We start from the raw sequence: 57,671 nt of genomic DNA on the forward strand, positions 1-57,671 counted from the left end.
ATGCAGCCCCGAGACGAGCGCCGCGCCAAGCTCGAAGCAGTCAAAGAACTAGCCCGCAGGCAAGAACACGACGCCGCACAAGAACTCCTCCAAACCCAAGACGTCGGCTACACCTCCAAGCTCTTCGTCCAAGCACTCTTCCCCTACCGCAACCCAGACAACAACGAACGAAAAATAACTACTTCTGAAGGCACCATCAGCGTCTACTCGCCCAACGGGCTTCCCTACGGCAAGTACCCGCGCCTCATCATGGCCTACATCATCACCCGCGCCGTAGCTAACGCCGGACGCCTCAAAGAAGGAAAAATCACCCACGAAGAAGCCCGCCGCATTCCGCTAGGCCATTCCATGAGCCACTTCCTTCAAGCAATCGGCGTCACCGGACGCGGCACCGGAGGCGTACATGGAAATCTCTCTAAAATCCGCGACCAGCTCCTACGCCTAGCTAGTTCAGCAATCACCGTCCAAAGCGACAACGGGGTTCACGCACGGGGTCGCAACACCCAAATTCTCGAAGACTGGAACCTCTGGTTCGACCCCCGCGACCCCAACCAAGGCAGCTTCATGGAATCAGAACTAGTACTCACCCCACAGTTCTTCAAGCACATTGCCGAATCCCCCATTCCCATCGACCTCAATGTGCTGCGCGAGCTCAACAAACCACGAGCGATGGACATTTACATCTGGCTCACCGTAAAGCAATACTGGTTAGCTAAAAACAACCGCGACGCCTACACCTTCACTTGGGACATGATCGCCGCCAACTTCGCCACCAAGCAACTAAACACCGCAGTCCAGCGGCGCGATTTCCGAAACGAGATAAAGAAAGCCATTCTTGAGCTCACGACAGCGTGGCCAGAAGCAGGAATCGAAGCGAGCACGGACGGCGTGACCGTCACAAAAACTGCCCCATCAGTTCAGCAGAAAGCACCTCGTCCTGGACTCGATTAGCCCAATCGCGGAGAAACAGCGCCCTACGGGGCGCTTTCTTTTTACCCCACACGCCGCCCGCCGTTATTTTGATGTCGACGTGGTTCTCGATGCAGACCATGTTGATTGGTTCCCCGCCCCATCGGCAGCCGATGTAGAGGCGGCGTAGTTTACCGCCCCATCACAGGGTTGTCTTGCCGTTGGTGCTTACTTTATCGGTGCATAGTCGGTAGTCGTGCTCTGGTTTGATGTCCGCTTATCTACATTCGCCCCCATTAAGGGTGAATCTTCAGATCAAAACTAGAAATAGTTTATATACAGCACTATCTGTATTAGGTAAGCCTTACCTTTCCAGCTGTTCATGAATCGAGGTTTACGATGACCCAACAGTCCTCTACGCCCGCACGGAGTACAAGCTCATCCAGTGGGTCGACGGCACGTTTAAACACCAGAGATCTCATCAACGCTGGTATCTTTGCTGCACTTTACTTTGTAATCACCTTTGTAAGCGGAATGATTGGATTCGCAGGACCACAATTCATGTTTATTGGATGGTTTATCGCGGCAATCGCAAACGGAATCGTGCTAGCGCTTTATGCCGTCCGCACGTCCAAAATGGGTGCTTTCACCCTCGTCGGTGGTATTAACGGATTAGCATTCATGCTCACCGGACACTACTTCTGGACCTTGCTAGGAAGCATAATTCTTGGGTTTATCGCGGATTTGATTATTACAAAAAGCCACCTCAGTATTGCCAAGTCCTTCCCTATTGCCTACGGCGTCTTCTGCGTCTGGATTTCTTTGCCTTTTCTCCCGCTAATTCTGGATACGGACTCATACTACGTCGATATCGCAGACCAAATGGGTCAAGAATATGCCGATGCTATGTCGGATATCTTCCAGCCATGGACCATTGGAGTACTGGCCATTTGTGCGCTCATCGTCGGCTTTATCGGAGGAAAGGTCGGAGTTCGCGTCAGCCGCAAACACTTTGAAAGCGCTGGTCTCCTGTGAGCCTGCAAAAACAGGGCGTGCTTCGTCGATTTTCGATCGATCCACGGACCGTGCTGCTTTCTGTTCTAGTAATCAATGCGGTAGCTCTCAGCCACGGCCACCTACCGACACTGCTGATTTCTATCGCCTTCAGCTCCATCGCACTAGCTACAGTAAAGCCACACTATGGTCTTATATGTCTGTTCGCTTTTGCATTATCCTATCTAGGGTATTGGGGCCTATTACAGCTTCCTGGCTCCACATTTTTCGCTTTTTCAGCGGCAATTTTTTCGTGGCTAAGCCGTTTTGTCATCAGCATGTCCATCGGCGCATTCGGCTTGCTCACTCTCACACCATCCACGTTGACCTCAGCACTGCGGGACCTGCGTTTACCAGGCTGGGTCACCATTCCACCGGCGGTATTCCTGCGCGTTTTGCCGATCATCGTGGCAGAAGCCAAAGCCATCCGCGATGCCATGGTCCTTCGGGGTCTCCAGCCTGGAGTAAAAAGCTGGATCACACAGCCCACACAATCGTCCGCGATGTTGATCATCCCCTTATTAGGTGCCGTCGTCCGCGCTGGTGATGAGCTCGCTGCCTCTGCGCTTGTCCGGGGATTGGGAGGACCCGCACGCCCAACCACCACCGCCGATCTTTCCTTCAAGCTTGTCGATGCAACTGCACTAGCTGGGTTGGGCCTCGTTGTTGCCTCTGTCTGGCTTCCCACGGAGGTCCACTTATGAACGAACGCAGTATCGCAACCAGTGTAGACGCCCACAACGTTTCTTTTACATATCCATTGGGCGCTCGGCCAGGCATTCAAGGTGTATCTGATGTGTCTTTTTCTGTCTCTCCAGGACAGTGTCTACTGATTACCGGTGATTCCGGATCGGGAAAGTCCACGGTACTCAAGTTGATCAACGGACTCATCCCCCATTTCAATCCAGGAGAGCTACTAGGCACCATCACTATTATAAAGGATGACCAGGCTTTTAACCCTGCGGAAGAACCGCTGTCCCGAGCCATCGAGTTCAGCGCCTCAGTATTCCAGAATCCAAGGACACAATTTTTCACTGAAAGCGTCAATGCAGAATTGGCCTTCGGGCTAGAAAACCTTGGTGTAGATCCCACAGAAATTGAGTCGAGGATTCAATCAGCGGTCGAGTTGCTAGGCATTAAGGATCTTCGGGGCCGGCGATTCAAAGAATTATCCGGTGGGCAGTTACAAACCGTGGCATGCGCATGCGCGCTTGTGTCCCCGGGCAGTCTCGTGCTTCTCGATGAACCCACGTCCAATCTCTCCATGGAAAGCATCGATATTCTTGCACGCGTGCTACACCGCTTGAAGGAATTAGGCACAACGATCATTATCGCTGATCACCGTCTCTTTTTCTTAAAAGATATCGCTGACCAAGTTATTTACTTGACTCAGGGAAAAATAACGCGGAGTTTCCGCGCTCAGGAGTTTTATGCCTTAGACGAACCCGAACGCAAACAATTGGGGCTACGCAGCTTACACCATGTTCCCCTGCCCGCGAGCGTGCCGGTACCACCCACGCTCGAAAACGCCGATCCCCAGCGGAGCGGACTCGAGCTAAGCAACATCTGTTTTTCTTATGGCGCACATGAGGTGTTAAACATTGACCACGCATTTTTCCCCAGCGGCGAAGTCACCGCCTTAATCGGGCCCAACGGCGCTGGAAAAACCACCCTCGCCAGGATCATTTGTGGTCTTGCTTCTCCCAAACGCGGCGGTAGTCTCCGTTTGAACAGCAAACGAGTAGGAGCGGCTGCCCGCAGACGTGCCGCGTATATGGTGATGCAAGATGTTGGCCGCCAATTATTCGCAGCCACCACCGAAGAAGAAGTCACGCTCGGACTGGCAAAGAAGAAGCGGGACCACATCGATGTCAATGAGATTCTCCATCGCCTCGATCTGGCAGGAATGGCCCAACGGCATCCGCAGTCTCTGTCCGGTGGGCAACGGCAACGCTTAGCCATAGCTTCAGCCCAAGCCGAGCAAGCAGCGATCTACATCTTCGATGAACCTACCTCTGGCGTGGGCTGGCGCCAACTGCAATCCATCTCTGCGCTACTTCGATCTCTTGCAGCAAGCGGCGCAGTGGTCATCGTCATCACCCATGACCACGAATTCATCCAAGAATCAGTCACCAGAATCATCGATATGACTGACATCAACAAGAATTGAGAAAGAAATGTCTGAACTAAAACAAAGTTCCACAGAATCAAGCGGAACCCACGCACCAGAATCACACGATGCGTCACCGGAAGAAGAGGCTCGCGCAAAACAAAAAGCCGGCCAGGTCGCTCTAAAAAAACTACTGGCCCCAGTGCAAACAACCATCTACTTCGCACAGTTTCTCGCGCTTATATCCTCGGTACTCGCCGTAGCACCCTACGTCGCGTTGGTGGCACTGGGAAATGCTCTAATCGACGGCAATACTGATGACGTCGCGTCCATTGTGAAATGGCTACTTGCTGCATTTTTGGGCCAGCTATTCTTCTATTTCCTTGCCCTTGTAATCACCCACTTCGCTGATGCAAAGCTGGTGGGGATCAACCGGCGCCGAATTATTACCGCTATTGCGAAAGCACCACTCTCGTGGTTTAGCCAGACTAATTCCGGCAAAGTCCGCAAAGCAGTCGAGGACGATACGCTAACTCTGCACACCCTGACAGCCCATGCTCCTGTAGAGCAAGTTGCCGCAATCTTCACGCCTCTTGCGCTTCTAGTTTATGCCTTTATCTTGGATTGGCGCCTTGGCCTACTTTCTATTGCCACTGTGCCCATTTTCCTAGCAATCCAGGCGTATTCAATGAAAGATATGGGCACAAAAACTGCGGAAATGGACGATTATCTTGGAGAGGTTTCTGCCACTGCAGTGGAGTTCTCCGAAGGTATTTCCGTCGTCAAGGCTTTCGGCACCGTTGGTAAAGCTCACGCGCGGTACCGCGAAGCTGCCCAAAAATTCGCGGAATTCTATTACGAGTGGGTACGTCCACTTCTGCGTGTTAGCGCAGTTTCAGAATCCGTGGTGGCGGTTCCCGTGCTCATCCTTATCAATGTAGGAGTCGGTTCTCTGCTAATAGCCGGGGACTATGTCACGGTTGCTGAAGTCATCGCCACAACATTGATTGCCCTGGTGATCCCGGGCACGATTCAAACCGTCGGCCGCATGATGTGGTCTTACCAGCTCGCTGGCAATGCGGCGTTGCGCCTTGATGAAGTCATGACAATTTCCCACGTGAAAGAAGGCCAAAAGAGCCTCGATGCCAGTAGTGAAGACATGGAGGTGGAGTTCCATAAGGTCAGCTTTAGCTACGCCCCAGACACACCAGTCCTCCAAGACTTTTCTGCGCAATTAAACGCAGGCACTGTCACGGCATTGATTGGCCCCTCCGGGTCTGGCAAATCCACAGCAGCAACGATGCTGGCGCGTTTCCAGGATCCAGATTCGGGCACAATCACTATCAACAACGTGGATATCCGTGATCTCACTTTCGACAGTTTGTACCGCACTGTGGCTTTCGTCTTACAAGATCCTCACTTACTGCGAATGAGTATTCGGGAAAACATTCGCCTTGCACGCCCAGAAGCTCGTGATGAAGAGATCTGGCAAGCAGCAGAGGCCGCGCACATAGCTGCTGATATTCGCGCTTTACCGGCTGGGCTCGACACCGTTGTTGGTGAGGACATCTCTTTATCCGGTGGACAACAGCAACGCATTTCTATTGCCCGGGCAATTATTACCAATGCCCCAATCTTGATCCTGGATGAAGCTACTGCGGCAACTGATCCTGACTGCGAAGCAGAAATTCAAGCAGCTCTAGCCACACTCGTCAGAGACAAGACCGTCTTAGTCATCGCCCACAAGCCAGAGTCCATCCAAGGCGCAGACCAAATAATCCGCCTCAAGCCTGTGAAGGATAATTCTCATGTCTAATGCCACCACGCCTGCTAATTCGCGGCTTCGTGATCCGTTACTTACTCGCAGTGTCAAAAAGCTGCAAAGTCCTGTAGGTCATAAGCTCAATAAAAGGCATGCTTGTCTATCGCTTATCGTTGGCGTGCTTGACGGCCTCGCCGTTCTCACGCTCGTGCCACTTACAAAGGCACTCGATGGGGATACGACGATCGCACCATGGATGTGGACGCTTTTGGCAATTGCGCTCGTAGCTTTTGCGCTACGATTTTTCGCAACCATGGCCTCTTACCACACGGCCTTGGATTTCATCCGAACCGCGCACACGACTGTGGGCGATAAATTGGCAACGCTACCGCTCGGCTGGTTCATACCGGCTAATACCGGCGGGCTATCTCGTCTCGTCTCAGATCGTTTTATGGTGGCGGCCGAGACTCTTGCACATACTCAAGGCATGGTGTACCGCGATGGTGCAGCACTTATGACCCTGTTGGTTGGAGCGTGTTTCTGGAATCCGCGGTTGGGATTGGTCTTTCTAATCATCGCACCATTGGCGCTCGTGGTGATGCAGTTGGCTGCATGGATTCGTGAGAAAGCATCGAACCGCGCACTCGGGCCGAGTAAAGAGCTCTCCCAGCGCATCGTAGAATTTGCTAACCGCCAGCCGGCCTTGCGCGCGGCGGGAAAATCACAAGGGTTTGCGCCACTTGAGCAAGCACTAGAAATCGATCATAGAGCACGGATACGCGAGCTATGGGTATCCACATTAGCTTTGCTACTCAACGGCATAGTAGTACAGATCTTCATCGTGGCTCTCATTATGGTCTCCGCGGATCTTGCCGTTGAAGGCACCCTATCGCCACTAGAAACAATTGCGATCATCGGAATCAGCTTGAGGTTTACCCGCACGCTTGAGCAGCTGGGCTCTTGTTTCGTCGGTTTAGACGCAGGCCGTATCGCACTCGCAGAAACCGAGCTCATCACCGATGCCCCTTCCCTGCCAGAACCCACTACTCCGCGCACAGGAGACGGTTCGGGCAGTGTTGAGCTGCGCGATGTCACGTTTGGGTACGTAGATAAGCCGGTATTGGTCGATGTCGCCTTCCACGCCCAACCGGGCACCGTTACCGCCATTGTCGGTCCTTCTGGCTCCGGAAAGACCACAATTGCGCGCCTTATTTCACGATTCTGGGATGTAGATTCCGGGGCGGTCATGGTTGACGGCGTAGATATCCGCGAGCTTGGAACCGAACAGTTAATGTCCAGACTGTCCATGGTCTTTCAGGACGTCTACCTCTTCGACGACTCGTTAATCGCTAATATCCGCGTTGGTCGTCCCGACGCCTCCGATGAGGAAGTCTTCCGCGCAGCTGATCTTTCAGGCGTGACTTCTATTGCCAACCGCCTAGGGTGGCATACTCCTGTTGGTGAAGGCGGGCGGCTTCTGTCCGGCGGCGAGCGCCAGCGCGTATCTGTTGCTCGTGCGCTGCTCAAACAAGCGCCGATTGTCCTCTTTGATGAAGCAACTTCCGCGCTCGATGCAGAAAATGAGGCAAACATTCTTGCTGCGATGGACGAGCTACGGGAGCAATCTACTTTTATTGTCATCGCCCATAAGCTGGATACAATCAAATCTGCTGATCAAATCGTAGTCTTGGATGAACACGGGCAAGTCAGCCAGCTGGGCACGCATTCTGAGCTTTCCGATGTCCCCGGTATCTACCGTCACTTCTGGCAGCAACGCAAAGCAGCAAGCGGGTGGAAAATCAGTTCGGGACGCGATTAACGCGGGCACCGAGATCGGCATTGTTTGCGGGGGACACCCTTCTCTCCCCCTCTCCCCCGCAGCACGGAGCACCCTAAGTGCACCGACAAGGCTCAGAGCGAAGAATGCGGTAGCGGCTACGAGCGACCACTGCGCGGCGTTGGCCATGCCTTCGCTTAAGGTCTACACCACTGCCCCAGGCGCACGGTGGTTTGCGTTGCGGAGGCTTGCCTGGAGTCATCGACGGGAATATCCCACAGCATCGTGCCGGTCGGCTGCGTGGAGGCGAACCCCAGGCCCAAGCCGTACAGGGTCAGCGGCGCGGCGATGATCCAATCATTCGTATCCGGCCCCATAAGCAGGACGAAGCTAAGGACGCCGACGGCTTCCAAGCCGAGCCCAATGAGCACGGTGCCAGACGCCCCGTACCGTGCCGCGACATGAGGGCTGATGCAACGGAGAAGAATGCACCGATTGCCATGGCTGCCAGCACCAGGCCAGACCACGTCGTGCAGAGGTCCAAAGTATTAATCAGGTACAGCGGCAACACGAAGATGATGGAAAACTCGCCGATTGCTACCGCACCAGCGGTGATATTGCCCCACGAGAACGTGGAATAAGAAAAACAATTCAAGATACAACAGCGCCGAGCGGTGACCCCGCTCGCGGTGCTCTTCCGACCTGATAAAAAGCGCGAAGCCCACGGCCGAGATCGCGAGCCCTAGCGGAACCGGTGAAATAGCCGCGTTTTCGAATCAGGTCCAGCCAAAGAAGCTGAATGAGGATTGGGGCTCCCACCAGCCTAGGCCAGGCCCTCGATAATCGCGAATACTAGGACACCCATTCCGTCAGTGCACCATCGGCAAGCGGTCCGACCGCTGCCGCACCGGAAATCACCGCGCCCCACACACCAAAGACTGCTGCGCGTTATTTTCCGCGGAATACGGTTTACTCGTGGAAAGCGTGGAAGGCATGATGAATGAAGCGTCCTGGGTTTAGTTCCTACCTCAGCTAACGAAGGATTGAACTATGCCTAGAAAATATTCCGTCGAGTTCAAGGAGAAGGCGGTCCATCAGATCATCGAAATGGTCCGCCTGGAGTCTTGCTCACTGCAACGCGCCTACACGGAGGTCGGTGAGCTGCTTGGAGTATCCCACCACACGTTGCGAGAGTGTCCGATTCTTTGTGTGCGGGGGCTTGGTTTACAAGTAATCTGCGAATCGGTTGGGGTAAGCCACGGCTAGTTGGTTGATGGCTTGTTTCCACCCGGTGGCTTTCGCTCCTTCAATATAGCCGTTGCACTCAATGTTGCGCTTGGCTTTCTTCGCCCGCTGGGCAGCGCGCTTGTCTTCGATGTTGCAGATCATCAGCCACAGCGTCTTCAGCGCCGCGGTATCGTTCGGGAATTGGCCCCGGTTACGGGTAGCTTTACGCAGTTCGGCGTTGAGCGATTCGATCGAGTTGGTGGTGTAGAGCACCCGGCGTGCCGCCGGTGGGAACTGCAGAAACGGCACGAACCGCTCCCATGCATCACGCCAGACTTTAACCGACTGGGGATATTTCCGGCCAAGTTCACTGGCCTCGAAAGCATCCAGGCTGGCACGCGCGGTGTCCTCGTTAGCGGCTGTGTAGACCTCACGCAGCGCGCGGGAGACGCCTTTGCGGTCCTGGTAGGACACCCACCGGTTCGCAGCCCGAATCAGGTGCACAATACAGGTCTGCACCATAGAATTCGGCCAGGTTGCCTCCACAGCCTCCGGCAGGCCTTTGAGCCCGTCGCAGCACACGATGAACACGTCTTGGACACCGCGGTTGGCCAGATCCGCACACACCGATGCCCAGAATGCGGCACCTTCATTGTCCGCGATCCACAATCCCAGGATGTGCTTGATGCCGTCCATATCGACACCAACCGCCATGTAGCAAGCCTTGTTGACCACGCGGTGGCCGTCACGGATCTTGACGCGTAGCGCGTCGAGGAAGAGCACCGGGTAAAACTCGTCGAGCTGGCGGTTTTGCCAGATCATGACTTCGTCCAAGACCGCATCGGTAATGGTGCTGATCGTATCCGGGCTCATATCCACCCCAAGGGTGGTTGCGAGATGGTGCTGAATATCGCGCACGGTCATCCCACCGGCGTAGAGCGAGATAATCATGTCGTCGAGCTCTGTGAGCCTGCGTGCACCCTTGGGCACCATGCGGGGAGTAAACGTGCCGGCACGATCCCTGGGAACGGTCACTTCAACCGCGCCGTAGCCAGAATTGACGGTCTTGGTGTACGACCCGTTACGGTGATTATTCTCCTGTGTGGTTTCCACCTTCGCTTTGGCCTTGCGGTCGGAATGGCTATAGCCCAAGTGCGCATCCATCTCCGCTTTAAGACCAGCGTTGATCGATGCTTGCAGCAGGCCTTTGACCAGCTCGCTTGCATCATCAGCAGAAGTCGACAGCTCGCTGATCAAGCTGGCGATTTCAGGATTTTCCATCAGCTTCTCGCTGATCTCGTTGATCCTCGCCGGGTCATGGTTTTTCTTCGGTGACACCGTAGTCATTATCGGTGAAACTCCTTCTAGATCAGAGCCTCACACACAAACAACTTGACGCTGATAATGGGAATACAGGATCGGAACCACGTGGAATGACCCACTTCTTGACTGGCCATGATCTCCTCATGTGCCTTCAGCGTGATCTGTCTTCCATGTTAGTTCCGACCCTGTACCGCAATCTGGTGAATCCGCCCATGACCTTATAGGAGCGTGACGTCTCCACCGTGACCACCCCGGCAGGTGTCTAGTGTAGTCGTCCCATCAGCGTCTTGTCTGCCCGGAAACCCCGGATCGCGGGTCACCCGCACGTTTGCTCACAGACAGGACCTGATCCCCAATGTCTACCACTTTCGACTGCCCCACCGGCCCCGTTGCCGGAATCGACACCCACACCGATACCCACACTGTTGCCGTTATTTCGGACACCGGCCGGCACATCGCCACCGACACCTTCCCCGCCACCAACCCTGGCTACGTGGCGATTTCAGAGTTCATGGCAACCTACGGTGTCACCACCGTCGGTGTGGAAGGAACCAGCTCCTATGGAGCAGGCCTGACACGCCACCTTCGCACCCAGAAATACTCAGTCGTAGAAGTCTTACGCCCTACCCGGGCCGTTCGACGCCGGGACGGCAAATCAGACCCCGTTGATGCTGTCGCTGCCGCCCGCCAGGTGCTCACCGGGGAAGCCTTAAGCATCCCGAAAGACACTTCCGGGCCAGTGGAATCCCTCCGTGGGTTGCAGATCACCCGCCGTCAGCTCGTGATGACAGCAGCGAAACTGATGACAACGATCAAATCGTTGCTGGTCACAGCACCCGATGAGATTCGACGCCGCTATAGTGCGATGTCCACATTGGTCATGGTGGAGGCCTTGTCCCGGTGCCGACCATCAGCTGACCTGGCCGACCCCAGAAATGGGGTGCTCCTCGCGTTGAAGACATTAGCCACCACCTATCGTGATTTACAGAAACAGGGTACGCAGCTGGAAAAACACATCAGTATCCTGGTTGAGATGATCAATCCGCATGTGACCTCGATATTTGGGTGTGGTTCCGTGGTGGCTGCTGATCTGATTGTCAGTGTGGGGGATAATCCAGGCCGGATTCACTCCGAGGCAGCATTAGCTCATCTGTGCGGGGCCGCACCGATTCCGGCTAGTTCTGGACGGACTCATCGGCACCGTCTCAACCGGGGTGGTGATCGTCGGGCGAATTCTGCGTTGCATCGGATCGCGTTGGTGCGGATGCATCATGACCAACGCACCAGGGACTACGTAGCCAAACGCACCAAGGAAGGATTGTCGAAAAAGGAGATCTTACGGTGTCTGAAACGCGCCATTGTCAGGGAGGTCTACCGGGTGTTGTGCTTGGGTCAGGCCGTTCTTCCAACGGGCCAGGTAGAGGTTGATGAACTCAAAGCTCGACGGATCGAGAGGCAGTTATCGCAAGCCCAGGTTGCTGAAAAACTCGGGTGTGCCCCGGCGAGAATCAGTGATATCGAAACCGGCAAGCGCCCTTTGCCGGAGTTGAGGTTGGCTTATGAAGAACTTCTCAAATCAGCTTGACACAACATAGGAGCATCACCCTCCACGTTGCGGGCTTGGTACCGTGACAGCGCTTCAGTACACGATAATTCTGACGCTTCAGGCGGCGAAACAATGGAAGAAGAACTCAGGCGCCTGCGTCGAGAAAACCGCGAACTGAAACTGAACTTGCCCCCGAAAGTTGGACTAGGGGTAATCCTACCCGGCTAACGTCTTAAGGGCCTTATCCCGGTATTTCATCGGGGTGCAACCATCAAGTCCCAGCTGGAGTCTTTCCGCGTTGTACCAGTCGATGTACGCGTCTACCGCAGCGGTAAATTCTTTGACAGACCCGAACTTCTCACCGTGATACATCTCGGCTTTCAAGTGGCCAAAGAAGTTTTCCATCACGGCATTGTCATAACAATTACCTCTCCGCCGGGGAACCATTTCGCAGACACTGCGCATATTTACCCTCACCGCTGCGCATATTTACCCTCACAAGGCGTTTGCCCAGTTCAGGATGCGCATATTTACCCTCACTCAAAAAGAGGATGCGCATATTTACCCTCACCGCTGCGCATATTTACCCTCACCGCTGCGCATATTTACCCTCACCGCTGCGCATATTTACCCTCACCGACCCAGTTATCCACAGGGTTTTACCTGCGGGTTTACCTATTTTCCCAGGTGGCTTATAACTATATCCCTGTAGATCTATATCCCGAGCCGATCAACTAACAAAACCGTTCACTACGGGTTACGGTTCTTGCTCCCGCCTCGCCTTACGGCTCGTTGGGCTGCCGCCCAAATCAAAGATTTGGTTGCCACTAAAACACCCCACAACAACCACAGTCCTATAACCCTCCACGTAGCCTTGTGTCTTCTAGACTTTCTTCAAAGAAAAGAACCATGGGACAGGGGAGGCAAGGCAGTGCCCTACAAGCGCTACATCGACGACCCGAACTTTCGAGGCAACCTCGAAGCAATCCTAGAGCGCCTAGAAGCCCAAGAGACCACGTCTCCACTAGAACTTGGCGCTTCCATCCTGCAGGCCTACAGCCAAACCCGATTCAACTACACCTACCCCGCTGCCCCTGCCGTCACAGCGCAAGAAAGCAATCTGCATGACTCCCACACTTGGAGCCGATTCCTAGACTCCACTGCTGCCTATCCCGGCTGGGACAAAGACGAACTAGAACACCTCGCGGAGTCTTCTACCCCACTCGATGCCGACAGCATGAACACCAAAGGCTTAGCCTCCCACCGCTACCGCGTGAGCGCTAAGCGCCCTGATACGCGCCAGCGGCTGCTAGATACCATGCTGGAACAACTCGACGACTCTAACCTCGTTGACGTTCACCTCACCCACACCGTAGGCACATATCTCACCGCAGAAAGCAGCAAGACCAACTTCCGCACCCTTCCCCAGGGCGAAAACGCCAGCCCGCGCTACCGACTGACCATCAACACCACCGAACCACTAGAAAGAAACTTAAGCACTGCTACCCGTGCAGTCTTTACTGCCAGTACGCGTACATTGCGCGAAACCTCATTACAAGACTGCGCCCGCTCAGGACTTTTCGGAAACCGGGAGACCAACCCGGACGTATTCCACGACAGGTGGAAGACCACCGCAGAGTTTTTCACCCACAGCGCCTCCCGCGTGTTTACTGGCCTATTTAAAGACCAAACCACTGAGCGAGGCGACATCACTGTTCCAGACTTCCTCAACCGCGAGGAACTCGACGCTATCGCTACCCGCCTGCATGTCTGCGCACACCAATGGATAGACACTATCCGCCCCGAGGCCACCACCCCACACGGCCCACAGGAGCGCAACAACCTCGATACTGTGCTCTCACGCTTTACTGACTACAAGACAGACCTTGCACCAGGGGCACAGGAAGGCCTCGACTTCATCGCAAGCCTCGGACTAGACGAGACACCTACCGGCTACCAGGCCGCAGATAGCGCACACGACAACCAGACCGAAGACATGGCACCAGAGCTAGAGCAACAGCACGAAGGCGACCAAGGTGCCGAGCTCTAACCGCCCCGGAGCCGGAACAGGCTTAGTCCTTAGTCGGTGCTTTCCCAGAAATCATCAGGGATAGCCTTCCTATCCAGATCGTCTAAATACTCTATGGCTTCCTTCTCGCTCATGCCTTGGCTCATGAGCTCATCAATCATGTACTGGGTGGCAGCATTTAATTCCTGTGGGGAAATATCCCGCAAACTCGGCCCCCGCCGCTGACCCTCCCCAGTGGTCGTAGTAGCGGGAGCTGGGATGGTGGTTGGATAGTCCTGCGAAGTGCTCATAGCACTAAGGCAACCACACCCACGCCTGCCACGAAAGACCAACCACGCCCGCCCTGTGTATAACTCCCACGGTGCTGGTGTAGTTGTCCACAGAAATCCACGCTGTCGTTATGTTCGATAGCGTTTAGGCCGGCATGTCGGTAGAGGCCTCTACCTTTGAGGCTATGGGCCTTTTGGACGACCTTCTCAACCGCTACACCCCACTTCTGTCCCGCGAAATATAGACACCCACCAGCACAAACACTAACCACGGTGCTCCATACAGGTGGACATATGCTAAAGCATATGGCGGAACATACGCTACAACATATGCCACACCATATGTCCCGCCATATGGCAAGACATATCAAGTGTTCCTAGGACTGGTGCGAGATGAGCTTTTCGTAGTTGGCAAACAATAGCTCCTGGCGCTGACGAATGGTGGTGAGCTTGCGAGGTGCACCAAACGCCTTGTCCACTTCCCGGTCGAGCCCGTCGTGAGCCTTGATGAGTTCGGGCGCCATAGCAAGCGGAGTGTAGTGCTCGGCCAGTGAGCGCTCTGGGTGAAGTGCGCGAGCATCGAGTACCTTCTTGCCCGCCTTAATGATTTTCTGCCGCGCCTTTTCGTCCAACTCTGGAACGGGGAAAGTATTCCACGTCAAGGTGTTAGCGAAATTAAGGTCAGATTTGAGTCTTCCACCGACCGTTTTTTGCCAAGTAATAAACATAGACGAAGAAATAAGCCCGAACAGAAGACCGTCTGGATCTACCGCTGTGAAGAGCTTGTTTCCGGCAATCACTTCTGGCCCTAGTTGAGCAGCGGTATAAAACCTACGGGTTTCGGAAACAACTGCTGGAATCCCCACGTAAGCGCAGTCTGGTTGGTGGTCTTCTTGGAAAAGATACGGAGTATCAGCTGACCGCTGGGTGGCCTTCTTCTTGCTCCCTAGCCGCATTTCTCGTACTGCTTCTACGCGCCTTTTTAGCACTGGCGATTTAGAAATATCCGCAGGGGCAAAATCATTATCCCCCATCCATAAGCACCAGCGGTCAAGGCCGCGCACCAGTTCCTTGCCCATGCGGAACGGGCGAAGATATTTTGCTGCAATTGGGTCTGCTGCTACTTCGTCGTAGTCTTTCGTCTCTACGATTAAGTTTCCGCCGTCTACTGGCTTTGAACCGAACAGCGCACGTGGAAGCTCACTACTTAGAGGCTGCATCCGCTTGGCAACGAGTACGTTTGGCCCGTCTATCAAGTAAGCATTAATCCCGTGTCCCACTGATTGCTCAACGGGTTCTCCTTTAACGTCTGGGTAATCCCACAAGCGAGACTTAGCCTCTCTATCGCGGGTGAAGCCAACAACGACGCAGTGAACAGCAGCCTTGCCAGGCGCTTCAGAGTCCCATTTAAAGGTGCGGTGGGCGAACTTGATTCGCCACCCTTCTCGAAATAAAGGGCCGAACAACGCCGGAACGGGTTGGCCTTGGGTAATCGAGTTAGTGGTTACGTAAGCAAACTCGCCAGGGCGGTCGGCCAGGAGGTCTTTTGCCTTTGCATGCCAGCCAGTGACGTAGTCCAAGTAGCCGTCGTAGTCTTTGCCCCAGACTTGCTTCATATCCGCCGTCTGCTCTGCGGTCTTTGTGTACTGGCCAATAAATGGCGGGTTGCCGAAGATATAGGTCTTGGTAGCAGAATCCGGGAGCATGTCTGCCCAATCAAGCTGCAGGGCGTTTCCGTGGACAATGTGAGCGGTAATCTTAATCGGCAACCGCTCAGGAGGCCTGCCTACAGCGTTCGCAAGTTCTTTATTTGCCTGGTGGTCGACTAGGAACATGGCGGTCTCGGCAATCTTTGCAGGCCACCAGTTCAGCTCAAAGCCGTAGAACTGACCGATAGATAGCTTCTGTTCCCACTCAATATTCAACGACATGCCTGTTTCACCGCGGCGCTGGCGGATTGCGACAATCACGTCCGTTTCAATCCGCCGCAATTCGCGGTAAACCAGCAGCAGGAAGTTGCCGGAGCCGCAGGCAGGGTCGCAGAAGACTAGCTCGGAAAGGGAGTCGCGGAAGCGCTCCAACGCGGCCACCGACGTCGACGGAGAAGACACCAACTTGTCTGCCTCCGCTCGAAGCTCGTCGAGGAAGAGCGGGCCAATGGTCTTCATGATGTTTTTCTTCGGTGTGTAGTGTTCGCCGTCGCTGCGGCGAGCTTCCTTCGACTTAACCAACTGGAACAAAGAACCAAAGACGGAGACATCGATAGTAGACCAATCGAAGTCACAGGCAGCAAGCAATGCTTCGCGCATCTGGTAGTCGAAGTACTCCGAGGACAACGGCTCGGCAAACAACGCACCATTGACATAAGGGAACTTCGCCAACGTCGATGGCAAACGCTTAGGCCGCTTCTCCGGGGCGGTATTGAGCACGCTAAATAGCTCATTGAGCTGCGGGCCTAGTGATTCTGGAGTGGTTTCATTGCGCACAAAGTCCGCAAACAAATGCGGAGTATCCCAGAGTCCCGCGTCGTCGCCGAAGAGAAGGAAGAGGATTCGGGTGAGGTAGATAGAGGTGCGCATGACGCGCTCGTCTTCTTCCTCCGGCGTGGTGGGAGCGTCATCGCCCACTGCCTCGTCTACGTCGTCGCCGTTCATGGCGCGGAAGAGCTCCACCATCAGGCGGGAGGCTTCCAGCGAAGCCTTTTCTTCCTCCCGGTAAGCGGAGGTTTCGTAGTCGGCGAGGAAAGCGAGTTGTTCGACGTGCTCGTCAATCTCCTCTAAGGGGAACGTAATATCCCAGTCGGCGCTATCGCCTACATAGTTGCGGTTAAGACGGGTAACCCGCAGGGTCTCGAAGTTGGAGCAGATAACATAGGCCGGCATGTGCGAGTTCGCGATAGTACCGCCCAACAGGTAATCGAGGGCCTGGGCGTGGGCGTCGTCGAGTGGGACGCCGAGGGACTTGGCCTCGCCAATGACTTTGCCGGGCATGAACATGTCAATCTTGCCGGTGCGCCCGGTCGAGGCGCGTTTTGCACTGCGTTGGTACAGGTACAGGTCGCGGGCGTTAACACCGAAGCAGTCGAGCAGGTCTCCCCAGAACTGTTGGTCGTGACTCGACTCGGTTGCGGGTCGGTTTTCCGCCTTCCACTGTTCAATGTGGGCAAGCCACCGGAGTTTGAATTCGGTGAGGTTGTGGCGAATGGTAGCGCGGTCAAAAACAGTCGTAGGGGCCATAACCACTAAGCATATAAGCCCACAGCTACCCACCCTGTTGCGCGGGCGCGTTAAGTCACTTTCCTGCCCGGGAAGGTTGTATATCGCCTACGGCATACACACTCTCATTCTCAGAAAAATTCAGCACACAGGCCGTGCACACCCTCCCGATAAGATAAGCACCAACCCCAGAAAGGAGAAGAGGAATGTACATAACCATTGTCCTGGCTGCACTGGTGTGTGCCGCCGTCCTAGCCGTCCAGACCATCCGCCGCGAACAGTCACAAGACCGTATGCGAGTCGCTGCGATTGGAGGCGGAACCAGCGTGGCAATGATCCTGGGTGCCTATACCCTTTTCGCCCTCGCGGAGCTGCCGCTAATTTTTACCGCACTTATTGTGTCGCTTGGACTGCTCGCCCTGTGGGCTCTCCTTTTCGGGGCCTGTCTATCCGAAAGAATCAGCAGGTAAACCCACGTTCTGGCGGACATATGTGAAAGCATACGTCGTGCCATATGTTAAGACATATGATAGGGCTGACGGGCACGCTGACTTACCACACAACCCCAGGTTATCCACAGGGGTTTACCTAACTGCCTAGCGGCAGGGGAACCGTACGTGACTTTCGCGGCAGCAAAAGAAACCCTAGAGCCAATTAAAAACTCTAGGGTTCCTCGCTTGTTTTCTTCACGAGCTCAGCAAGAGCAGTGAGCCACCGATTGTTCCAGTACCTATATTTTCAATTGCCACAATGAAGCGGCTTCGCTTGTTATTACCCATATTTTGCTCCTTTTCTTGATTCGTGTGGACAGCGGACATTTCCAAAAAGATTTGACCTACAGTTTCACTAATCCAAAGAGCAATCAGAAACAACACTGTGATTGCTAAGGTACCCAGGGATTTGAACCCTAGATCACTGCTTAGCTCAGCCCGTGAAGCCCTTTTATTATAACACTTTTATTATAAAAAAGCAAGTGGAAACCACTCAGTTTTAAGTCGAATATATATGCCTATTTAGTCAAAGTTGCGTAGTTGGCAAACAACAGCTCATGGCGCTGCCGGGCGGTCGTGAGCTTAGTGGGAGTATTGCGAAACCTCCGCGCGCACATTAGCCTAAGACATGACAGCATGGTTCGTCCCTGAATCATCGCTGCACAATAAAAAGGGCCCCAACCGACTGTTACTCGGTTGAGACCCTCGGGCCTTAAAGACCCATGTGAAGCGTCACTGCAATGAGCTCCACTAAAGCGGTCATAAGAGCTACGACCTTGATTGCCAACTCCAGCTTCTCCCCGGAAGTGGCGTCAGGGTCTTTTTCTTTATGACCGGGTGTATTCAATGAGTGCTTACCCATTGTCTACCTCCCCTTGCGTCGTAGGGTTGTCCCCCGCCTGAAAAAGGGCGCGCAGGACAGCCCACGTCACGCGCGGGCCTTACCGCGCACCGACGAGGAAGTCACGCCCACACCCCACCACCTGTGGTGGGGCATGATTGTGAACCAGAAATAACGTTAGCAGCTGTGCCGGGCTGGAAGGTGTGCGGTGGTCTCCATGAAGGAGCAGAAGGTGGGGAGTGCTAAATTCCCATGGTGGCCTAGATTTCGACATTGCATATCCGTTGGAGCGCAAGGGAAGTGATCCTACTGCTCTCTTCCGTCTGTAGAGGAACTCTGTAGTTCTTGGTTAAACTATAAATGCGCAGGTAGGTCTATATATCACTGGACATATGCTTTAGCATATGGCGACACATACGCTATAACATATGCCTACACATATGTCCCGCCATATGACAAGACATGCGACAGGACTGACGGGCACGCTGATTTACCCTCACAGCTGCGCCGCTTTAGGCGTTTTTTAGCGCCCGATACACCGTAGGACGAGTGACCCCGAATTCCCGCGCCAAGGCTGCTTTCGATTCCCCTGCCAGCGTGCGCCGCTTAATCTCCGCTACCTGCTGCGGGCTAAGAGCAGGCTTGCGGCCTTTGTACTTGCCGGCCTTTTTCGCCAACGCAATCCCCTCCGCCTGGCGCTCACGAATAATAGCCCGCTCAAACTCCGCAAACGAACCCAAAATACCCAGCATTAAATCCGCGCGTGGATCTGCGGTGTCTTTCGCAAACGCGAGATTCTCATGCAGGAAAGTAACAGTCACACCCTTGCCGGTAAGTTCATCAACAATCCCGCGAAGATCCGTCAAAGACCGGGCGAGGCGATCAATCGACGACACGACGAGTTCGTCACCATCGCGCACATACGCCATACACTCGACAAGCCCAGGGCGCTCGGTCTTAGTGCGCCCGGAAATCTTATCCTCAAAAAACCGGTCAATCCTGCCGGAAGCATTGAGTAGTTCTTTCTGGCGCTGATTATTCTGCTCCACCGTCGAAACACGGATATACCCCACCCGCTGCCCACGCGAACCGGAGTCCTTAGCCATTAGTCTTCGCCCCGCGAAGGGTTAAAGGCAGCATTCTCCTGGGCAATGACCGCATCACGATACGACTCGATTGCATCCGAGAGGGCATAAAGCTGAACACCGTCGAGACCATCAGCGTCAGCAAGCAAAGACTGCACAATCCTGCCCAACGCCTGCTGCCCCGACGACAACCCACCATGCAGATCTTTCACCCGCGCCAACGCGGGCACAGAGTCAATATGACTTTCAATATGGAAACCATCCGACGATAACACCACACTCACCACTTTCTGTAAAGATACGGCCTAGACCCCGCTATACACGTGTAAAACAATGCTGGGAATAGCCCTATTTTACAGCAAACATCCTGCCACATACCGACGTAACAATAGGGTGTGCCTAAGTTGAACACAATTGCCTTTGGTCACGTAAGCGCGTATGTTGATTTGTAAGACATGAATACATGATGAATTGAGAGAAACTATGAAATCCATAACCATCCGCATTCCCGACGAACTCAAGGCCCTTATTGCCAAGGAGGCCGAAGGAAACGGCCAATCCCAGAGCGATTACCTTCGCCAAATCCTCGAGACGCAAATCGGGCAGATCAACAAAGAAGAATTCCAAAGGCAATCCCAGCAGAATTTTTCCTTAAGCGTCGTTGAACGCAAGACCTTGTCCCTGGGATGTCAACTTTTACTCGCCGCTCACGGTGACCTACCTGACGAGCTATATGACGCAGAATCCATCCAGGACACGATGAAAGCCCTTGAATATGGGTATGCAGGAGAATATCCCCGTATATTTTCCGGCGCCAATGACGGATTAACCTATGAGGAATGCAAGCTTGTGTGGGACATCCTTGACATGTTTCGGGTGATTAAATACAGCATCCAAGACCTTGGTAGACACGGTTGGGAACAGACCGGTGTTGTCGACGCTGAATACTACGGCTCTTTCCGAGGGTTTGATTACCAAATCGATCTTGAATCCAAGCTCGCTGGCTACGTGGACTATCTTGTCGAAACTTGCCGCTGGGAGGAACAGAAAGAGTTCCTTCAAACTCAAGGTGGCAACTCCCACAGTGAGATGTTGCCGACCTATCGCGCCATGCTTGCAGAATTTAAGCCGGCATGGCGCAAGGCCGCGAGTCGAGGCGCCCGTTCTAACCTTAATGCGAAGGAAATTAGTCGTGTGCTGTTAGCCGCCCCGGAAACTCAGCTTAAGTAAAAAATAAAAAGCTGTTCACGACGGACGTAAGACATAATGCATAATACTGCAGACTAGACCAACGGTTGCCAATAAAAACGAAAAGCGGCCCTGAGCTATAAGCTCAGGACCAGAATTTCTTTTAATTTGCAGGTGATTCCTGCTCAGTGAGAAATACTTTACCTCCCCCTCCGCAATGACGCAAACCTGGAAACCGCGAAAGTTAGATAGAAAGCCAGCATGAGAGCCTCAAACCGCCAACAACTCATCAATAACATCCCTACCCCGAGATTCCAGACCTATCTCGCCGCAGCAAACCAAGATCCGGAGAAAGCTCTTGCCCTGTATCAATGGAACATCGATGTAGCTGCCGCGGTGACTAGCACTCTAGCTGTCGTTGAGGTTGCCCTTCGCGACACTATTGATCAACAGCTGAGAAAATGGAACATTATCAAAGGTGGAACCTATGAGTGGATCACCAGACCTCAAGTGCCGCTTTCTCACATTGTTCGACCCACTCCGCCCCCAAATTGGTTAAATTCTCCCCACCGTCGACCAGGGGATTTATACGGAAAATGGTGGGAAGCCAAAGCGCAGGGAGTCATGAAAGACCCTCAAGGGAACCGTACGAACCCATCCCCCACCCATGATGACCTAGTGGCATCTCTAACATTCGGGACATGGCCACATCTCATTCCCAAACCCATCAGTCTGGGCGGGCGCTCCACCGCTCCGCAAATTGACATCTGGAACGAGGCAATAAATTTGAAAACAAACATCTGCGGTACAGGTAAAGGTTTTAATACTTCAGCGGGCACCGCCTACTCCTGGTGCTCAACCTTGCTGCACGCGAGAAACCGCGCTTCGCATCTCGAACCGCTACTAGATGTCGCTACGCTACGCCACTGGCACAGAATTGCTAGTCGCACTGTCAATGCTCTGTGGCCAGGGGCAGAAGTATGGATTACTGGCCCCGCCCGAATACCGGACGTCATTCGGCGTAAACCACAATGAAAAGGCTTTCTTAAGAACAGTCTCCAAATACTATTCTTGTATCAAATCTTGTCGAAGCCCCGAGGGTTCTTACGGACTCAAACAGCGCGCAGTTTCGACCTAGACCAACGGGGATTTTCTGCGGGTTCCCTTCTAAGACTCGGGTTGTATCAAGCCGGTTTCTTTGAGCCAAAAGCACAGCTCATCGAGAGCGTAGAGCTTGTCGATGTTCCAGTGGCTGTCCCAGGCGGTGTAGCTTATATTTCCTTCCAGCCCTACAGGGCTAGATGTTCGGGGGCTACCTAACAAGGTTCAGATCCTTGCTCGCAATACGAGCGCAACGACCTTAGCCATATCCCGCAGTACAAAGCGGGAAACTAGAACTTTCGCCAAAGTTGGGGCTTGTCCTAATTGTTTTCCGTTAAAGCATGCTGCTGCCGGCGCGTTCGCTAACGTCTAAGAATTGCTTTTCACTAGGCAAGGAACGACGTTTCAAGAAAATCCTCAAGACTCCAATAGTCAGGGTCGAACCACGCAACGCCTTCGTCGACTTCGACTGCGACTAAGTGGTCAGGCAATAAGATGAGGAAATCATTTATCTCGGTGCGGATGCCTTGGCGTTGTAGCTCTTGTGCGACTCGTTCAGTGCTCTCCTGTGCGGTCTCGGCGGGGCGACGATTAAGGTCAACGCCATAGAAGGTATCTGTGATTGACAACTCTATGTACTTCATTTCAACGGTGACGCACTTACCGTCCTCCACACAGCACACAATCTTGCGGCCAGGATCACCGGGTTCTAGTGTTTCGATATCAACCCAGCCTTCAAACTGCTCTTCATACGTATCGGCAGTCAGCTCAGAGTCGTAGCATGCTTTAGTAGCCTGGTTCACCGTCATACCGGGTTTTACGGGCAAGGGACAGGTACCTTCAATTTTCATTTTCTCGATGCACTTCCTTTTTCGTCGGTTGTTTAGTACGCCAAGGTCTTCGGTTAGGCTGTCGCGTAAGTCAGACTGCGCACTCGTGTGATTGAAATTGGCTGGCTATTCCCAGCAAATAGCCACGACTTTGCCGAATTGGTACGACAAAGCAATGGTTCCATTTTCGTGGGGAATGGTTATGCCGTCACGATTATGTTCAAATTCGATCCCCACATCTTTTAGGGCTTTGACAAACTTTCGGCTCGACAATGACAGTGGGATATCAAGGAAGCTATCTGTCTCCCGCGCGTTTAAGATTTCTATTGAGGTAATCAATCCGTCGTTTTCAAAGCCCTTAATGTCGTAGTCGATTCCCCCGATCTCACATTTGCCAAAAATTTGGCCCGTGCTGCCTATCCCGAGATAAGAAATATCTAGGTATCGGTAATCAGACAGAAGATTTTCGTAATATGAAACAGGTGCAGATAGCTGCAACGGTTCAGGAACATCAAAAGTAAACTTCATTTTCTACAACTCCTTGACGCAAGATGTTTATCTTCTCGACCCTGCCTTTTAGAAGATTCAACTTAGACGAGGGCTCTATTCTTTGCAGTCTAGGCCACAAGTGTGGCGTAGTTTGGCTTCATCGCTAGATTGTCTGCCGCTCGACTGTTTCCGATACAGAGGTCAAGTCCCGTGTAGTGGTGTAGCCGTTTGTGCCTTCGGCTCGGTAAGAAGTTCGGGGCTTGTTACAGCGATGCTTCCGCGTGTTTGGAGTCTGGAGCGCCGTTTTGAGATGCCTCAGGTTGTGTTTCGTCTGACTACTATTCTGCAATAGGTGTTGACGACCAGGAACGGAGAGGGCCGTCGTGGAGCCCTTGGAAAAACTGGTATTTTTCTAGCGGGATACGCGCAGGGGGATCGAAGTCGGGAGCTGCTGTTAACTCATTAGTGTGTGGGTCGACAACGCATGCTGGTGTTAGACGTGCCAAATAGCCGTCCGTCCCATAGAAAGCGTCATCATATGGTGACACACCTAGTGGTGCGAGGATGGCTTCTATCTGTTTCTCCCCAAACTGAGACCACATAATCTGCGCGTGTTCTTGTGTAAACGTTTCTTGCGGAAACTCAGTGACCTTGGGCAGGGAGTCAAAATCAAAACCGTAATCCTTGAAAGATTCACTTTGATCCTCGAGGTACGACATGGAACGGTGCAGCGTACCATCAGCTTTTAACTGTTTATGGCTGCTAAAAGATCTGTAGAAGCAGCAATCAAATCGGCCTAAAGGGTCATCGGGTAATTCGGAGGGAAGCGCGCACATCATAAACTCTATTTCTCCATAGCTTGCGCGATGGAAAAAGGCTACATCGTCGGTATCTACCCACGGCGTATGCATAATTTCGATGAAGTAAGGAACTTGTGACTCAATTTCTTTCTTGCGCGCCAAAAGGTAGGCAAATTCAGAAATCCACGGCATCTTTGGCTCTTTGGTAAAGCAGCAGGGGCTAAACACTGCAGTCCATTCTGACTCGGTGGGGACGAATACAAACTGTGTAATGTGGTTTTGCGGTTTAAGTAGCTCTGCAAGCTGGTTCCTGCCAGCAGATACCTTGTTCGTATGAACCATACATTCGATTGTCTGGCTTTGAAGATAAAAATAAGGCTTTGTATACCGACTTTCTATTCCTGATGCCCACTGCTGAAATTCTTCAACCACGGTAGATAGTGGAAACCGAAGAAGCGCCACAGCATGGGATACCGGTGCTATGGAATGGGTGTAGAAATACTTCGTCATTGTCTTTAGTTCCCTTCGTGTTTGCGGTCCCAGGTGTGTTCACGACGTTCAAATAAAGCGCATGGCCCGTACTTTTTAGGCAAAGGGTATCCACTATTGATAAGTGTTGCACGCCCAGTGAGGAACTGTCTGTTGAAGGGATCGAGCCCAAAAAGCTGTGCACACTCGAAGAGATCATCGGTAGTAAACCGCTTGCGTAGTGGACCTTTTTTGGTTTTGAGTCGTTCTAGTCCGGGAAAGGCGAAGTCTTCGCCGTCAGGCCAGTCGGTAAAAGCCTGGAACCGGGTTTCTCCTTCCCCAATACCTACAATAAAAGTGTCGTATCCTCGGATTTCAGCGGCAGGGGCGCGTTTGCCGATAGCGGCATCCATATCGTAGGTGCCGATGATGAGGCACTTGTTGCCTGAGCGGTAATTCCACCCTTTGACGATTTTGCGTTCATCTGGCTCATCCACGATACGTAGCTCCGTCATACCGGGAACAAAAGGAATAGAACCGTTATACCTAACGGTTGCGAAAAAGTCGTGATTGTTGCTCGTATCATCGCAGATAAACCACACCCAATCAGGATTCGTGGTTTCCAAAATTGCTGCCCAACGACGAGGAAACTTCGGATCGTGCACCCCAAGACGCAGCGCATGAGGAAGATCATCGACGGTAGTATCAATGTCCACATACTGCTGCGACCAGTAACTATTAGCTGTTTCTAAAGGCGTGTGGAAAACACGTGACCGTGCGGCAGCCTCAACCGCATAATCATAAGGTAGCTTCAAAAATAACTGATCATAAGAATACGGGGCTAGCAGATAGTCAATATCTCGCCGCAGGTACACTCTCATCTTTAGATCCCTTCCCTGAGCGAAGCGACATAGTTGTCTACTCCGTCTCGATTGGCTTTGATGACTTTCCAAAGTTCAGAGGACTCTTCAAGCTTGTCTAGTGTAAGCAACCAAATAACCGCATCCGGATTCGCATCCAACTGCTGCTGTGCATGATGCGGCGCCCTGGATGCAGGTGGGCGGTCGAACTCAGTTTTAATTGACACACCATCCTCGTAGGGAATATTAAGATCCGGGCGTCCACGGCTTGTTGTCTTTAGCGTCTTTTGCCCTGTTTCTGGATCAAGGAAGTAGTCGGCATCACGTTGGTTAATACGTGCTATTAAGCCGTCTCTTTCCTTTGCCAAGATCGCTTGAGTTTGGGCAAACTGATTTTGTGCTGGCGTTAGGCCAACTGTGCGCTTTTTAATATCCAAAGGAGCGGGTGCCTTGCGCAATCCAATGCTGTTGAGGATATGCGACTGAGATACTGGTACCTCGATAGCCGAGTGCTCAATCTTTGTCTGTAGTGTGCCAATTGCTTGTTTCACCTTGCTAGGTGGAGTCTTATACCCGAAATCTGTAAAGACCCTAAGGTCGACTTTGCTCAGTGGCGTCTTTCTATCCCATTTCATGAACACATTTAGCTCATCGGGGGTGAGCGTGTGGATATTAAGTTGGTATGCCTTGAATGTCTTGGGGTATTTACCACACCGCGAGATAGCAGGCTGAATATGTGCTTTAGTCTTGTTGTGTGTTGGCCTGTGTATGGCGAAGGAATACGTCGGTTGTTGGCGAGATGCTGCTAGTGCGATCCCGCATTTTCCTGGTTTACTCAGACCAGCGATAAGGCGGTCTGCTTTTTGTTGCTTGCGTACGCTTAGGAGTTTTTTGACATCTGGGAGCTTGGCTAAGAGTTTCCGGATAGCCGATGCTGCCTTTAACCCTTTGCCGAACTTAACAATGGCCCCGCCTGGAATGAAGCTTAATGCGGTCCAGAGGCAGCCTGAGATTTCTCCCTTGAAGCAATTGATTACGTCGGTAACGCCTATAAAGTCAAGCAGGATGTTTAGTGCTTCTTTGCCGATAGTTTCTTTAATGGCATCGAGAACGCTTGTCGGTGCGTTGTCACCTGCTCCAGCCATGGAGGCTTCTTGTAGCTCTGCTTCTTCTGCGAGCTGCTTTTGAATTGCTGAGTCGTAGGCTTCTTGAGCTGCTTGGCCTGCACGCTGAGCGTCGTAGCCGGCTTGATTGGCTGATTGGCGTGCGGTTGCAGCAGAACTTGCGGCATCACTTGCTGATTGGTGTGCTTGTAAAGCATAGCTGGTAGCTGCATCGGCATTAGCGCCAGCTTGTCGTGCATCGGCTTCCGCTTGGTTGGCGGCAGCATGAGCTCGCTCTTTCTGGGCTAGAGCAAAGCGTAGGGAGTTTTCTGCGTTGCGCACATGGTCTTGTGCGATTCGGGCAGATTGAGCTGCCTTTCCTGCCCACTGCGAAGCTTGATTGGCGTAGTCTCTTGCTTTTACAGAATCGCCATAGGCGGCGTAGTAGGACTGCTGGGCTTTAGCTGCGCTTTCGGATGCTTTTTGTGCTGCGGAAAAACCCTGTTGAAGTAGAGCGTCGATACTGTCGTTGTAAACTGTGCGCTCGGCATCATCGCCAGACTTTCGAAAAGCTTCAACAGAGACAAATTCGTTGAGCATGGCTCGGTCGCCGAGCACGGCTGCTTCTGCAGAAGCTTTAAGTTCGGGTCCGCCTGTTCTTGCGAGTTCGTAGGCTTGGCGTTGTTGGTCTTCATATCGAGCTTTTTCAAAGCCGCCTTCAACGACAAAATCGGCAAGGTCATCGTAGGTTCCAGAAGAAATGGCTGCGTCAGCTTTTTCCTTAACGGTATTGCCGCCGGCGTCGCGAAGCTGCCAAGCTTGTCGAGTTAGTTCCGGGACTTTCATAGTGTGAACAGTCTCGTTAAGGAACGTGTCTAACTCTGCTGGAGGGTCTTCGATATGCTCGTCGGCAGCTTTGCGGATTTCTGGGTTGGGATCTGCCTGCCACAAGAATTGGGCCTTGGTGACATTGTCTTGGTATTTGAGGGAGTCGAAAGACTTCACGAAGGCCAGAAGATCTTCGTGAGATCCGGTTTGGAGTGCGACTTGAGCGCCGCCCTGGACCATGGAATCGCCTACTTGTAAAGCAGAGACTGTAAGTTGCTGGACTTTTGCAGTGTCGATACTCTCCTCAGGAACTTGCGCTAGAGAGGCAAGTTCTGTCAGATCTGCTTGCAGGCGTTGTTTTTCTTCCTTGTTATCGCGGACTACCTTATCTTGTGCATCTTCGAGTTCACGTGCATATACTGCTTGGTCTTTAAGGTATTGGGCTTCTTGTTCTTGGCGCTGGGTGGCAGCTTCTTGAGAAAGTTTGGCGATGTCATTGGCGAGGTTGATGGCCTCGATAGATTTTAAGGCTGCTTCTTGGGCTGATTGGGCATTAGCACCGGCTCGTTGTGCGGCGGCAGAGGCATTGCCGGCTTCTCGTGCTGCGTCTTCTGCGGCTTGGGCGCTTTTATTTGCGTGGTCGGCGGCTTGTCGAGCTGCTGTACGGGCTTTTTGTACTAGTTCGGTAATCTGGTTGACGATTCCGTCGACTTCGTTAGAGGCTGCGCGTGCGCGAGAGGCTGCTGCGCGTGCTCGTGCGGCACCTGCTCGTGCTTCTGCTGCGGCTTGGTCACCGGCTCCTGCGGCGGCTGCTGCTTCGGATGCGGCGGCTGCTGCCGCATCTGCATTGTTTGCAGCGCTGGCTGCGGCGCCGCTGGCGGTGCGGGCAAAGCCGGCGGCGGCGTCTGCGTGGACAAAAGATTGCGCGGCTTTGTCAGCAGCCCGTGCAGCATCACGAGCTTGTTCGGCTGCTTGGCGCGCTTGAGATGCCATGGAGGCGTCATAGCCTGCCGCAGAAGCACGGGATGCTGCTTCTTGGGCTGCAATCCGTGCCCGAGAAGCAGCAGAGGCTGCACGAGCTAGAGCATCGGCAGTTTGGGCTAAGGCTTGTCGTGCTTCTGCTGCTGCAGCCACTGCGTTATCGGCTACTTGGGCAGACTGGTTAGCAAGCTTTCCTGCCGACGCTGCGGCATTGCCTGCCCTTACTTGTGCTGCATCGGCGGCTAGTGCCTCATCTTTTGCTTTTTGAGTAGCCTGTCGAGATGCCTCTGTTGCCCGTCTGGCTTGGTCAGCGTTTGTTGCAGCGAAGCTTGCGGCACGCTGGGCTTTATCGGACTCTTCGATAGCGGTATCGACCAGTTCGGTAATACTCATCTTCTCTGAGTCTTGTGCTGCATCAACAAACTGCCCATAGCGAAGATACGACTCAATTGCTGTATCTGTATCTGTCATCAGTGCTTCTGAAGCGCCTGCAGCGACTGATGGGAGTGGGGATCGGGAAAGTTCGTAGACTTCGCGTCGTTTATCATCCCAGCGAGCTTTATCTGCACCTGTTGCTGCAAACTCGCTTAGGGCTTCTTCAGTGTCTGTAGATAGTGCCTTTTCGGCTGCTGATTTAAGGACACTTCCTTCTGGTGCTTGGGTAGCTTTCCACGCGGTGGCACGATCGTCTTCGGTTTGGGCTGTTTGCCACCCAGTATCGATAAAGTTGCTGAGACTGTCGATATCACCTGCATCGAGTGCCTGTTTGGCTGCGTTTTGAACGTTTTCTTCAGATAGTGAAGAGATTGTCACCACTATTTGGCGAAGGTCTTGAGTGCGGGCCTCATCCATGCCTGATTTCGCATAAGCAGATAATTCTTCTTGCCCGCCCCGAAGTACTTCTTCAGCAGCTGCCTGCGAGGCAGGGAAGTTGGTGCTCACCATTTCAATGGCATAGTTTCTCGCTTGCTGTTCATCAGCAATCTCAGCGCCCAGGTCGCGTTGATCTGCTTGGGCAAGCGCATGCGCTGACGAAAGGCTAATCCCTACTGCAGCAGCGGTGATAACGGACATGATTTTTCGAGCGCAATGTGTCACTGTCTTCGCAGGGTGATGATGCTTGTAGCGCATGTGCGGACTTTCTTATCTATAAGGTATGGGTTAATTGGGCGCTACGCGTTACGGCGAAAGCAGCCTGAAAAGGCATACACAGTGGCGGCCCTTTTATTACATGTTTATGTGTTTACTTCCCGGGTAGGGCAAGGCCCTGGTCGATAAACCACACCGATTCACTCGTGCGAGAAGTCGTGGTCGCAACCTTTTGCGTCCCACTTGCTGTGAGAACACGATTTTGATTTAGTGCCGAAGCAAGGCGAGTTCCTGTGGGGGTTTCTGCCACACTTGCAGGACACCACGTTGCACCTTTGGCGTTCGGGTTGCTTTGAACAGCTACTGATCCGTTAGAGTGCATGGTCAAGAAGACGCCTGGATATGCAGCTGCTTCCAAGGACAGGCACTGAGAACCATCGCGGGCTGGGACTACTTTAAAAGACGCGTCGAGGCGATCATTAAAGCCTGAGTTTCTATCTATGCTTGATAGTTCTACTCCGGCCCAAGACAATCGCAGTATTTTTCCGCCGGCATATCGGCCAGCAGAACGCATACTGATCACGTGTGGGTTGGCGGTATCCACGCTAAGGTCGCCAGTGCCAGCACCGGTTGAGGTCGCTACCGGGGTGACCTGCATTTCAACAACGGTAGAACGATTATTGCCAACGTCGATGCTTTGGATTTTTCCTGGTTCCACTACTCGCTGCCAGTACACATCACCATCAGGCAATTTAAAGGCCACTGAAACCGGTACTTTTAAGCGATTGACAACTCCATACGATCCCGTAATGTTCACGGTCACCCAGCCTGTGGGCTTTGTAAGGAAAAAGCACGCTTTAGAATTTTCCAGCTCTGAAGAATCAATACGCACGTACTCCGCCCCAGTAGCACAGTCTTTTTGAACGAGGCCACCGTCGCCTGCTGTGATGTTCACGGGCGTTTCTGCTACTGCGGGAGAGGTAGCAAGACCAGCAGAAGCTATGCAGGTAAGTACTCCGATAGATAAGCGTTGGATAAAAGAATTCACAATAGGCTCCTTGCTTTTAGGTACGTAGTTGAACACCGTGGTTACTTCGACAACGGGATATACGTCGTCGAAGAGGAATTAATTGTTGAACGCACAGTTCCGGCAAACTTGCTCCATACCTGTGAACCAATGTGATCGGAGCTAAAAGGACCTTGAACCTTTGAGGTCTGTGTCGGACCAAAGGATTCGACTACGAGACGAACCCATGTTTTGTCAGAGCCGATGTAGGAATTTTCTACGCTGTCGTTGTCGAAGACAACATTGTCATCATCTGCATTGGGGGAAGTTACTTCATCGAATCGGCCGAACCCCGGAAAGTGGACACGGGGATTTAATCAAGATGCGATAGTAAGTGTAGCTGATCCGGCGGCTTCGAAGGCGTTCGGCGAGCGATAGCCGCACCACGAGTGCAAGCGCTTGGTGTTGTAGTGCGTGCACCACCGGAACACGTCCCGACGACATACGATCTGACTTGGGAAAACGGACTCGTCCTGGAGGACTTCCCGTTTCAGCGTGGCGTTGAACGACTCCGCCAACGAGTTGTCCGCGCTCGTCCCGATTGCTCCCATCGACTGGGTGACACCGAATCGTTCACACAGCTTCCGGTATTGCCCAGAGGTATAGACGCTGCCATGATCGGAGTGAAAAATCGCCCCGTCAAGGTTGCCTCGGACCCCGTGGGCCATCGTGAGAGCTTCTTCGACCAACTCCGTGCGCATGTGGTCGGCGATCGCGAAACCGGTCAACTGCCGCGAATAGCAGTCGATGACGGTGGCCAGGTACATATTCGACCCGTCCGCGATCGGCAGGTACGTGATATCGCCGACGTAGATGGTGTTCGGTTTCTCCGCGGTGAACCGGCGTTTCAGCAGGTCGGGCAACTTCGGAGCCCGTTTCGCAGACACGGTGGTCTTCACCCGGCGTTTTTTGGTGTAGCCGAACAGGCCCATCTGGCGCATCAACCTGGCGGTGCGCTTGTGATTGAAAAGGTCGTCGTTGGCTGGATCGGAATTGATGGCCGCCGTCACGCGTTTCGCCCCGTAACAACCGTTCTCGGCCGTGAACACGGCCTTGATCCTCGCTCCCAGCACCGCGTCGTCAAGGACGCGTCGCCGGCGGGCAGGAGCAGCTGATTTCCATTTGTAATACGAGGACCGGTTGATCTTCAAAACCTCACATAACCGCTTGACCTCGTAGAGGCCTCGGTTGTCATCAACGAACCGGAAGCGGTTCACCAGTTCGTCTCTTCCGCGAAATATTTGGCCGCCTTGCGGAGAATCTCTCGTTCCTCCCGGAGCTTGGCGTTTTCGCGTTCCAGCACGCGGATGCGTTCGGCGTCGGAGAGTCCTTCAGCAGGCGTGCGTGCGCTGTTGGCTGCGGCAATGGGGCTGGCGACTTTTTCACCGTTGGCGTTGGTTTTGGTGCCGGTGCCGAAGGCGTCGAGCCAGGTGCGCAGGGAGTTGCGGTTGACCCCGAGATCGGAGGCGATCGCGTTGAGCGTTGCTCCGGGGGTCGACTCGTACAACGAGACTGCGTCGCGCTTGAACTGCTCAGTGTAGGTCTTGCGTGGCATGGTGGAAAGGTACCTCACTTCCCCAGCGAGATGCTGGTTTCAAGGTGTCCACCATCTGGGGGTCAGGTCCATCGGATGTTTAGTGTTCTGCCGCCGCCTTCAGGATGATCACTAGCAGTAACCAGTGAAAATCCCTCATCAGAGATACGCTCTACGGTTACTTTGCTTTTAGCTCCGCCCACACCTGTAAAAGTGCATACGGAGCCTTCAGTAATTTCGTCAGGACACCCGGAGAGGGGAAAGTATTTATCCATGTTTTGGATAACTTCGCGATAGACCCCGGCTGCATGCCACCGCTTGAAGTCGGTGGTGTTAAACAGTGGATAAATCTGACGGTAGCTTGAGATATTCTGATTGTCATAAGCCTCTAGGGCCTTGCCAGTAGGCTTAAAATACTGAATAGATCCGCCCTGGAAATCCTGCTTTATGCCTCCGCCTGCAGCGTATTTTTCCGATGTGGGAAACTTCAACGAGCTACGCTCCCAGCCCTGACTTCCCCAAAAATCCCGAATGGGGCCAGAAATACTATGGACCCCGCTAGCTTGTGACCAGTAGATAGATCCGCCTTGAAAATGGTTGTAGCGCCCAGTCTTTTCCGGGGTAAGCAACTCATCAGTGGTTGGGTACCCTAGCTCACCGGTCTCCCAGCCTTGCTGAGCCCATTTATCGCGAATTCCTCCCCACACTTGATGAGCATCAGTCTCTGGCGACCAGTAGATAGACCCGCCCTGGAAATGGTTAAACCGCCCCTTACCATCAGGGGTCTTCAACTCATCGGTAATGGGATATCCCAAGGCCGCGCCTTCCCAGCCAAGATCTCCCCACTTATTGCGAATACGCCCACCTACCTGGTGAGCAATTCCATTATCAACACCAGCATGCCAGTAAATGGAGGCATCCTTAGCGAACACCTGGAACCGACCATTATTTTTAGCTACACGTTCATCAGTTGTAGCGTCACCAAAAGTCTTCCACCCACCAAGCCGGTGATACGCCTCTTCAATACGACCACCAATCCAATGACCGTGAAAAACCTTGGCACTTGAAACACCAGCACCAGCAAAAGTAACACTTGCACATACCGCAATAGTTGCAGTCAACTTCTTAGCGAATTTCATCCGTAGCCCTTTCCCGCCACCGCATTTAAGAACAGCTGAACACCAGATAATTGGCAGCCGGAGTTAGGGTATCGCTACGGTTATACACAGTCCATAGATATGTGTTTAGAAACTTTCTCTAAAACTAAATAATTCGCTAAAACGCCAGATAGACACATGTACAGACTCGATTTTCGCGTCTCGCGAAAGGTGGTCAAAATAACCTATATGAGGGGTATATATAACTCTAAACTAAACATTTACACTGCACATTCAGTCTGGGCAGTGTACACATTGCACGTCAACGATGCACTTAGGTGGGTGAAGCGGTGGCTGACATTGTTCATGAAACCCAGGAGTGCCTGTGCACCTTGTTTATCAAAGCCCACGGCGAAGATGGAGACTACGAGTACGCACTAGACGCCGCCAACAGCGCAGCCGGACACCTACAAGTAATACAAGCGGAGTTGCCAGCTACTTCCCCACTGGCCCGCGACGCCGGCATACTCGCTAAGTCCGTGCGCGCGGCGCAACGAAATCTGTCGCCAACGGCGACCCGCAGATAGCCTAGATGAACTTCTAGGCTTAGCCACCAGCCTCAAAGAGCGGCTGGAAGGCGTTCAATAAAGGAAAATCCCCAGTACTTCAACATTTCCTGTAACGATACGGGCTACCGGAGGTCCCCTGCTGGTGTCAAAGCTCGGTAATTAAGGAAAGGTTTCCTTCACGTGAGGTTCTATCTAACTGCCTGGCGGCAGAGGAACCGTATATTGCTTATTACTAAACCCTTGTACCATGAATCTGGGCACGCCAGCGACCATAGGTCGTGGTCAGGGGCGTGAACACTTGTGAGCAGATAGCAGGGCGTTTGTATCGGGCAATTCGCCGGCGCATTCGCGTATCAGTATGAGCAATAGAGCGCGCTCAAAACGCTAGGGCGCGCACGAGCAAACGAGTACCAGGACGTGGCAATCAAACGAGGCTAGGAAGTCACGCCCCGCGACTTCCGCAGCAGCCCCAAACCTAGACCTTTACGCAACGGATTAATCGCCGCATCCGGTCTTCAAAAACTCATCGCACTTGTTTGCTCATGTCGAAAGTTTTATTAGCTAGCGATCTACTGCGGATGCTCTTCGCTATAGCGCAGCAAGGTTTCCGCAACAAGCTGGGCTCCAAGCAGAGCTTCGTCACGCAACTGTGCTTCGGAGTACTCAAGGTACTTAATGATTCGATGCTCAGCGTGGATAACACTCGCAGTCTGCTGGTCCGCACGGAAGACAACCGGCCACAGCGCACGATTATTAAAGTCGCTAATCCAATTAAGATCCTCTGCTTCAGGCTGACGCGCCTGGATCATCCCACCAATACCAATGTTCGTGTCCTGATCAACGATGTAGATAGGAACCCCATTGACCTGAGTCAGCAACCCACCAGTCGACAACTGCGAGCAGTCAAGCCCCTGAGTAGAAAGCGCCTCCCCAATAGATTCGACGGATGCTTCACGCAACGCTGGCTTCTTCTTTCCAAACAGTCCCATGGTCTTACTCCGTTCCTTCAAAAAGTTCTTCAATCTTTCCCAGCGCGTTGAACCCGACATGCAAGCTGGCGTCGATGAGCGTATCCAGCTGGAATTGGGACACACCTTGGGTGAAGTTGAAGTGATTGCGGAAGACAATCGTCCGGCGTCCCTCGATGAGATTAGGAACCACTTTGCCGAAAGCCAGGTTGTCATTCGTCGCATTAATAGCGTTCATTGCCACCAGCTTCTTGTCCGACGGGATTGTTCCAAAAGACTCAATGCGAACAGTAAAATACTCGCCGTCGGGAACGAAGATGGCAACACCTTGCGGAAATTGGGAGCCCCACTTGCCGTTGTCCTCTCCCGCAGAGATCTCCAACGTATCCAGAGACTTGACGAGCATGGGAGTGGAGAAAGTCGTGATGTCTTTATAAGAACTCATTTTGCTCCTACTTAATTAGGTATTGATGAGACGTATGAGGCCTGCTCAGTCTACGACGAATTCAACGAAACTGTCAGGCCACACACATCCGTGTAGCTGGCAGTATTCCCCATTAATAGAAGTTTAGGTTCGGAAATGAAACAGCACATCGATAAACAAATATCGCCAGAACTCCCAAAGCCTATAAGAAACCCTCACTTACCAGTCTTCTTTAAGTGGGAGGTTACCTAACTGCCTAACGGAAGAAGAACCGTATATTGCTTATGGTGTGACCCCCCTACTCCGGGATCGCCCCTTACGTCACTCCTGTGGGAGTTTGACTTCCGCCGGGTGTTAAGGACCTGACCCCTGTTAGGTAGACACCTGATATCCAGCCCGGTTGGGTTGGGAAGAAAGGTAATCTACCACCATGCCTAGGTACTCCGAACAGTTCAAACGTGATGCTGTGGCCCTCTACGAAAACAATGAGGACCTCTCACTTCACACGGCTGCAGCAGAGCTAGGAATCAATCGCTCCTCACTTTATTCCTGGCTTAAGCAGTACGGCACTGGCAAACGTGCCCGCACGAAGACCATGCGCGACAAGGCCCAGGAGACGACTGATTCTGAACGGATCCGCCAGCTGGAAAAAGAAGTCTCGAAGCTGCGCGAAGAACGCGACATCCTGCGCAAGGCCGCGAAATATTTTGCCGAAGAGACACGCTGGTGATCCGCTTCCAGTTTGTCTATGACCACCGAACCGAATACTCGGTCAAGCGGATGTGCCACGTGTTAAAGCTCAATCGTTCCTCGTTTTATAAATGGGTGCAAACCCGTGAAAAGCGCAGGTTAAAGATGTGTTCCGATGCCCTTATTGGCGCAAAAATCAAGACCACCTTCGATGATGAGCACGGGCTTTATGGTGCTAAACGCATCGCTGCAAGCCTCAACAGTGATACGGATTTCGGCCCGATCAATCACAAGAAGGTCGCACGCATCATGAAATCCATGGGGCTGAAAGGCTTTACCAAGCGCCGCCGATGCGTCACTACCAGGCGTAAACCTGGTCACCGCGTCATGCCAGATTTAGTAGGCCGCAGATTCACAGCTGACAGGCCAAACCACGTCTATGTTGGCGACATTACGTACCTGCCGTGTAAGGGCGGCAAAAACATGTACCTGGCCACGGTCGTCGACGTCTACTCGCGCAAACTTGTCGGACATGCACTCGCAGATCACATGCGGGTATCGCTGGTTATCGAAGCTTTATCTCATGCAAGGAAAGTCCGCGGAAGCCTTAAAGGGGCAATTTTCCATTCCGATCATGGCAGTGTGTACACCTCACAGGCATTTAGGGACCACTGCGCCCAACTTGGTGGGCGCCAATCCATGGGAGCCGTGGGAACGAGTGCCGATAATGCCCTGGCAGAATCATTTAACGCCACCTTAAAGCGTGAAGTCCTGCGTGATAGGAAACTCTTTGACAATCCCATCGTCTGCCGCCAAGAAGTCTTCCGATGGTGCATGCGCTACAACACCCGCAGACGGCACTACTGGTGCAATCTTCTAGCCCCCGATGACTTCGAAGCACTCACATCAGCTACACTGACCCAAGCAGCATAGCTAACCCCCGACGTGTCTACTTTCCGGGGGTCAGGCCCTAATGCGGAATGTATCGACAGTAAACAATTTTCGTTATACGATATTTTCATGCCTGTGAACATCACTCAAGATCAACTCGACACGTGGGTTTCCGAAGCAGAAGAAGGCTACGATCCAGAAGTGTTGAAAAAGCGCGGACGCGGACGCCCCGGTCGCGGGGCGGAGCCTGCTCAGGTCGTTGCTGTACGCCTCACTGTCGATGAACTTAGCGCTCTAGATCGCCTAGCTACGAAAAAGAATCTCACCCGATCTGAGCTTGTTCGCCAAGCAATCAGCACGCTCACGGCGGCATGAAAGCAGCCAAATCTGCCACTAAGCACGGTATCGCAGAAGCCGATGGAATCCATGCAGCTTCCTATCCGCTGTGGATAGAGCCTCTTGACGATAACCCTGGCCAGTGGAGGGAACTCCGCCTCGGTTTTGATACCCATGCTCGACTGCTGGAAACCGTCGTTGTTGTTGCCTCCGATGGGGACGAACTATTAATCCATGTGATGAAAGCTCGCCCGCACTACAGCAAGCTCCTCGAATAACGTCCTGATACGTTTAATTCGGCTTTCGCCTGCGTCCCCTAGGGGAGATCCCCGCTGCCTTTAACGCGCGATTAATAGTCTGCCTCAAGACTCCAAACTCTTTCATCTCGCTCTGAATAGTCAGCCACCCACCTATCTCCGCTTCTGCTTGAATAAACACCCGCGATAGTCAGCCGGACACTCCTCGCAGCTTTTGCACGTTTCTTACTAGCGGTTTCCAGTTTGTCGCGCTGTACCCTAATGTCCAGTAATGGTGTTCCACTTTTAAGAGGTTGCTTATTAAGCACTCAATGTGGGGGCAATAATTTCGGAATGAGAATCCGGATCTTGACCCAATAAAGCGCAGTAAGTTGCGTTTAATACGGAGTCTTCCGGTTTATTAATAGGGTGTACCCTTTGGGACTTTATATAGCGAATGTTTCGTTTGTTTCGTTTGTTCGGTAATATGGGGGGCATGGCCTATCTACAAGACAACGAAATCGCTAGCACTGCGGCCACAGCCCGTGAGGCTTTGCAGAAAATCAACCGCGTCCTAAGCGATACATCTACCAATAAGGACGTCAAGGTCGTAGTGGAGCAGTCTGATGAGGTCATCCGTCTACCCAGAGAAGTCGCCACCGTCCTCCGGGAAATCCTGGTCAATTCAGTAGCCGGCAGATCGGTAAGCGTGATCCCCATGCGGGCCGAGCTAACCACCCAGCAAGCAGCTAACCTGCTTAATGTTTCTCGTCCGCATGTCATTAAATTGATGGATGACGGCATCTTGCCTGGACATAAGGTTGGTACTCATCGACGTATCTATGCGGCCGACGTGCAGGCCTATAAACACCAACGAGATATCGAGGCACGTACAGCTGCAGATGATCTCACCGCCCTAACCGAGGAGATGGGGCTGTACGAGTGAGTGGCTTTACCGTTATCTACGACGCCAACGTGCTGTACCCCAATATGTTGCGTGACATCCTGATCCGACTGGCAGGCACGGGCATTTACCAAGCCCGGTGGACCGAGGACATCCTGGATGAGGTTTTTCGCAACCTCCAGGCCAACCGGCCAGATCTTGACCCCAGTAAACTACGCCGAACCCGGGAGCTGATGTGTCGGGCTGTGGATGATTGTCTGGTGACTGGGTATGAAGATTTAATTGAGTCATTGTCCTTGCCGGATCCTGATGACCGTCATGTTCTTGCTGCTGCCATCAGGTGTGGTGCCCAGGTGATTGTCACCGAAAACGCGCGGGATTTTCCTCAAGACGTGATGGATAAATACGGCATCGAGATCCAGGGTGCTGATGAGTTTTTATGTGATCAGATTGATCTGTTCGGTACTCGTGTCCATCAGGCTATTACCTATGCCGCGGCGGCGTTCAAAAATCCCCCCATGACCATTGATGATGTACTTGACGCGCTAGCCAGGGCGGGAGCTCCTTCCGCAGCGGACTTACTCCGGAGATAGATCACTCCACCCATGAAGGCACACCGGGTATGCCTCGACCGGGCACAGTGCCCAGGGTGCGACGGTGGATACCTGCCATGTTGTCGCCGGGATCGGGCAGGTCGATAAGGCCGGCGTGTACGTGCCGATGACCCGGGGGCGGGTCCATAATCATCTGTATCTGATGGAGACCCAGGCGGGGGATCCGGATACCGCGCATCATCACCTGCAGGTGGCGGAACGTCGCGACACGACCAGCTATGCCCGGGAGTTGTTGATCCAGGCAGCATCCCGGGATTGAAGTGCCCTGAGTTTTGTTCCTAGGCATGTGCCTTGATTCCTATTATTGCTTGGGGGCGGGTTCTCCCAAAGAAGGACCTGACCCCCAGATGGTGGACACCTTGAAACCAGCATCTCGCTGGGGAAGTGAGGTACCTTTCCACCATGCCACGCAAGACCTACACTGAGCAGTTCAAGCGCGACGCAGTCTCGTTGTACGAGTCGACCCCCGGAGCAACGCTCAACGCGATCGCCTCCGATCTCGGGGTCAACCGCAACTCCCTGCGCACCTGGCTCGACGCCTTCGGCACCGGCACCAAAACCAACGCCAACGGTGAAAAAGTCGCCAGCCCCATTGCCGCAGCCAACAGCGCACGCACGCCTGCTGAAGGACTCTCCGACGCCGAACGCATCCGCGTGCTGGAACGCGAAAACGCCAAGCTCCGGGAGGAACGAGAGATTCTCCGCAAGGCGGCCAAATATTTCGCGGAAGAGACGAACTGGTGAACCGCTTCCGGTTCGTTGATGACAACCGAGGCCTCTACGAGGTCAAGCGGTTATGTGAGGTTTTGAAGATCAACCGGTCCTCGTATTACAAATGGAAATCAGCTGCTCCTGCCCGCCGGCGACGCGTCCTTGACGACGCGGTGCTGGGAGCGAGGATCAAGGCCGTGTTCACGGCCGAGAACGGTTGTTACGGGGCGAAACGCGTGACGGCGGCCATCAATTCCGATCCAGCCAACGACGACCTTTTCAATCACAAGCGCACCGCCAGGTTGATGCGCCAGATGGGCCTGTTCGGCTACACCAAAAAACGCCGGGTGAAGACCACCGTGTCTGCGAAACGGGCTCCGAAGTTGCCCGACCTGCTGAAACGCCGGTTCACCGCGGAGAAACCGAACACCATCTACGTCGGCGATATCACGTACCTGCCGATCGCGGACGGGTCGAATATGTACCTGGCCACCGTCATCGACTGCTATTCGCGGCAGTTGACCGGTTTCGCGATCGCCGACCACATGCGCACGGAGTTGGTCGAAGAAGCTCTCACGATGGCCCACGGGGTCCGAGGCAACCTTGACGGGGCGATTTTTCACTCCGATCATGGCAGCGTCTATACCTCTGGGCAATACCGGAAGCTGTGTGAACGATTCGGTGTCACCCAGTCGATGGGAGCAATCGGGACGAGCGCGGACAACTCGTTGGCGGAGTCGTTCAACGCCACGCTGAAACGGGAAGTCCTCCAGGACGAGTCCGTTTTCCCAAGTCAGATCGTATGTCGTCGGGACGTGTTCCGGTGGTGCACGCACTACAACACCAAGCGCTTGCACTCGTGGTGCGGCTATCGCTCGCCGAACGCCTTCGAAGCCGCCGGATCAGCTACACTTACTATCGCATCTTGATTAAATCCCCGTGTCCACTTTCCGGGGTTCGGGCCCGAAAACCGCCTCATCGGCTGTTGGTGTGTATACGGGACAAGTCAATCATGACCGTAGTGCAAAACGGGGTGTCGGATGCGGTTTGTTGGTACCGCGTTACTGGAACACCGGTACCAACAAACTGCATCCGACAAGCTGGGGAAAGCTAAAAGCAACAAAACCTAACGGGACAAAATTATTTGGCCGTGTAACTGGGGAAAGGATAGAGGGGTGAAGTGGCGTGACGGACATTGTGCATGAAGCCCAGGACACACACCTGTGTGTGTTGTTTATTGGGGCGCACGGGGATACTGGAGACTACAAGTACGCACTCGACGCCGCCAACAGTGCCGCCAAGCACCTACAGGTAATACAAGCGGAGTTGCCTGCCACTTCCCCACTGGCCCGCGACGCCGGCACACTGAGGGTGATGCTCCTATGTTGTGTCAAGCTGATTTGAGAAGTTCTTCATAAGCCAACCTCAACTCCGGCAAAGGGCGCTTGCCGGTTTCGATATCACTGATTCTCGCCGGGGCACACCCGAGTTTTTCAGCAACCTGGGCTTGCGATAACTGCCTCTCGATCCGTCGAGCTTTGAGTTCATCAACCTCTACCTGGCCCGTTGGAAGAACGGCCTGACCCAAGCACAACACCCGGTAGACCTCCCTGACAATGGCGCGTTTCAGACACCGTAAGATCTCCTTTTTCGACAATCCTTCCTTGGTGCGTTTGGCTACGTAGTCCCTGGTGCGTTGGTCATGATGCATCCGCACCAACGCGATCCGATGCAACGCAGAATTCGCCCGACGATCACCACCCCGGTTGAGACGGTGCCGATGAGTCCGTCCAGAACTAGCCGGAATCGGTGCGGCCCCGCACAGATGAGCTAATGCTGCCTCGGAGTGAATCCGGCCTGGATTATCCCCCACACTGACAATCAGATCAGCAGCCACCACGGAACCACACCCAAATATCGAGGTCACATGCGGATTGATCATCTCAACCAGGATACTGATGTGTTTTTCCAGCTGCGTACCCTGTTTCTGTAAATCACGATAGGTGGTGGCTAATGTCTTCAACGCGAGGAGCACCCCATTTCTGGGGTCGGCCAGGTCAGCTGATGGTCGGCACCGGGACAAGGCCTCCACCATGACCAATGTGGACATCGCACTATAGCGGCGTCGAATCTCATCGGGTGCTGTGACCAGCAACGATTTGATCGTTGTCATCAGTTTCGCTGCTGTCATCACGAGCTGACGGCGGGTGATCTGCAACCCACGGAGGGATTCCACTGGCCCGGAAGTGTCTTTCGGGATGCTTAAGGCTTCCCCGGTGAGCACCTGGCGGGCGGCAGCGACAGCATCAACGGGGTCTGATTTGCCGTCCCGGCGTCGAACGGCCCGGGTAGGGCGTAAGACTTCTACGACTGAGTATTTCTGGGTGCGAAGGTGGCGTGTCAGGCCTGCTCCATAGGAGCTGGTTCCTTCCACACCGACGGTGGTGACACCGTAGGTTGCCATGAACTCTGAAATCGCCACGTAGCCAGGGTTGGTGGCGGGGAAGGTGTCGGTGGCGATGTGCCGGCCGGTGTCCGAAATAACGGCAACAGTGTGGGTATCGGTGTGGGTGTCGATTCCGGCAACGGGGCCGGTGGGGCAGTCGAAAGTGGTAGACATTGGGGATCAGGTCCTGTCTGTGAGCAAACGTGCGGGTGACCCGCGATCCGGGGTTTCCGGGCAGACAAGACGCTGATGGGACGACTACACTAGACACCTGCCGGGGTGGTCACGGTGGAGACGTCACGCTCCTATAAGGTCATGGGCGGATTCACCAGATTGCGGTACAGGGTCGGAACTAACATGGAAGACAGATCACGCTGAAGGCACATGAGGAGATCATGGCCAGTCAAGAAGTGGGTCATTCCACGTGGTTCCGATCCTGTATTCCCATTATCAGCGTCAAGTTGTTTGTGTGTGAGGCTCTGATCTAGAAGGAGTTTCACCGATAATGACTACGGTGTCACCGAAGAAAAACCATGACCCGGCGAGGATCAACGAGATCAGCGAGAAGCTGATGGAAAATCCTGAAATCGCCAGCTTGATCAGCGAGCTGTCGACTTCTGCTGATGATGCAAGCGAGCTGGTCAAAGGCCTGCTGCAAGCATCGATCAACGCTGGTCTTAAAGCGGAGATGGATGCGCACTTGGGCTATAGCCATTCCGACCGCAAGGCCAAAGCGAAGGTGGAAACCACACAGGAGAATAATCACCGTAACGGGTCGTACACCAAGACCGTCAATTCTGGCTACGGCGCGGTTGAAGTGACCGTTCCCAGGGATCGTGCCGGCACGTTTACTCCCCGCATGGTGCCCAAGGGTGCACGCAGGCTCACAGAGCTCGACGACATGATTATCTCGCTCTACGCCGGTGGGATGACCGTGCGCGATATTCAGCACCATCTCGCAACCACCCTTGGGGTGGATATGAGCCCGGATACGATCAGCACCATTACCGATGCGGTCTTGGACGAAGTCATGATCTGGCAAAACCGCCAGCTCGACGAGTTTTACCCGGTGCTCTTCCTCGACGCGCTACGCGTCAAGATCCGTGACGGCCACCGCGTGGTCAACAAGGCTTGCTACATGGCGGTTGGTGTCGATATGGACGGCATCAAGCACATCCTGGGATTGTGGATCGCGGACAATGAAGGTGCCGCATTCTGGGCATCGGTGTGTGCGGATCTGGCCAACCGCGGTGTCCAAGACGTGTTCATCGTGTGCTGCGACGGGCTCAAAGGCCTGCCGGAGGCTGTGGAGGCAACCTGGCCGAATTCTATGGTGCAGACCTGTATTGTGCACCTGATTCGGGCTGCGAACCGGTGGGTGTCCTACCAGGACCGCAAAGGCGTCTCCCGCGCGCTGCGTGAGGTCTACACAGCCGCTAACGAGGACACCGCGCGTGCCAGCCTGGATGCTTTCGAGGCCAGTGAACTTGGCCGGAAATATCCCCAGTCGGTTAAAGTCTGGCGTGATGCATGGGAGCGGTTCGTGCCGTTTCTGCAGTTCCCACCGGCGGCACGCCGGGTGCTCTACACCACCAACTCGATCGAATCGCTCAACGCCGAACTGCGTAAAGCTACCCGTAACCGGGGCCAATTTCCAAACGATACCGCGGCGCTGAAGACGCTGTGGCTGATGATCTGCAACATCGAAGACAAGCGCGCTGCCCAGCGAGCGAGGAAAGCAAAACGCGATATTGAGTGCAACGGCTATATTGAAGGAGCGAAAGCCACCGGGTGGAAACAAGCCATCAACCAACTAGCCGTGGCTTACCCCAACCGATTCGCAGATTACTTGTAAACCAAGCCCCCGCACACAAAGAAACGGACACTCTCGGCACACTCGCCAAGTTCGTACGCGCAGCACAACGGAATCTATCTCAACAGAGGCCCGCAGATAGTTCCGACGAGCTTCTAGAATTAGCCACCAGTCTCAAAGAACGACTGGAAGGCGCTCAATAAAAGGAAACTCCCCTAGTGCTTCTCGTCGTTGGAAGCACTGGGGAGAAGCCACCTGCGGGGGTGCGGGAGTCGTGGCTTTTTGTTTTCCTTCCGTCCGACTATGCGCCGGGGGGAGGTGCGCTGCGGACACCCAAAACCATACCGCCTTACAGCGCGCCCGCAACCGGAGCGAAAAATAGGACAAGCAATTACTTGCTTTGGACATAAAAAAGCTCCCAGGCATCCCCGGGAGCTTGTCTCAGGCATCCCCGAGACGTCGGAATAACCGAAAGGAATCAGTTAAACACTCGACACGATTGATCGTAGAAAACGTAGCCGAAAAAAGCAACAAACTCCCACGTGAGACGTAAAATCAAATCTCCCAATTAAACATATATTAAGACATATGTTTAAGCATATGGCTTAACATATGGCAGAACATATGCTAATATGAAACCTACAGCTCAAAGGACACTTTGAGAACACAACACTCGACACCTAAAAGGAGCAGCCATGCCCGTAATTTCCTGCCTCAACGCCAAAGGCGGAACCGGAAAAACCACCAGCGCAATCAACCTCGCCGCCGTCGCCGCCTACCGTGGATACACCGTCCACGTCCTCGACGCCGACGCCGAACAAGGCACCGCCTCCGAATGGATCGAATACGCCAACGACGCCTTCGAAGAAGACCCCAACGCACCACACGTTGACGTCGAAGTCGAAGCCGTCAACCGAGGAATCCTTGCCCGCAAGGTCAAAAAATACAGCGACGACCTTGTCATCATCGACGGCCCACCCAGCAATCACAGTATGTCTGAACTCATCATCGAAAACTCAGACTTCGTCGTCATTCCCACCACCGGCACCCACACGGATATGGCGCAAACCTGGAAAATCATCGACGTTATTCCAGAAGGTAAACGCTACGCCGTACTGCCCACCATCTGGGACAAACGTAAAAGTACTGCCGACCGCGCCCGGAAAGTCCTCGAAGACGAAGGAATCCCAGTCATTTGGCCCGGCGTAGAATCCCGCGCCTACTTCGACCGCCAATTCGGACACTGGCCCCGCAACAGCGCCAAAGAACTACACGGCTACCCTGCAATCTTTGACAAAATCATCGCCCAAATCACCAACTAACCACACCTCAAAGAAGGAGCAACCATGAACGACACCCCAGGACTGGCACGCCCGAAAAAGAAGCAAACTGACGCCCAAGGAAAACCCACCCTCACCAAAGACACCGGACTTAATACCACCAAGGCCACAAAGGCCACCAAGAAAGAAAAGCCCCACCGCACCACCGTCAACCTGCCCTACTCCATCTACAAAGAACTACGCAGAAACTGGGCAGAAACCAGCACCCCTATCTATCGCCAACTTCTAGAAGCCTGGGAACTTATCACCGACCACGGCGCGGACTACCAGCCTGCAGACGCGACCTACAACACCGACGAGCTCACCCGCACCACCACCGTCTACATCCCCAAAGACACCCTCAAAGCCATGCAAAAAATCCGCAGCAAGCATGAAGCCTCCATCGCCGACCAACTCATCTCCTCCTGGGCCCAACAAACCGGCTGGGAAGGATAACCACCCGCGAGGCCAAGGAGCCACCATGTCCCACGAGACTCCCCACATCGCCGACCGCGCAGACAACGACCCGCGCGAAGACCCCGAAGCGCTACTTATCGCCGCCCTGCTCTGGAACCGCGACACCACCCAAGTAGCAAACCTGACACAAGCACTCACCCCCGCCGACTTCTACTCCACTGACTACGCCGCAATCTTTGCCACCATCAGCCAACAACTCAAAAGCGGCAGACCCTACGACCCCGCCAGTGTGCGCTCAGCCCTCCACGCCGAAGGCGACCAATCCGGCATACTCACCGACAACATCGACGGCATTATCACCATGCTCACCAACCTAGAGCACATACCGCCGAAGATAACCGACTACGCCGAAGCTGTAGCCTCTAACTCGTATCGTCGCCAATACCGCAATATGGTCGAACGCCTTAGCCGCCAGGCGCATACCGCACCAGAAAAAGACCTCTACCCACTGCTAGTAAAAGAAGGTAAAAAACAACGCCGCATTAAAGAAAACTACTACCGCAATCACAAAGACACCCCGCAAGAGCGCCACTAAACCACTCCCATCTCACGGTGGCCTTCGCTCCAATTTCCTCGCTTCGCTGCGGGAATTTCCACGACCCTCAATCATGGCCTTGCCACCCCACCGCGCGCCCGAGCGCAACTCCCGTGGAAAATAACCCCCAACACCACCGTGAAAGACCAACCATTCAGCCACACACCGCAACCAGTGCCCGTTTACGGTAGATACGCTTTCATCTCCGCCTTCGGCAGCTTAACCCGCCTGTGGCTACGGTCAAGAACTTTCGCGGCATAAACCGCTCCCGCGCGCCCCGAATCCGGGGCGCTTTTTCGCTATTTATTCCACGCTTTCTTGCCCTCCACCACAGGCGGGCGCAGGCACTACGTGCCGGAGATGAAAGCAAGAAAATGCACGCCCCACACCCCAGTACGGCACCACCGGCACCAGTAAAACTACAGGTGACAGCCGCAAAGCCCGAACATATGCTAAAGCATATGGCCCGCCATATGTCTTGCCATATGTTAAAACATATGTTAAACTAGGGGCATACCGCGACGGAAGGCAACACTCGACTAGAAAGGAGCAGACATGCTCACCATCTACACCAAGCCCGGATGCCACCCCTGCCGCCTGACCATCAAAACCGCCAACAAACTCGGCCTCAACTACCAAGAAAAACCCGCCCAAGAACACACCGACTACCTCGCCACCCTCGGCCACGCCAACGCCCCCGTCGTCGTCGACGACGCCGGCAACAGCTTCTCCGGCTTCCGCCCCGACAAACTACGCCAAGCCGCATAACCCCAAAAACAAGGAACACCCCATGGCCCAGGACACCACCGACACCATCAACACCACCATCACCGTCACCAACTCCGAAGCCTGCCTCATCTCCGCCATACTCACCAGCGGCGACAAAAACACCATCGCCACCATCGTCGACAAACTCGACTCCGCAGACTTCGCCAACACCCTACTGGCACGAATCTTCGCCACCTTACAAGAACTCGTCAACCACAACCGCCCCACCGACGCCTCCACCGTCCTCAACGCCCTCCAAGCCAAAGGCAACCGCGACGGACTCGCCGATGACCAACACCACATCATGACCGAACTGGTCACCCTCAAAATCGTCGACCTCCACCTCGCCGACTACGCCCGCCAAGTAGCCAGCACCAGCTACCGCCGCCAATACCTCCACATGACCGAGCAACTGCGCCACGCCGCCGAACACGCCCCCGAAGCCGAACTACTCGACATCATGATCAACCACGGCATAGGCCAACGAAAAGCCTGGCAACGCTACCAAGACATCACCACGATCTAGCCCGCCTGGGGTGTGCACACCCCGCCGATATGATCAAAAGCGGCACACCAAACCCCCATCGAAAGGAACCTAGACATGGCCTCATGCGCCCTCGCCCTGTTCGTTGTCGCCGCTTTCCTGGCCCTGATTGCCGTAGCCCTTAGCGACCCCTCCGATCGCCGCCTCGCCGCAGGTGTAGGGGTGGTCGCCTCTGCACTTTTCTGGACAGTTCCCCTCGTAATGCTTTGGTGGATAGGGACACCGTTCTCTTTCATCGTCTTCGTAATCGCTCTATCAACCGTCGTGATGTGGGCGCTTCTAGCCGATCATGCGCTAAAACAAGCGTGCACATAACCGCAGCGCATAGACTATAAACTGCACTAACGGGCCTGTCATATGCTTTAACATACGCTAAAGCATATGACCTACTATATGTCTTGCCATATGTTAAAACATATGTTAAGCTAAAGGTACGCCGCACGGAAGAGACATCTTCCACCACACACGCGGCAACACTCGACATCGACCGAAAGGAACGCCAGACATGGCAACCACCCTAGGACTACTGATCCTCATCGCCGCCACCATGCTCATCGTGCCCATCATTAACTACCTCAGCAACGCGGAAATGCGCCTGCGGCAGCTACCCGAAGGCACCAGCCACACCATCAAAGAAACCTACCGCCCACTGTTCGTACTCGCCGCCGCCGTAGCTATCCTGCTTCCACTCCTGGCAAATGTCGCCGTCTTTCCCCAAGAGGTAAAAGCAATCTTCATCCCCTCCGCAATCGCCCTTAGCGGATTGATCGTCATCCTGGCACTTATAGCCATTGACACCGCCGCCCGCCTAGAACTGCGCACAACCCCGCAAGCCGCCTACACGCTAGTGGGATAACCTAGACCCTCACGCATCAAGCCCTAGCCGTCTCACGGTTGGGGCTTTTTGTATAGCAATGACACCTAGCGCACACACCAGTGGGGGAGTAGAGGACTGCGCAATAAACAGTGTTACCAGGCGAATGTGTCTGATACCTGTTAAAGCATATGCTAGGCCATATGTCTTGCCATATGTTAAAACATATGTTAAACTAAAGGTACGCCGCACGGAAGAGACATCTTCCACCACACACGCGGCAACACTCGACATCGACCGAAAGGAACGCCAGACATGGCAACCCAAACCACCACCTTCTACACCCCACAACAACAGCGCCACATGGACGCCTTCGAATGGTGGAGCAAAAAGAACCACGGCTTCGTCCCTGACTACGCCTACATCGACACCACCGCGCCCACAAAGCACATCCGCCACGAAGCACGGGCCTACCTCGGCGAGACCACCATCAACGACCACCAAGCCGCCGAAATCTGGAACGAACTGCAAAACTGCCGCGCCACCCACCTAGAGCACTCCATCATCGTGCGCGCCGAAGTCTTCCTCACCGTCCTAGCCACCGTCGTCGAAATATAAGACCCCGCCTGCGGCCCACACCGGGCCGCAGGCCCACCGGGCCCGCCACAGGGCACCCAAGCCCCAAGGGACGCCTCACAGACGACCACAGCGCCGGATACACCGGCACAACACACAAGCGAGACGCACACGAGACGGAAAGAGACTACAACCATGGCAACCTACGCCACTTTGAACGACGCAATCCACTACGAAATCATCACACCGCTAGGGGAGTGGGCACACCACTTCAACATCAACGCCATTGCCGAGCGACTCATCTACTGGCACCACGACATCAACACCGACGGAACCATCAACCTCAACCGCAGCGGCTTCCGAGTCCGCACCAACACCAACTTCTGGAAACTAGCCCAAGCCAACGCACTGTAGACATAGCGCCCCGTCCACACGCCGGGGCGCACTCATTGAGAGAAAGGGGACACCCCACCCAATCCCTGACACAAACACCGCACACTAAAACAACGTCTGCTGGTCACTATCGACACCAAAGATTGCCTCACGATAGCGACGCTCGTCCCACCCATCACGAAGCGCATTCCTAATCCGTCGCGAGCGCTCAACCCGAGAACTCAACGCCGTAACAGCAACCCTATTTCCAGTATGACGTCCAAGCTCTACCGCATAGCGAAGATTCTCCCGCTGTGTTGTCTTACGCACATGACCACAACCAACCCGAACACACAGCGGTTCGTTGCACTCGTGCTCGGCAACCTCGCGCGCGGAAAACGACTCGCCCGCGGCAAGAAGCGCAAAACGGTGAGCCGCCACCGTGCGTTGACGGTTACCACGCTGCCATGTAAACCGACCATACCCATCAGGAGAGGAAATAGAGCCCACCCATAGCCAGCACCCGTGCGGTGATTTCACGACATGCTCAAAGAAAGTCTTGACAGTCTTATCGTCGAAAGGAAGCTCCGGATCATGAACGCGCGCAGCACGAGACTGCCGAGCCGAAGCGGCCGGCTTCGGCTCCAAGTGGGCCAGCTCTGCAAAAGGAATATCCTCAAAGTCTTTCATGACACCCCACACGTCCGACGCTTATGACACCATAGGCAGCACGCACCACAGAGAAGAAGGACGCACCCATGGAAGCACTGCCATTTATCGAATCCACCAACCACGTTCCCGGCTGGTGGCAACTCGCCCTTATCGCCATACCTATCTGGATGCTCATCGCCCAGATACGACGAGCAGGACTGGTGGCAGGAATCCTCAGAGCATTAGGCGGAATCATCGCTTGGGTAATCATCTGGTATTTCCTTACCTTCCTCGGTGTGATGATTGGCTCCATGGCCGACCACTACGAGCGCACCACCAACGAGACAAACGACTCGCCGTACTCCAACACCTACGAAGACGCGCCCGCTAACCCTGGCGAGTACTACGACCCCAACGAGCAGAAGTACTAGCCAGCACCACGGCGAAAGACTTCTCTTTCTCTCTACCGACTACTGACCATCAGAATCGTGGTCACCCTCGCCGCCAGCGCCCTCAGAGGCGCTGGCGGCTTCGTCGTTGTCCAGGCGCTCATCATCACCAGTTTGCGACTCATCGTCTCCAGACGAATCCTGCGCACTAGGGGAGGAATCACTAGCAGCCCCGAGCATGTCGTTGAAGTCCCGCTGGCTGACACCGACGAGCTCGCGCACGAGCTCCTTGGACTCACCTAGGTCGATAATCTCTTGCGAGGCTTCGCCAATCTTTTCATCTAGTTTCTCGCGCTGGTCAATAAGCGACAGTAGCGAGTTCAGCTTCTTCTTCCTATCGCGCAGCTTGCGCTGTTCCTCTTCGAGATGCTGACGCAGTTCCTGACGCTTCTTCAAACTTCTACTTGCGGTAACCATAAGCCCACAATGCCAGCGCACACACACCATCGCAACCCTGACACAAACACCCGCTGACGCGAAAAGACCAGAGCCCAAACAGAAAGACGAAACTTTCTCGCCCACGGCAAGACGCGGCGCACAGCCGCGTCGACGCGCGCAAGCGCGCTTTCAGACACACACTATTGGCACTCTTAGTGTTAATCGGGTTTTGGCTGCTAGACTAGGGCGCATGATGACCCTGCGCGTAGTCAACAGCGGAACAGGTTATGAGTACCTGTTGCGCTCTGTGGCTACCAATGATGGGCCAACAGACGCGCCAAGTTTGTCGAAGTATTACGACGCTAAAGGCACCCCTCCGGGGCGTTGGTTGGGCTCTGGTCTTGCCGGTTTGAACACCGAGAACGTCGTGCAGGGTGGGGAAGTTACCGAGTCGCAAATGGCCGCATTATATGGCGAGGGCCTGCACCCAGATGCGGATATGAAGATGTCCGAGGGCCAGAAAATCAAGGACGTGCAGCTGGGCCGACCGTTCGCTAACTTCACTAATGATGTGCCGGTTTTGGTGGCACTTCGTGACGCTGAGCGCCGCCACCGGCAGACAACAGGCACGCTGATGGGAAAGCAGGAGCGCGCCGAATTAGTGCAGAATATTGGCCGGGAGTTCTTCATTGAAGAACACGGCGTCGAGCCGCAATCGGGCCGGGAAGTCGTCAACTGGGTTAACGGGTTAAAGGACAATGTTCGGCAATCTGTCTCGGGTTTTGACCTGACCTTTTCGCCTGCTAAGTCCGTGTCGGTGGCGTGGGCGTTGTCTGATGAGAAGACCGCGCGGCGCATTGAGGCGCTTCATCACCAGGCCGTGAAAGAGGCCATAGCGTGGGCAGAAGACAACGTGTTTTTCACTCGCTCTGGCAAGCAAGGGCGTGAACAAGTTAAGACAAAAGGTGTTATTGCGTCCGAGTTTAAGCACTACGATACGCGCGCAGGAGACCCTGATCTGCACTCGCACGTGCTGGTATCCAACAAGGTTCAAGCCGAAGACGGACGTTGGTTATCGCTTGATTCCAAGGCGCTGCACAAGCAAGCGCAGGCCATTTCGCACCGCTATGACTCCATCTTGAACACCCTGCTTTCTAACCAAATGGGCTACACATTCACCGCCTGCGACCACGGGGTCAACAAGGAACCCACGTGGGAGATAGACGGTATTTCCGCCTTGTTGATGGAGTCGTTTTCTAAGCGTCGACGCGGCGCACAGCCGGTCTACAAGCGACTGGTGGAAGAGTTTGTTGCCGCACGTGGCGCAACCCCTAACTCGGTTGAGGTGGGTCGTTTGTGGCAGCAAGCTATCTTGGAAACCCGTGATGCAAAGCGTGAACCAGAAAGCCTTTCAGAGCTTCGCGCAGGCTGGAAAGCGGAAGTTTCTGCCCGTGATACTGGGGCAGAAGAACTCGCTGCCATCGCCCAACTTGTAGCAGATTCTGGCCATGATGAGCGCCCAGTATTTCACGCCGAAGACCACCTTTCAGGTCTTATCGACGAGGTTTTAGACACCGTTGTCAGGCGTCGTTCCTACTTTCGCGCCTCGCATGTAGCAACTGCTGCGGGTGGAAAACTCCAAGGCTATCGCTTCGATTCTCTTTCCGAGCGCGACCTAATCCATGCCACTGTGGTGGAGGCTATCGTGCGCGATAAGGCCATTTCCTTGAATGATTTTGACGTCCTGGATCTTCCCGAAGCCTTGAAAAACTCGGCGGGTAAAGCCCGGGATAGCCGCGCGGATAGTGAGCTTTATACCACCCAGGACATCCTCGCTACCGAAGACAAAGCACTGGCTGCACTCAACGAGCCGGTGGCTGCATTCGCGCCCTCTCACGCGATTGATAAGGCTCTTGATGAGCACGAAAATGAGGCTGGCTTCCGTCTTAACGCCGGGCAGGAATCCATGGCGCGCTACCTGCTTACCTGCGGCACACTGGCTGCTACCGGCGTGGGCCCGGCAGGTACTGGCAAGACCGCATCTATGCGCCTTGTCGCCAACGTGTGGGCCAATGAGGGCGGCAACGTTATTGGCCTGGCACCGTCTGCACAAGCAGCAGACGTGTTGTCTGAGGACTTAGGCTTTGACGCTTTTACCATCGACAAACTCACCTACACCTGGCGGGGTAACCACCCGACAAAGCCCGGCCATAGCCTCAAAGACCTTCCAGTATCCATTAACGCCGGTGACATGATCATCGTTGATGAGGCCGGCATGGCCTCTACCCCTAACATCGGCTCGCTGCTAGAGATTGCCGAAGAAGCAGGCGCAGTTGTGCGCTTTATTGGTGACCATAAACAGCTCGGCGCAGTAGAAAACGGTGGCCTATTCGGCGCTATGGTCAACGCCGCCGAACGCACTGATAATCAACTTTCCGAAGTCGTACGCTTCGGCGGAGATAGTGAACAATCTGCCACCAGCTTGCGTTTGCGTGAGGGTGATTCTTCTACCTTCGACTTCTACTTTAAGCGCGGTTGGGTCAATGGTGGCGCACGCAGCGACATGCTGGACAACGCCGCAGCAGACTACCTGGCTGATATTTCCAGCGGTAAAACCAGCCTTCTTATTGCTGCCACCAACCACGATGTGGCAGAACTCAACGACACAATCCGCGCCCACTACATCGCCCACGGCGTTGTAGACACCACCATGGAAGCCCAGCTTTCCAGAGGGGAAAAAGCAGGCGTTGGCGATACGATTCTGGCGCGCAAAAACCAGACCTTCTACGACGATGAGACCGCAACGAGTACCCGTATCAACAACGGCACGCTACTTACTGTCACCGCCATTGCCGAGGACGGTAGTATCACCGCCCGCAACACGGCAACCGGCGAAGAGTTGTGCCTTCCGGCAGACTACGTCCACGACAACGTGCAGCTAGGCTACGCTGCTACCGTCCACCGCGCCCAGGGCAGCACCGTGGAGTGTACCCGCGCGGTCATTGACCACCACGTCGATAGGGCCGGGCTGTATGTCGCACTTACACGCGGCAAAATCGCCAACCACATCTATGCTGTGACCGAACACCAGCTGGATGAGCTGGCCGAGGAAGGCCACTACCACTACCAAGGCATAGACCACGCCCCCAGCGCTAGGGACGTCTTTAATAAGGCAATCTCGCGCGATACCACCCCGAAGGCCGCACGCGAGGTCATCGCCGAAGTCGTAGACGAGCAAACCTCACCCGATCGCATGATGGGCCTGTGGCTTATGGGCAAAGACGAAGCCACCAACGACTTCATCGACTCCTACCTTCCCGACTGGATCGATACGCTCCCCGGCGACCTTGCCCGAAAGATTGAAGCCAGTGACGACGGTGTAGCACCCATCCGCCACGGCTGGGCAAGGCTTATTGACGCGGGCATTGACCCGCGCACCGTCATGGACGCTGCTACCCGCGATATTGACAACGCCCACGACCCGGCACGTCTTATCCGCTACCGCCTGGACGAACAGCTCCGCCTGCGCGATACCGGAAAGCGCCACCAGCTGCCTCCTGTATCTGGTCAGACAGACATAGAACTCGATACGTGGCTGCGCACCCACAACCCTTACGACCGCGCGGAAACTGCTCGCCTTACTGGAAAGGAAGGAAACCTCAACCAGCTCAACCAAACTGTGCTGGCAGAGCACGCACGCTTTGCCCGCTCGAAGGTCGAGTCGCTGACCTGGCAAGAGGCAAGTATTACTACTCGCCTACACGAGGACAAGAATGCCGCTGTCAACGAGGTACAGGCCGACTACCAGCAGGTAGTACTTGATGCTGGGCGAATTCGCGCCTACGAGCAGGCCATGGCAGACCACAGTGCGGCCCTTCGTGAAGAAGAAACAGCCCGCGCAACCATTGAGCACCAACGCCTGCTTAAAGAGGACTACACCCGCCCGGTTGCCGAGCGGGCCTACGACCACGACGCCGACGGATACGGCACGTACCAACAGCGCATAGACCATGCGCACAAGCGCCTTGAACAGGCGCAACAGCGCCGCAGCTTGGCGCAGCAGGCCATTGAAGACACCGGTGCTAACCTGCCGGAGGCAGGCCTGTGGGACGAAATCTGCTACCGCGCCGACGACACAGAAGAATGGGACAAACGTCTAAACGCTGCCGCACAACACGACAGCGAGCACGCCCACAATCTTCAACAACGACTCGATTCGATTCGCCGCGAGAAGATGGACTGGGCCGATCGTGCAGACATCGCCACGCGCTTGCGCGCAGAGGAAGTCCCCAACGATGTTGCCGACCATGCAGGCTACATTGCCGATGAGGTCAACCTACTTGCCGCACAACGCACCTACGAACTACGCCGCCTGGGCGTAGACGAGCCAGCACAAGAGGCAATCCGCGACATGGTCGCAGAAACCATTGCTGCCGCCTACGAACCAGACAATGACGAGACTCACCACGATGAGCAAGACACCGCCGTTCAGAACGCCGTAGAGGAAGAGCAACCTGCACCCGAGACCACAGCAGAAGATGAAGACGCCGACGAACTGCACGAGGGCGCGCAAGCTGGCCTCGACTTCCTCGCCAGCCTCGGCCTCGGCGGCGAACAGCAAAGCGTTACCAGCGACAGCGACACCACCGACGAACAAGCACCCGCTGACGAGCTTGAAGAAGAGCAAGGCCCTGAGCTCTAGATAAACAGAAAGGCGGTAGAAAGAACCGTCTGGTCTTTCTACCGCCTTGTGCGCGGGTGTATGGCTACATTTCGGCAACCTGCTCATCGGCTTGTTCGGCTGCGTCAGCAAGTTCGTTACCCGGAGATTCCAGTTCTTCGCTGGTCTCTTCCTGTAGCTGGTTAACTAGCTGATCGCTGGGGGATACGTCACTGTCGCCTACCGCGAGAGCGTAGGAATCAATGGCTTCGGGGTCTGCGTCCTGGGCTTCTAGATCTTCAATGACTTCTGCCGGAGACAATGCGGTGACCTCGCGGGCGTCGTCGTCTCCGGCTGCTGCGGAGATGTCTTTGCCAAGGCGTTCCACGCTATAACGCGAAAGTTCTCCGTCACGGGAAGAAAATCGGAAATCGTGGCCGTCTTCGTCAGTAAAGGCCATGTTGTCCTCGAAGCTATCGGCGATGGCGGCGGCAGATTCGGCCATACCGCGGCGGTTGAAATCATCAATGACCCATGTGCGGGATTGCTCATTTTCTTCTATGAGTGCTCGGCACCCTTCTACTGCGAGTGCTCCGCCTGCCATGCGTGTGAGAGCGTTGGGGCCTGGCTGAATCGTGCGCGGGGGGAAGTGGCGTACACGCTCTGCATGTAGTGCGCGGCGCAGGTTTCGGATAGTGCGGGCTGTGGACGCATCGACAGATGTACGAGACATAGTAGGTCTCCTTTCGCTTGTGTTTAGGAGGCGGGTTTAGTTGCGGAAGTAACTGGTAGCGGACGAGATGGAACGTCTTCACGCTTACAATCGGCGAAGACTCCGTCGTCCTTCATGATTTGTCGCATGTGGTAGTCGCCGTGCAGGCGCAGGAAGGTCTCAAGTGCAGTATCTGGCTCTTTTACCCGCAGATACTCGTAGCGCTTCCAGAGCCCGTCTAGTCGGGCGATTACCTCGGGGTGGTTCCACCAGGTGGGAGACCACGCGATGTTTTTCATCCGGTTGTCGGTAGTCGGGTACATAGTCACTAGGAACTTATCGACAAACTCGAAGACGCTTTTGTAGTGGAAGTCTTTGGGATCGATTTTCTCTTCTGCCATGGATTCCTCCGGTGGTAGTTACTGTTGTGCAGGAAGCAGCTGGCGGGTTTCGTCGTTCCAGTAGGTGCGCTCCCAGAACGGCTCTAGATACAGCGCGAATGGCCGTCGCCCGGTAAAGGCGAGTGCTTGTCCATAGGGCAAGGCAGCTAGTTCTGCCGCGTTGAGGATCTTCTTTTCTCGCGCTTGTATCGACGTTGAGCGTCCTCCGTCTGCCGAGCGAGAAACAGATTTGGTCAGCTCTTCATAGTCTCCAACAAGAAGCTCTAGCTTGTTGAGCATGTCTTGGTCACGGACTCCGCCGCCGTAGAGCAGCACGGACGCAGCAGACCACAAGGCCTCCATGCCCTCCTTGCCCCAGGCTTTTACGCCTTGGGCATAGGACTGCAAGATGGTCATGACGATGATTCCACGCGAACCGTAGTGGGAATACAGCTTAGGAAGTTCCGGCCACGGAACCGTGTTCGCAGCCTCGTCGAGGGCGGCAATCATCGGCACTGGAAGTCGCAGACCGTTTTCTTCGCCATAGCGCTCGGCAGCTTTCATCGTGGCCGCTGCTAGTGCCGTCGTTAGAGCAGCCGCGTTGTCTACGCCTTCCTTGGACAACAGGTACAGCGTGTCGTGGTCGGCGCGGACAAACTGCTCTGGTTCGAACTTGTCCTTGTCCTCGCCTGGGGTAACCCACTGTCTGATGGCTCGTCGTCCCAGTGGCGCAGCCATTTGCGCTGCTTGGGAGAAAAGACCGGAGCGGGTGCGCTCGGTAATGCTGTAGGTTCCGTTGAGTGCGTCGGCCATGGATTCCCATTCGTCAAAGCGCTGCAAAATGCCTACTGGTGTGCGGTCTTCATCGTCGTTAACCCAGCGGAAGACGTCGGTAATAGGGCGGTTGTCCAGTGCTGCGGCGAGGAAAAGCCTGCCGAGGAGGTCACGACCGCCTTCGGAGAAGAAGGCGTCGCCAGTGCTGTTATCACCGTGGGCTGCAGAGCGGAAAATATCGGCCAGCGCGATAGCTTCGCTGTCCATCTTCATCGGATCGCGGCGTACCGCGTCGAGAGGGTCGAAATACCACGGGCGATCGTCTCGCCCTGCAACAAGGCCTTGTGGATCGAAGATCCAGATATTTCCACGCGCCTCGGTAATCGCGGCAGTGTCGTAGACAATATCGGCCTTGTTTGAGGTGGTCAGTACGTTTCCCGGAGCATCAACAATGGCCGGAATAACCTGAGACGTGGTCTTTCCTCGGCGAGGCCCGAAGATCACGAGATACAGATCCTCCCACGAGGAATACACCCCGCGTCGAGACTGTAGATCTTTGCCCATGCGCAGGCCGGGATAGTCTTTAGCG

At 54.3% G+C, this 57,671-nt stretch carries 50 protein-coding genes and 4 pseudogenes (1 of these 54 running past the window's edge); 29 read left to right on the top strand and 25 right to left on the bottom strand.

The features are described from left to right. Positions 1–951 carry a replication protein RepA gene (locus ACLI1O_RS11755; protein WP_411707064.1) on the top strand — a complete coding sequence of 317 codons (951 nt, stop codon included), beginning with the start codon at positions 1–3 and terminating at the stop codon, positions 949–951. A 52-nt stretch (positions 952–1,003) separates the two neighbouring features. Here ACLI1O_RS11755 and ACLI1O_RS11760 read toward each other — a convergent pair. After that, a pseudogene (locus tag ACLI1O_RS11760) lies at positions 1,004–1,168 on the bottom strand (IS481 family transposase); the annotation flags it as partial. A gap of 140 nt (positions 1,169–1,308) precedes the next feature. Between ACLI1O_RS11760 and ACLI1O_RS11765 the strand changes: the two are divergent. The 5 genes from ACLI1O_RS11765 to ACLI1O_RS11785 are packed head-to-tail and all read left to right on the top strand — an operon-like array spanning position 1,309 to position 7,653. Continuing rightward, a complete protein-coding gene (locus tag ACLI1O_RS11765) occupies positions 1,309–1,944 on the top strand; it encodes an MptD family putative ECF transporter S component (RefSeq protein ID WP_066484691.1) in 636 nt (211 codons plus the stop codon). A 50-nt stretch (positions 1,945–1,994) separates the two neighbouring features. Further along, positions 1,995–2,666: an energy-coupling factor transporter transmembrane component T family protein gene (locus tag ACLI1O_RS11770; protein WP_408924077.1), complete on the top strand. Its 672-nt coding sequence runs from the start codon at positions 1,995–1,997 to the stop codon at positions 2,664–2,666. Next, entirely contained in the window at positions 2,663–4,132 is a 1,470-nt protein-coding gene (locus ACLI1O_RS11775) for an ABC transporter ATP-binding protein (protein ID WP_411707065.1), read from the top strand. The genes ACLI1O_RS11770 and ACLI1O_RS11775 overlap by 4 nt, the downstream gene beginning before the upstream one ends. Before the next feature lie 7 nt (positions 4,133–4,139). Beyond that, the gene (locus ACLI1O_RS11780; RefSeq protein ID WP_284792387.1) at positions 4,140–5,888 is read left to right on the top strand and encodes an ABC transporter ATP-binding protein; all 1,749 of its coding nucleotides are present in this window, start codon (positions 4,140–4,142) and stop codon (positions 5,886–5,888) included. Further along, on the top strand, positions 5,881–7,653 hold the full coding sequence (locus tag ACLI1O_RS11785; RefSeq protein ID WP_269953666.1) for an ABC transporter ATP-binding protein: 1,773 nt from the start codon (positions 5,881–5,883) through the stop codon (positions 7,651–7,653). Before ACLI1O_RS11780 ends, ACLI1O_RS11785 begins: the two co-directional genes overlap by 8 nt. A 155-nt stretch (positions 7,654–7,808) precedes the next feature. Here the strand turns inward: ACLI1O_RS11785 and ACLI1O_RS11790 are convergent, their stop codons facing one another. Further along, a complete protein-coding gene (locus ACLI1O_RS11790) occupies positions 7,809–8,042 on the bottom strand; it encodes a hypothetical protein (protein WP_066484705.1) in 234 nt (77 codons plus the stop codon). 619 nt (positions 8,043–8,661) lie between these two features. On the opposite strand from ACLI1O_RS11790, the pseudogene ACLI1O_RS11795 reads away from it, so the two are divergent. Continuing rightward, positions 8,662–8,802, top strand: a pseudogene (locus ACLI1O_RS11795) (IS3 family transposase); the annotation flags it as partial. A gap of 33 nt (positions 8,803–8,835) precedes the next feature. Here the strand turns inward: ACLI1O_RS11795 and ACLI1O_RS11800 are convergent. Further along, complete coding sequence (locus ACLI1O_RS11800) at positions 8,836–10,185, bottom strand: IS256 family transposase (RefSeq protein WP_411707066.1); 1,350 nt, start codon at positions 10,183–10,185, stop codon at positions 8,836–8,838. A gap of 331 nt (positions 10,186–10,516) precedes the next feature. Between ACLI1O_RS11800 and ACLI1O_RS11805 the strand changes: the two genes are divergently transcribed. Beyond that, the gene (locus ACLI1O_RS11805; RefSeq protein WP_005324630.1) at positions 10,517–11,746 is read left to right on the top strand and encodes an IS110 family transposase; all 1,230 of its coding nucleotides are present in this window, start codon (positions 10,517–10,519) and stop codon (positions 11,744–11,746) included. Between the two features lie 6 nt (positions 11,747–11,752). Beyond that, a pseudogene (locus ACLI1O_RS11810) lies at positions 11,753–11,887 on the top strand (IS3 family transposase); the annotation flags it as partial. A gap of 36 nt (positions 11,888–11,923) precedes the next feature. Here ACLI1O_RS11810 and ACLI1O_RS11815 read toward each other — a convergent pair. Further along, positions 11,924–12,142, bottom strand: a pseudogene (locus tag ACLI1O_RS11815) (IS3 family transposase); the annotation flags it as partial. 496 nt (positions 12,143–12,638) lie between these two features. On the opposite strand from ACLI1O_RS11815, the gene ACLI1O_RS11820 reads away from it, so the two are divergent. Beyond that, complete coding sequence (locus tag ACLI1O_RS11820) at positions 12,639–13,757, top strand: hypothetical protein (RefSeq protein ID WP_411707067.1); 1,119 nt, start codon at positions 12,639–12,641, stop codon at positions 13,755–13,757. Between the two features lie 29 nt (positions 13,758–13,786). Here ACLI1O_RS11820 and ACLI1O_RS11825 read toward each other — a convergent pair whose 3' ends face one another. From ACLI1O_RS11825 to ACLI1O_RS11845, 5 genes are all read right to left on the bottom strand, one after another. Further along, positions 13,787–14,026, bottom strand: coding sequence for a hypothetical protein (locus tag ACLI1O_RS11825; protein ID WP_408924507.1), 240 nt, complete (start codon positions 14,024–14,026; stop codon positions 13,787–13,789). Between the two features lie 356 nt (positions 14,027–14,382). Next, entirely contained in the window at positions 14,383–17,241 is a 2,859-nt protein-coding gene (locus ACLI1O_RS11830) for a DNA methyltransferase (protein ID WP_411707068.1), read from the bottom strand. A 1,182-nt stretch (positions 17,242–18,423) separates the two neighbouring features. Continuing rightward, positions 18,424–18,573 carry a hypothetical protein gene (locus tag ACLI1O_RS11835; RefSeq protein WP_411707069.1) on the bottom strand — a complete coding sequence of 50 codons (150 nt, stop codon included), beginning with the start codon at positions 18,571–18,573 and terminating at the stop codon, positions 18,424–18,426. Positions 18,574–19,064: 491 nt separating this feature from the next. Next, on the bottom strand, positions 19,065–19,658 hold the full coding sequence (locus tag ACLI1O_RS11840; protein WP_411707070.1) for a recombinase family protein: 594 nt from the start codon (positions 19,656–19,658) through the stop codon (positions 19,065–19,067). Further along, positions 19,658–19,915 (bottom strand): hypothetical protein, encoded by a 258-nt coding sequence (locus tag ACLI1O_RS11845; RefSeq protein ID WP_411707071.1) that lies wholly within the window; start codon positions 19,913–19,915, stop codon positions 19,658–19,660. The genes ACLI1O_RS11840 and ACLI1O_RS11845 overlap by 1 nt, the downstream gene beginning before the upstream one ends. Positions 19,916–20,120: 205 nt before the next feature. On the opposite strand from ACLI1O_RS11845, the gene ACLI1O_RS11850 reads away from it, so the two are divergent. After that, the gene (locus ACLI1O_RS11850; RefSeq protein ID WP_411707072.1) at positions 20,121–20,867 is read left to right on the top strand and encodes a YfbU family protein; all 747 of its coding nucleotides are present in this window, start codon (positions 20,121–20,123) and stop codon (positions 20,865–20,867) included. Between the two features lie 1,445 nt (positions 20,868–22,312). Here ACLI1O_RS11850 and ACLI1O_RS11855 read toward each other — a convergent pair. The 10 genes from ACLI1O_RS11855 to ACLI1O_RS11900 all read right to left on the bottom strand — a co-directional run bounded on the left by ACLI1O_RS11855 (position 22,313) and on the right by ACLI1O_RS11900 (position 35,053). After that, complete coding sequence (locus ACLI1O_RS11855) at positions 22,313–22,777, bottom strand: hypothetical protein (protein ID WP_411707073.1); 465 nt, start codon at positions 22,775–22,777, stop codon at positions 22,313–22,315. Between the two features lie 105 nt (positions 22,778–22,882). Beyond that, on the bottom strand, positions 22,883–23,284 hold the full coding sequence (locus ACLI1O_RS11860; protein WP_411707074.1) for a hypothetical protein: 402 nt from the start codon (positions 23,282–23,284) through the stop codon (positions 22,883–22,885). 299 nt (positions 23,285–23,583) lie between these two features. After that, positions 23,584–24,477, bottom strand: a complete 894-nt coding sequence (locus ACLI1O_RS11865; protein ID WP_411707075.1) for a hypothetical protein — start codon at positions 24,475–24,477, stop codon at positions 23,584–23,586. An 83-nt stretch (positions 24,478–24,560) separates the two neighbouring features. After that, complete coding sequence (locus ACLI1O_RS11870; protein WP_411707076.1) at positions 24,561–25,394, bottom strand: hypothetical protein; 834 nt, start codon at positions 25,392–25,394, stop codon at positions 24,561–24,563. Between the two features lie 2 nt (positions 25,395–25,396). Then, complete coding sequence (locus ACLI1O_RS11875; protein ID WP_411707077.1) at positions 25,397–29,359, bottom strand: hypothetical protein; 3,963 nt, start codon at positions 29,357–29,359, stop codon at positions 25,397–25,399. A gap of 169 nt (positions 29,360–29,528) precedes the next feature. Continuing rightward, a complete protein-coding gene (locus ACLI1O_RS11880) occupies positions 29,529–30,422 on the bottom strand; it encodes an AbfB domain-containing protein (RefSeq protein ID WP_411707078.1) in 894 nt (297 codons plus the stop codon). A 335-nt stretch (positions 30,423–30,757) separates the two neighbouring features. Then, positions 30,758–31,995 (bottom strand): IS3 family transposase gene (locus ACLI1O_RS11885; RefSeq protein ID WP_411701846.1). Its coding sequence is split into 2 segments (ribosomal slippage): positions 30,758–31,668 and positions 31,668–31,995, totalling 1,239 coding nucleotides; the frame shifts between segments, so codons are not numbered across the junction. A 62-nt stretch (positions 31,996–32,057) separates the two neighbouring features. After that, positions 32,058–33,113 carry an LGFP repeat-containing protein gene (locus ACLI1O_RS11890; protein WP_411707079.1) on the bottom strand — a complete coding sequence of 352 codons (1,056 nt, stop codon included), beginning with the start codon at positions 33,111–33,113 and terminating at the stop codon, positions 32,058–32,060. Between the two features lie 1,096 nt (positions 33,114–34,209). Next, positions 34,210–34,629, bottom strand: a complete 420-nt coding sequence (locus tag ACLI1O_RS11895) for a hypothetical protein (protein WP_411707080.1) — start codon at positions 34,627–34,629, stop codon at positions 34,210–34,212. A gap of 4 nt (positions 34,630–34,633) precedes the next feature. Beyond that, positions 34,634–35,053: a hypothetical protein gene (locus tag ACLI1O_RS11900; RefSeq protein WP_049377187.1), complete on the bottom strand. Its 420-nt coding sequence runs from the start codon at positions 35,051–35,053 to the stop codon at positions 34,634–34,636. A gap of 409 nt (positions 35,054–35,462) precedes the next feature. Between ACLI1O_RS11900 and ACLI1O_RS11905 the strand changes: the two genes are divergently transcribed. The 7 genes from ACLI1O_RS11905 to ACLI1O_RS11935 all read left to right on the top strand — a co-directional run bounded on the left by ACLI1O_RS11905 (position 35,463) and on the right by ACLI1O_RS11935 (position 40,343). Continuing rightward, positions 35,463–36,655 (top strand): IS3 family transposase gene (locus ACLI1O_RS11905; protein WP_411707081.1). Its coding sequence is split into 2 segments (ribosomal slippage): positions 35,463–35,745 and positions 35,745–36,655, totalling 1,194 coding nucleotides; the frame shifts between segments, so codons are not numbered across the junction. Between the two features lie 87 nt (positions 36,656–36,742). After that, positions 36,743–36,988 carry a CopG family transcriptional regulator gene (locus ACLI1O_RS11910; RefSeq protein WP_046202910.1) on the top strand — a complete coding sequence of 82 codons (246 nt, stop codon included), beginning with the start codon at positions 36,743–36,745 and terminating at the stop codon, positions 36,986–36,988. After that, a complete protein-coding gene (locus ACLI1O_RS11915; RefSeq protein WP_046202909.1) occupies positions 36,985–37,227 on the top strand; it encodes a hypothetical protein in 243 nt (80 codons plus the stop codon). Before ACLI1O_RS11910 ends, ACLI1O_RS11915 begins: the two co-directional genes overlap by 4 nt. Before the next feature lie 454 nt (positions 37,228–37,681). Next, a complete protein-coding gene (locus ACLI1O_RS11920) occupies positions 37,682–38,131 on the top strand; it encodes a helix-turn-helix domain-containing protein (RefSeq protein WP_086892529.1) in 450 nt (149 codons plus the stop codon). Beyond that, positions 38,128–38,682, top strand: a complete 555-nt coding sequence (locus tag ACLI1O_RS11925; protein WP_086892511.1) for a PIN domain-containing protein — start codon at positions 38,128–38,130, stop codon at positions 38,680–38,682. The genes ACLI1O_RS11920 and ACLI1O_RS11925 overlap by 4 nt, the downstream gene beginning before the upstream one ends. A 64-nt stretch (positions 38,683–38,746) precedes the next feature. After that, positions 38,747–38,962: a hypothetical protein gene (locus ACLI1O_RS11930; protein WP_205690729.1), complete on the top strand. Its 216-nt coding sequence runs from the start codon at positions 38,747–38,749 to the stop codon at positions 38,960–38,962. Positions 38,963–39,105: 143 nt separating this feature from the next. Beyond that, positions 39,106–40,343, top strand: a protein-coding gene (locus ACLI1O_RS11935) for an IS3 family transposase (protein ID WP_411701846.1) whose coding sequence is annotated in 2 segments (ribosomal slippage) — positions 39,106–39,433 and positions 39,433–40,343 — 1,239 coding nt in all. Because the reading frame shifts where the segments join, the coding sequence is not laid out codon by codon here. A 461-nt stretch (positions 40,344–40,804) separates the two neighbouring features. On the opposite strand, the gene ACLI1O_RS11940 is transcribed toward ACLI1O_RS11935, so the two are convergent. Beyond that, positions 40,805–42,034 carry an IS110 family transposase gene (locus ACLI1O_RS11940; protein WP_005324630.1) on the bottom strand — a complete coding sequence of 410 codons (1,230 nt, stop codon included), beginning with the start codon at positions 42,032–42,034 and terminating at the stop codon, positions 40,805–40,807. A 331-nt stretch (positions 42,035–42,365) separates the two neighbouring features. On the opposite strand from ACLI1O_RS11940, the gene ACLI1O_RS11945 reads away from it, so the two are divergent. The 9 genes from ACLI1O_RS11945 to ACLI1O_RS11985 all read left to right on the top strand — a co-directional run bounded on the left by ACLI1O_RS11945 (position 42,366) and on the right by ACLI1O_RS11985 (position 49,120). Then, entirely contained in the window at positions 42,366–43,715 is a 1,350-nt protein-coding gene (locus ACLI1O_RS11945; RefSeq protein ID WP_411707047.1) for an IS256 family transposase, read from the top strand. A gap of 653 nt (positions 43,716–44,368) precedes the next feature. Beyond that, complete coding sequence (locus ACLI1O_RS11950) at positions 44,369–44,995, top strand: ParA family protein (RefSeq protein ID WP_239189785.1); 627 nt, start codon at positions 44,369–44,371, stop codon at positions 44,993–44,995. Between the two features lie 24 nt (positions 44,996–45,019). Beyond that, positions 45,020–45,448, top strand: a complete 429-nt coding sequence (locus ACLI1O_RS11955; RefSeq protein WP_411707048.1) for a hypothetical protein — start codon at positions 45,020–45,022, stop codon at positions 45,446–45,448. Between the two features lie 25 nt (positions 45,449–45,473). Continuing rightward, positions 45,474–46,004, top strand: a complete 531-nt coding sequence (locus tag ACLI1O_RS11960; protein ID WP_411707049.1) for a DnaB-like helicase N-terminal domain-containing protein — start codon at positions 45,474–45,476, stop codon at positions 46,002–46,004. Between the two features lie 555 nt (positions 46,005–46,559). After that, entirely contained in the window at positions 46,560–46,772 is a 213-nt protein-coding gene (locus tag ACLI1O_RS11965; protein WP_411707050.1) for a glutaredoxin family protein, read from the top strand. A 22-nt stretch (positions 46,773–46,794) separates the two neighbouring features. Beyond that, entirely contained in the window at positions 46,795–47,298 is a 504-nt protein-coding gene (locus ACLI1O_RS11970; RefSeq protein ID WP_411707051.1) for a DnaB-like helicase N-terminal domain-containing protein, read from the top strand. 523 nt (positions 47,299–47,821) lie between these two features. Further along, entirely contained in the window at positions 47,822–48,172 is a 351-nt protein-coding gene (locus tag ACLI1O_RS11975) for a hypothetical protein (protein WP_411707052.1), read from the top strand. A gap of 273 nt (positions 48,173–48,445) precedes the next feature. After that, complete coding sequence (locus tag ACLI1O_RS11980) at positions 48,446–48,748, top strand: hypothetical protein (protein WP_411707053.1); 303 nt, start codon at positions 48,446–48,448, stop codon at positions 48,746–48,748. Between the two features lie 153 nt (positions 48,749–48,901). Next, complete coding sequence (locus ACLI1O_RS11985; RefSeq protein WP_411707054.1) at positions 48,902–49,120, top strand: hypothetical protein; 219 nt, start codon at positions 48,902–48,904, stop codon at positions 49,118–49,120. An 84-nt stretch (positions 49,121–49,204) separates the two neighbouring features. Here the strand turns inward: ACLI1O_RS11985 and ACLI1O_RS11990 are convergent, their stop codons facing one another. Beyond that, the gene (locus ACLI1O_RS11990; RefSeq protein WP_284851849.1) at positions 49,205–49,768 is read right to left on the bottom strand and encodes a hypothetical protein; all 564 of its coding nucleotides are present in this window, start codon (positions 49,766–49,768) and stop codon (positions 49,205–49,207) included. A 68-nt stretch (positions 49,769–49,836) separates the two neighbouring features. Here ACLI1O_RS11990 and ACLI1O_RS11995 point away from each other — a divergent pair, with 68 nt between their 5' ends. After that, a complete protein-coding gene (locus ACLI1O_RS11995; protein WP_284851848.1) occupies positions 49,837–50,160 on the top strand; it encodes a hypothetical protein in 324 nt (107 codons plus the stop codon). A 39-nt stretch (positions 50,161–50,199) separates the two neighbouring features. Here the strand turns inward: ACLI1O_RS11995 and ACLI1O_RS12000 are convergent, their stop codons facing one another. Next, positions 50,200–50,574 carry a 3-deoxy-D-manno-octulosonate 8-phosphate phosphatase gene (locus tag ACLI1O_RS12000; RefSeq protein WP_411707055.1) on the bottom strand — a complete coding sequence of 125 codons (375 nt, stop codon included), beginning with the start codon at positions 50,572–50,574 and terminating at the stop codon, positions 50,200–50,202. Between the two features lie 232 nt (positions 50,575–50,806). Between ACLI1O_RS12000 and mobF the strand changes: the two genes are divergently transcribed. After that, positions 50,807–55,258, top strand: coding sequence for a MobF family relaxase (gene mobF, locus ACLI1O_RS12005; RefSeq protein ID WP_411707056.1), 4,452 nt, complete (start codon positions 50,807–50,809; stop codon positions 55,256–55,258). A 64-nt stretch (positions 55,259–55,322) separates the two neighbouring features. Here mobF and ACLI1O_RS12010 read toward each other — a convergent pair whose 3' ends face one another. The 3 genes in view from ACLI1O_RS12010 to ACLI1O_RS12020 are tightly spaced (at most 23 nt apart) and all read right to left on the bottom strand, a layout consistent with a single transcriptional unit that may run on beyond the window. Next, on the bottom strand, positions 55,323–55,949 hold the full coding sequence (locus ACLI1O_RS12010) for a hypothetical protein (RefSeq protein WP_070433095.1): 627 nt from the start codon (positions 55,947–55,949) through the stop codon (positions 55,323–55,325). Positions 55,950–55,972: 23 nt separating this feature from the next. Continuing rightward, positions 55,973–56,329, bottom strand: coding sequence for a DUF4913 domain-containing protein (locus ACLI1O_RS12015; protein WP_070433094.1), 357 nt, complete (start codon positions 56,327–56,329; stop codon positions 55,973–55,975). 18 nt (positions 56,330–56,347) lie between these two features. Beyond that, positions 56,348–57,671, bottom strand: partial view of a type IV secretory system conjugative DNA transfer family protein gene (locus ACLI1O_RS12020; protein ID WP_284851845.1) — the 3' portion only. 407 nt of this gene lie beyond the right edge of the window; 1,324 of the gene's 1,731 nt are visible here — the last part of the coding sequence; its start codon lies off the right edge, out of view; it ends in the stop codon at positions 56,348–56,350.

Origin of the sequence: Corynebacterium sp. LaCa78, from assembly GCF_046717505.1 — a bacterium.
Taxonomy (GTDB): domain Bacteria; phylum Actinomycetota; class Actinomycetes; order Mycobacteriales; family Mycobacteriaceae; genus Corynebacterium.

What these genes read in the sequence shown, in the direction of transcription:
- ACLI1O_RS11895 (WP_411707080.1), bottom strand. Translation starts at nt 34,629, where the DNA reads ATGGGACTGTTTGGAAAGAAGAAGCCAGCGTTGCGTGAAGCATCCGTC.
- ACLI1O_RS11765 (WP_066484691.1), top strand. Translation starts at nt 1,309, where the DNA reads ATGACCCAACAGTCCTCTACGCCCGCACGGAGTACAAGCTCATCCAGT.
- ACLI1O_RS11870 (WP_411707076.1), bottom strand. Translation starts at nt 25,394, where the DNA reads ATGAGAGTGTACCTGCGGCGAGATATTGACTATCTGCTAGCCCCGTAT.
- ACLI1O_RS11990 (WP_284851849.1), bottom strand. Translation starts at nt 49,768, where the DNA reads ATGAAAGACTTTGAGGATATTCCTTTTGCAGAGCTGGCCCACTTGGAG.
- ACLI1O_RS11910 (WP_046202910.1), top strand. Translation starts at nt 36,743, where the DNA reads ATGCCTGTGAACATCACTCAAGATCAACTCGACACGTGGGTTTCCGAA.
- ACLI1O_RS11805 (WP_005324630.1), top strand. Translation starts at nt 10,517, where the DNA reads ATGTCTACCACTTTCGACTGCCCCACCGGCCCCGTTGCCGGAATCGAC.
- ACLI1O_RS11960 (WP_411707049.1), top strand. Translation starts at nt 45,474, where the DNA reads ATGTCCCACGAGACTCCCCACATCGCCGACCGCGCAGACAACGACCCG.
- ACLI1O_RS11890 (WP_411707079.1), bottom strand. Translation starts at nt 33,113, where the DNA reads ATGAAATTCGCTAAGAAGTTGACTGCAACTATTGCGGTATGTGCAAGT.
- ACLI1O_RS11830 (WP_411707068.1), bottom strand. Translation starts at nt 17,241, where the DNA reads ATGGCCCCTACGACTGTTTTTGACCGCGCTACCATTCGCCACAACCTC.
- ACLI1O_RS11840 (WP_411707070.1), bottom strand. Translation starts at nt 19,658, where the DNA reads ATGGCTAAGGACTCCGGTTCGCGTGGGCAGCGGGTGGGGTATATCCGT.
- ACLI1O_RS11850 (WP_411707072.1), top strand. Translation starts at nt 20,121, where the DNA reads ATGAAATCCATAACCATCCGCATTCCCGACGAACTCAAGGCCCTTATT.
- ACLI1O_RS11920 (WP_086892529.1), top strand. Translation starts at nt 37,682, where the DNA reads ATGGCCTATCTACAAGACAACGAAATCGCTAGCACTGCGGCCACAGCC.
- ACLI1O_RS11985 (WP_411707054.1), top strand. Translation starts at nt 48,902, where the DNA reads ATGGCAACCTACGCCACTTTGAACGACGCAATCCACTACGAAATCATC.
- ACLI1O_RS11855 (WP_411707073.1), bottom strand. Translation starts at nt 22,777, where the DNA reads ATGAAAATTGAAGGTACCTGTCCCTTGCCCGTAAAACCCGGTATGACG.
- ACLI1O_RS12010 (WP_070433095.1), bottom strand. Translation starts at nt 55,949, where the DNA reads ATGTCTCGTACATCTGTCGATGCGTCCACAGCCCGCACTATCCGAAAC.
- ACLI1O_RS11995 (WP_284851848.1), top strand. Translation starts at nt 49,837, where the DNA reads ATGGAAGCACTGCCATTTATCGAATCCACCAACCACGTTCCCGGCTGG.
- ACLI1O_RS11785 (WP_269953666.1), top strand. Translation starts at nt 5,881, where the DNA reads ATGTCTAATGCCACCACGCCTGCTAATTCGCGGCTTCGTGATCCGTTA.
- ACLI1O_RS11860 (WP_411707074.1), bottom strand. Translation starts at nt 23,284, where the DNA reads ATGAAGTTTACTTTTGATGTTCCTGAACCGTTGCAGCTATCTGCACCT.
- ACLI1O_RS11980 (WP_411707053.1), top strand. Translation starts at nt 48,446, where the DNA reads ATGGCAACCCAAACCACCACCTTCTACACCCCACAACAACAGCGCCAC.
- mobF (WP_411707056.1), top strand. Translation starts at nt 50,807, where the DNA reads ATGATGACCCTGCGCGTAGTCAACAGCGGAACAGGTTATGAGTACCTG.
- ACLI1O_RS11900 (WP_049377187.1), bottom strand. Translation starts at nt 35,053, where the DNA reads ATGAGTTCTTATAAAGACATCACGACTTTCTCCACTCCCATGCTCGTC.
- ACLI1O_RS11775 (WP_411707065.1), top strand. Translation starts at nt 2,663, where the DNA reads ATGAACGAACGCAGTATCGCAACCAGTGTAGACGCCCACAACGTTTCT.
- ACLI1O_RS11780 (WP_284792387.1), top strand. Translation starts at nt 4,140, where the DNA reads ATGTCTGAACTAAAACAAAGTTCCACAGAATCAAGCGGAACCCACGCA.
- ACLI1O_RS11835 (WP_411707069.1), bottom strand. Translation starts at nt 18,573, where the DNA reads ATGGGTAAGCACTCATTGAATACACCCGGTCATAAAGAAAAAGACCCT.
- ACLI1O_RS11915 (WP_046202909.1), top strand. Translation starts at nt 36,985, where the DNA reads ATGAAAGCAGCCAAATCTGCCACTAAGCACGGTATCGCAGAAGCCGAT.
- ACLI1O_RS12015 (WP_070433094.1), bottom strand. Translation starts at nt 56,329, where the DNA reads ATGGCAGAAGAGAAAATCGATCCCAAAGACTTCCACTACAAAAGCGTC.
- ACLI1O_RS11955 (WP_411707048.1), top strand. Translation starts at nt 45,020, where the DNA reads ATGAACGACACCCCAGGACTGGCACGCCCGAAAAAGAAGCAAACTGAC.
- ACLI1O_RS11950 (WP_239189785.1), top strand. Translation starts at nt 44,369, where the DNA reads ATGCCCGTAATTTCCTGCCTCAACGCCAAAGGCGGAACCGGAAAAACC.
- ACLI1O_RS11975 (WP_411707052.1), top strand. Translation starts at nt 47,822, where the DNA reads ATGGCAACCACCCTAGGACTACTGATCCTCATCGCCGCCACCATGCTC.
- ACLI1O_RS11825 (WP_408924507.1), bottom strand. Translation starts at nt 14,026, where the DNA reads ATGAGCACTTCGCAGGACTATCCAACCACCATCCCAGCTCCCGCTACT.
- ACLI1O_RS11875 (WP_411707077.1), bottom strand. Translation starts at nt 29,359, where the DNA reads ATGTCCGTTATCACCGCTGCTGCAGTAGGGATTAGCCTTTCGTCAGCG.
- ACLI1O_RS11800 (WP_411707066.1), bottom strand. Translation starts at nt 10,185, where the DNA reads ATGACTACGGTGTCACCGAAGAAAAACCATGACCCGGCGAGGATCAAC.
- ACLI1O_RS11965 (WP_411707050.1), top strand. Translation starts at nt 46,560, where the DNA reads ATGCTCACCATCTACACCAAGCCCGGATGCCACCCCTGCCGCCTGACC.
- ACLI1O_RS11970 (WP_411707051.1), top strand. Translation starts at nt 46,795, where the DNA reads ATGGCCCAGGACACCACCGACACCATCAACACCACCATCACCGTCACC.
- ACLI1O_RS11945 (WP_411707047.1), top strand. Translation starts at nt 42,366, where the DNA reads ATGACTACGGTGTCACCGAAGAAAAACCATGACCCGGCGAGGATCAAC.
- ACLI1O_RS11940 (WP_005324630.1), bottom strand. Translation starts at nt 42,034, where the DNA reads ATGTCTACCACTTTCGACTGCCCCACCGGCCCCGTTGCCGGAATCGAC.
- ACLI1O_RS11755 (WP_411707064.1), top strand. Translation starts at nt 1, where the DNA reads ATGCAGCCCCGAGACGAGCGCCGCGCCAAGCTCGAAGCAGTCAAAGAA.